This window comes from Pseudomonas sediminis (assembly GCF_039555755.1).
Classification (GTDB): Bacteria; Pseudomonadota; Gammaproteobacteria; order Pseudomonadales; family Pseudomonadaceae; genus Aquipseudomonas; species Aquipseudomonas mendocina_D.
On the sequence record NZ_CP154631.1, the window covers coordinates 4,470,555 to 4,525,880 of the forward strand.

Sequence of the window (55,326 nt, forward strand, 5' to 3'; positions counted from 1 at the left end):
TCTTCATATTCGACGGTCACGCCCCAGGATTCATCGGCCAACGGCGACACGTCGGCCGGCAGGATCATGCCCAGCGGCGGGACGTCATCCGGCGGGTTGCCCCAAGCGTCGACCAGCAGGCGCTGGGCATTCTCACCGTCAAGAAACACCAGCGAATCGGGCAGGTTGAGGGTGGCAAGATCATTGCCCAGGACGACGCGGCCGCTCTTGAACTCCAGGCTGGCGACGAATTCTTCCGGGTTGATGTACTGCGCCGAATCATCGCTCTCGCCGATGTCCTCGCTGACCGCGACGCTGTCTGGCTCGGTCTCGGGGTTGGCGTAGGCGGCACAGGTGAATGGCAGGACAGCAGCCAGCGCGGCTGCCAGGATCGAATCCTTGATCGACATGGAAACTCCAGTAACACGAGAGAGGGTTAAATGTAACGCCGTATTACATTAACACGCCCTGCCTCATGCTCAGGCGAACCAGTGCACTTTTTTGTGGCTTGTCATCCCAGGCAACCACACGCCGGATCAGCGCAAAAAACGTCCGGCGCTTGCCTGACTTCAGTGCCAGTGCCGTTGCTGCGCTCGTCGGGTGCGCCCCGCTCCGAACAGCCAGCCGCACAGTACCACCAGCACCTCGGTCAACCAGGCCAGCAGCAAGGCGCTGATCACGCCCCAGAGAATTGCATCCGGGGTGAACAGCACCTGATAGCGGTACGCCTGCAGGGTTTCCTCGAACAGCTCATGATCGGCACCAGTCGCCAGGTGCCAGGCCTGGGTATACCAAGGGCCCTGCATGGCCTGCCATTCACGCTCAAGCAAGGCGGAGCGCTGCACCAGGTGCCCGACGCTCTTGGCATCGCTGCGCATCACCGGATCGTCGCTGACGCGGTAGTGCGCCACCAGTGCGTCCATATCGCCCTTGAAGAAATTGCGCGCAGTTTCCTGAAAGCCTTTGAGGCTTTGCTGCGACTCCAGGCGATGGGCCTCGACGCGCTTGGCGTAGTCATCGATGAAACCCGGCACCTGCACGCCAAGTAACAGGCCGAAGGCGAACAGCGTCAGACGCAGGTAGCTTCTAAGCATGGGATCAGGCCTTGCCGTGAGTGATGCATTCGCCGCGTCGCCACAGGCGCCATTCGCCCGGCTGGTACAGCGACCACTGCTCGTTCTCGGTCAACGGCTCGGTGGCGATCACCGTGACCACATCATTGGGTGTGGTTTCCGACTGGAAATCCACCTTCAGGTCGGCGTCCTTGAGTTGCGCGGGGCCGAACGGCGCGCGCCGGGTGATATGCGCCAGCTTGGTCGAGCAGAAGCTGAACAGCCAATCGCCGTCGCTGAGCAGGCAGTTGAACACGCCAAGCTGACGGTAGCTGGCACACGCCGCTACCAGCACCGGCAGCAGCATTTCCACCGATACCGGCTCGGGAAAGGCCCGGCGCACGCGGTTGAGCAGGTCGCAGAACGCTGCCTCGCTGTCGGTCTCGCCTATCGGTCGGTAGAAACTGGTAGCGCCCTGCAGGCCGGCCAGTTGCCCGTTGTGTGCGAAACACCAGTTACGCCCCCACAGCTCGCGGCTGAAGGGATGGGTGTTGACCAGGCAAACCTTGCCGACGTTGGCCTGACGAATGTGGCCGATCACCACCTTGCTCTTGATCGGGTAGCGCTGCACCAACTGCGCCACCTCGGACTCACTGCTCGCCCGCGGGTCCTGAAACAGACGCAGGCCGCGCCCTTCGTAGAAGCCGATGCCCCAGCCATCGCGATGCGGGCCGGTGCGGCCACCACGCTGCATCAGCCCGGTGAAACTGAACACGATATCGGTGGGTACATTGGCGCTCATGCCGAGCAATTCGCACATCGAATCAATTCTCCTTGCCGAGGATCAGGCGTAGACGATCGGCTCCATCTTGCAGACGTGCTTCGATTCGCTTGCGGCCCATTGGCAGAAAACGCACCAACAATCGCCAGAGCAGCGCCGGCAGGTCGCCTGGCTGGCGTGGAATCAGGTGTAAATGAAAGTGGGGCACGTGCTGATTGGAATCTGGGCCATCGTTGATCAGCAGGTTGATGCCATTCTTGCCAAAGCCCGCCTCGCGCAGCGCGGCGGCGATACGCTCGGCCAGCGTCAGCAGACGCTCACGCACCGCCGGCGGCAAGTCACGCAGAAACGGTGCATGCAGACGACTGACGATCAACACATGGGCCGGCCGCATCGGGAAGATATCCAGCAGCACGATGAAATCATCATCCTCATAAAGGCGATGAGCGGGTAGCCGTTGCTCGGCAATGGCACAAAACACGCAATCCATCAGGCCTCCCTTGCACAAGGCCATCATGCTGAACGCCTGGGCCGGCAGGCGCAAGGGGTCAGATCAAATACGGGGTTCCATGCGACCCGAACGATCACGCCCGTAATCGCGTGCTGGCAGGTCGTCGTCCTCTTCCATACGCTCGCGCAAGGTACGCGGGTCTTCGTCGGCCTCGGCCACCTGCTCACCCTTGCGCCCCTTCCACCAGCGTTCGATGGGCCAGCGCACGGCGACGAACAGCAGATATACGGCCAGCGCAATCAAGCTGTAGAGCGCCAGATCGGCGACAGCACGCCAGGCGTTGTTGCCGACCTTGAGCAACACGTCCATGGCGGTGACCGCAAGGGCCGGCGCAAACAGTTCACGCGTTGGATCGACAATGGTCGGGCTGAACAGCAGCACGGCCACCAGCACGGCGAGCGGTTCGCGCAGGTAGCGCCACATCCAGCTGGTCAGGCGCATCCACACCAACAGGCAACCCAGGGCAGCAATCCCGTAGGCCGCCCAGGCCATGAGGTAGTCGTTTTCAGTCATCATAAGCAGGCGCCGGCGTGGCAGGTCTGGCAAAGGGGCGCTTATGATAACGGCTTTTGCCCAATGCGGCGCCCCCGCCGTCGCCCTCTCGTTCTCTGGAGCTACGCCATGTCCTCTGCCCCCATCGCCCGCCAGGAAGTCGGCAAAGATCCCTATCGCTGGCTGGAAAACCGCGACAGCGATGAGGTCCTGGCGCACCTGCAGGCAGAAAACGCCTACCTGGATGCCGTGCTGGAGCCGCAACGAGCCCTGCGCGAGCAACTGTTCGAGGAGATCAAGGGGCGTATCCGCGAGACTGATCTGTCGCTGCCCACGCCCTGGGGCGACTACCTCTACTACCAGCGCACCACGGCCGGTGATGAGTATCCACGGCACTATCGCTGCCGTCGTCCAGCCGATGGTTCGCTGCAGGTCGACAGTGCCAGCGAAACGCTGCTGCTCGACCCCAACGCGCTGGCCGGTGGCGGTTTTCTTTCCGTGGGTGCATTCAGCATCAGCCCCGACCAGCAGCGCCTGGCCTACAGCCTCGACAGCAGCGGCGACGAGATCTACCGCCTGTTCGTCAAGGAGCTCGCCAGCGGCGAAATCAGCGAACTGCCCTTCGACGACTGCGACGGCAGCATGACCTGGGCCAATGACAGCCAGACGCTGTTCTTTACAGAACTGGACGAGACCCATCGCCCCTACAAGCTCTACCGTCACTGCCTAGGTGACAGCACTGCGCAGGCCGTATTCGAGGAAGAGGATGGCCGCTTCTTTCTGCATTGCTACCGCTCCAGCTCCGAGCGCCAGCTGATTTTGCAACTGGGCAGCAAAACCACCAGCGAAGTCTGGGTGCTCGATGCGCAGCAGCCACAGGGCGATTTCAATTGCCTGGCTCCGCGCGAGGAAGGCCATGAATACGACGTTGATCACGGCATGCTGGACGGCCAGTGGTGCTGGTTGATCCGCAGCAACCAGAGTGGCATCAACTTCACGCTCTACCGCGCCACTGAGGCCAAGCCGCAGCGCCCGCATTGGCAACAGATTCGCGCTCACGACCCGCAGGTGATGCTCGAAGGCGCCACACTGAACCAACGAGCACTCACCCTCGCCCTGCGCGAAGGCGGCCTGCCGATCCTCGAAGTACAGCCGCAGGGGCAGGCGCCCTATCGCGTGCAGCTGCCGGATGCGGCCTACAGCCTCTACGTGCAGGACTGCCTGGAGTTCCACAGCCCGGTGATCCGCCTGCGCTACGAAGCGCTGAACCGTCCCGCGCAGGTACGTCAGCTGGAGTTGGCCACGGGTGAACAGCAGGTACTCAAGCAGACGCCGGTAGAAGGCCCATTCGATGCCGACGCCTATGAAAGTCGCCGTCTCTGGGCCAGCGCGGCCGACGGTACGCAGATCCCGATCAGCCTGGTAGCGCGCCGCGAGGTATTCGCCGCCGGCAAACCGGCACCGCTCTATCTCTATGGATACGGCGCCTACGGGGCGAGCCTCGACCCCTGGTTCTCCCACGCGCGCCTAAGCCTGCTGGAACGCGGTTTCGTCTTCGCCATCGCGCACATACGCGGCGGCGGCGAGATGGGCGAAGCCTGGTACCGCGCCGGCAAGCTCGAACACAAACAGAACACCTTCGACGATTTCATCGCCAGCGCCGAACGCCTGATCGCCGAGGGCCTGACCACCACTTCACAGCTGGCGATCAGCGGCGGCAGCGCTGGCGGCCTGCTGATTGGCGCCGTACTCAACCAGCGCCCCGAGCTATTCGCCGCCGCCATCGCCGAAGTGCCGTTCGTCGATGTGCTCAACACAATGCTCAACCCGGACCTGCCGCTGACCGTGACCGAGTACGACGAATGGGGCGACCCGAATCAGCCCGAGGTCTTCGAACGCATCAAGGCGTACGCACCTTACGAGAACGTCCGCGCCCAGACCTACCCGCCCATCCTCGCCGTCGCCGGTTACAACGACAGCCGCGTGCAGTACTGGGAAGCAGCTAAATGGGTGGCGAAACTGCGTCGCGACAAGACCGACGACAACCTGTTGCTGCTCAAGACCGATCTCGGCGCCGGCCATGGAGGCATGAGTGGGCGTTATCAGGGCATCAAGGATGTGGCGTTGGAGTACGCGTTTCTGTTCCGCGTGCTCGGGATAGCACACCCGTAGGAGCGGTTGGGCAGCATTGAGCTTCAGCCGCGATTCCCAGCATCGCGGCTGAAGCCGCTCCTACGCCGATTACTCCGCCTTGCGTTGCCCATCCAGCCCCTGGCTGTTGCGGCGCAGTTGCTCATCCAGTTGCGGAATCGGCTGGTCACCAGGGGATTTCGGCGCAGTCCCTGGGGGCGTTTGTCCCTGCGGCGGCGGTAAAAGGGGCGCCGATCCCTGGCGCTTGATCGTACTGGGCGTGGAAGGCTGACCGTATGGTTGCGGCGTGGCGGTGCCCGGCGCGCCCGCCCCAGGGGCGGACGGCATGCGCATCGGTTCCTGAGCCCAGGCCAGACTGCCAAGGCTGGAGGCCAGAATCATCGCGGCGAACAGAGGCAAGCGCATGACATTTCTCCTGTGCAGCTGGCTTTCATTCTATTCTGGCAACATATCTAGACAAGCGTTCACCTCCCGATAACAGGTTCTGTCATGAGCACCAGCAAAAACCCCTATTACCTGTCCGCCCAGGCCGAAGAAGGCTACCGGCAGAAAGCGCTGAAAATGTATCCCCACGTCTGTGGCCGCTGCGCCCGCGAGTTCTCTGGCAAGCGCCTGAGCGAACTGACCGTGCATCACCGCGACCATGACCACCACAACAACCCGGCCGATGGATCCAACTGGGAGCTGCTGTGCCTGTTCTGTCATGACAACGAACACTCGCGCTACACCGACCAGCAGTACTTCGCCGAAGGCTCCACCGCCAGCCCTCAGGCCGCCAAGTCGACCTACAAGGCCTTCGGCGATCTGGCCAGCCTGCTGAAAAAGGACTAGGGCGTGGCACTCGTCACCGTATAATCGGCGCTTTTGCGAGTGCCACCGTGGCCAACAAGAGATACGCCTGCATCGGCCTGTTCAATCCGAAATCGCCGGAAAACGTCGGTTCTATCATGCGTGCGGCAGGCTGTTATGGCGTCAGTTCGGTGTTCTACACCGGAACCCGCTATGACCGCGCCAAGGATTTCATCACCGATACCAAGAAGGTTCACCAGGATATCCCGCTGATCAATATCGACGATCTGCGCAAGATCCTGCCGCTGGGCTGCACCCCGGTAGCGGTGGAACTGGTCGATGATGCCCGCGCCCTGCCCGCCTATACCCATCCCGACCGGGCGCTGTACATCTTCGGCCCGGAGGACGGCTCACTGCAGCAGGAGATTCTCGACTGGTGTGGCGCCGAAGTGGTGTACATCCCGACCCAGGGCTGCATGAACCTGGCCGCGACGGTCAACGTGGTGCTCTACGACCGCTTGGCCAAGGGTAACAACACCCGCTCCGGCCCCCTGTTCTGACCACGAAGCGCTAACGCTCAACGCAGCAAACGCGTGTCCAGGGTCTTCGACGGACCGCCGATGACGTTCTCGGTGATGTCGATGAAATCCTTGGTGCTGACCTTGTCCAGGCGCATCAGGCCACGAGTGACGTCATCGAGCGACAGATTGCCCTTTTCCTTGGTCTTCTGCCGAATCTCGCGATCCAGCTCCTGCAACAGCAGCACCGCACGCGCCGTGACCGGGCCACTGGCGTTGTCGGTACGCAGGCTGTTGACCGGTTTGCTCCAGCGAATCAGCTGTTCACGGATTTTCTGATAGCGGTCCTCGCTGATGCCGCCAGCACGGCGCATCAACTCGATGGCGTAATACTCGGCAAGGCCTTCGGCGATCCAGTCGCTGCGTTCACGGCCATATATACGGCCGAACACGTGCACCAGTTCGTGCACCAGAGAGCTGGTGCCGTTCTCGCTGACCAGCGGGCGATCAGCATGCATGAAGTAGGAGTTGGCCGCCGACAGACCGCCGCGCCACATCGGGTCGCCAGCGCCGACGATCAGCAGTTTGTCGGGATCACGTGGGAACACCTGCTGCATCTGCGGCCAGACGAAGGTGAGGAAGGTCATGATATCCATGCGCCGCATGCCCTCGCCGACCGGCGCGGAGATGGCGATTTCGGTATCACCCAGGCGGGTGCGCCGGGTACCCAGCTTGCCGGCCAGCATCCAGCCGGTCGGGCGGTCGAACTTGCGCTGCGGGTTGTCGATACGAAAGCGGTTCTTGCCGATGCGCGGCCAGCCGGTCTCCACACTTTTCCAGCCCTTGGGCAGATCGAACTGCAGGCGCGCCACCAGATCGGTCTTGTCCTTCTGATCGAGCTTGGCCGCCGGCACCAGGTCGTCACCGCGAAATAGCGCCCAGTCCTGGGTCATCCGGGCGTCGTAGCGACCGGGCTTGCGCTCGTTGTCGATCAGCACGCGGTAGCTCAAAACGCTCTTGCCCTCCCCGGGCTGCCACTTGCCGCGCCCGGCCTGCTCCTGTGACCACTGGCCGTCGGCCTTGAAGTCGCTGAAGCGACCGTCTTCGCCGAGGTTGAAGTCAAGACTGCGCACGCGCTCGCCCTTCTCCAGGGTGATGCTGACTTCAGCCTGATTGCTCTCCGGCAAGAAGCGCACACGGTAATCCAGATCGACCTTCTGCGTAGCGGCGAAGGCCGGCAGACTCAGAAGCAGCAAAGACGAGTACAACGGCAAGCGAAGGGACATCGAGCAAACTCCTGATGCTGAACGTGGCGGCATATGACAGCTGCGCCACAGGGCAAATTCCATGGACGGCAAACAGAATTGCCATGAAGCCGCGCGGCAATCAACCGGCGCGAAAAATCAGATGATCTTCCCAGTCGCCTTCGGCCACGCTGTTCTCACTGAGCATACGTCCTGATTGGGAAATGCGCTCGGCGTGCACGGCATCAGGGTCGCCGCAGACCAGATGATGCCAGTGCGGCAGGTCCTTGCCTTCGCTGACCAGGCGATAACCGCAGGTGGGCGGCAACCAGCGGAACTGATCGGCCTGCGCCGGGGTGAGCTGAATGCAGTCAGGCACGTGCTTGACCCGATTGGGGTAATCGCTGCAACGGCAGGTTTGCAGGTCCAACAGCTTGCAGGCGATGCGCGTGTAGTAGACGGCGCCGTCGTCTTCGTCCTCGAGCTTCTGCAGGCAGCACAGGCCGCAACCGTCGCACAGCGACTCCCACTCGCGCGCATCTAGCTGGGCGAGTGTCTTGCGTTTCCAGAAGGGTTCGAGGTCGGCAGCCATGGCAGCAGTATGGACTCAAGCGTAAAAAGCGCGGCAGTCTAGCTTGGGTGATATGCAGGGCCAAGCGGAGCATGCCGAATGGCACCTTCAGGAATTGATTTTACGAGCAAGTCATCGTTGCTGGCGGGTTGCACCCGCCCTACAGATATGCGCCCGTAGGGCGGGTGCAACCCGCCAAATACCTCAATAACCGCGGGCGAAATCCACTTCACCCCGTAACGGCTGTCCGGCTTGCCAACGCGCCAGGTTGTCGATGAACAACTCGCCCATCAAGCCCGGATCGGTGGGCGCCGAGCTGTGGCCGGTGAGTAGCAAACGCGGCGCCGTCCAGAACGGATGGCCTGGCGGCAAAGGTTCTTCACGGCAGACGTCGATCACGGCTGCCGCCAAGTGGTTTTGCTCCAGTGCGGTCACCAGGTCAGCATCGACCACGGCAACGCCGCGCCCGGCATTGATCAGCACCGCTTCTGGGCGGAAATGGGCAAGCAGCCGGGCATCGTACAGATCGCGCGTGGCCGGCGTGTCCGGCAGCAGGTTGACTACGTAGTCGGCCCAGGCGACCAACTGCGCAAGTTGATCCATCGCCGCGACCTCGAGAAACGGCATCTGCTCACGCGCCTGGCTGGCGACGCCACGCAACCCCACCCCAAAAGGCTGGAGAAACTCGGCAACGGCCTGACCGATATCACCGCAACCGACCACCAGCACGCGGCGCCCGCGCAGGCTACGCGGCAGACTGTGATCCCAATGCTGCTCGACCTGCGCCGCCAGACGGGCGAACAGACGCCGCTCGTGGGCCAGCATATGGCCGAGCACGTATTCGGCCATTACCTGTCCGAAGATGCCGACCGCACGGGTCAGGCGGTAATCACGCGGCAAGCCGTGCGCCAACAGCGGCGTGATGCCGGCCCAGGTCGATTGCAACCACTGCGGCCGCGCGCCGTCGCGCAACAGCGGTGCGAGCAGATCCGGCTGCCCCAGCCACAGGTCGCACTCGCCGGCCTGCTCACGCAGCGATTCGAGCTGCGCACTGGCGACCAACTGCAGGTCGGGGCAGGCGCTACGGATACGCTCGGCGTAGAACGCATGCTCCTCTTCGGCGATCAACAGGCGCATCGGTCACACCGGGTCGTTACGGCGCAAAAGTTCGTCAGGCAAGTGCTCGATGTACTCCTCCTCGGGCGGCGGCATCTGCAGGTGATAGCCCTGCTTATCGAGGTTCTCCAGTACCTGCGCGATGTCCTCGCGGGCCAACTGACGCTCTGGGCTGAGCACCAGGTCGAAGGCATGCGCGGGCGGGCCGAAGACGCTGAGCAGCCCTTCCGGTACGCGCGCCAGGGCATCGGCCTTGATTACGTATAGGTACATCTCGTTCTTGCGCGAACTCTTGTAGATGGAACAGATGCGTTTCACGCGGATTCTCCTTCGGCGGCCAGGCAATCCAATAGCGCCTGGCCCATCAGCTCCCGACGCCAGCCGCGCAGGGAGTCGGGCAATTGGTACGGGCCATGGGGGAAGCCGGTTTTCAACAGGGCTTCCAGGGTTTTCTTGCGCAGCATCAGCTCAGGGACGATGTCTAGGCGCTCACCTTCTTGCTGGCCGATGACGCGCAATTTCTTCAGCAGCGCAGAGGCTTCGATGGGCAGCGGCTCGGGCAAGGCTTCGGGCCACTGCTCGGGCGGCAGTGCAGCAGCATCACGAATCAGCTGCAGCAGTGTCTCTCCGTCCTGACGCACGGTTTTTGGGTGCATGTCCTCGATGCGCGCCAGCGTCACCAGGTTATCTGGCTGGGTACGTGCCAGCGGCCACAGCGAATGCTCGCGCAGGATGCGATTACGCGGCTGGTTACGCGCGCGCGCCTCACGCTCGCGCCAGGCGCACAGTGCGCGCAGCACGGCCTGCTGTTGACGCGACAGTTTCCACGCCAGCTTGGCCTCGCGCCAGGCGTCTTCCGGGGCGATCTCACGGCCCAGATTGGCGACCAGTTCGGCACCGTCCTCCAGAATCCACTCGACCTTCTGCGGCGCCAGGCGGGCCATCAGGGCGCGGTACACCTCAACGAGATGCAGCACGTCCTCGGCGGCGTAGCGCACCTGCAGCTCAGACAGCGGCCGCTGCAGCCAATCGGAGCGGGTCTCGCCCTTGGGCAGCTCGATATCCAGCAAGGCCTGCACAAGGCGCGAGTAGCCCATGGAGAAACCGAGATTGAGATAACCGGCGGCCAGTTGCGTGTCGAACAGCGGCGTCGGCAGGCTGCCGGTCAGGCGTAGAAAGACCTCTAGGTCCTCACTGCATGAATGCAGCACCTTGACCACTGTAGGCGACTCAAGCAGCGCGGCGAACGGCCGCCAGTCGCTGATGCGCAAGGGGTCGATCAGGTAGGCGCCGTCACCAGCGCTGACCTGCAGCAAACCGGCGATGGGATAGAAGGTGTCGACGCGCATGAACTCGGTGTCCAACGCGACGAAGGGCTGCGCCTGCCAGGCGGCGCAATGCTCGGCCAGGCTGACGTCGTCGAGAATCCAGTGAATGTCGTTAGCCACGCGGCTCTCCCGTCTAGAATGCCGCGCAGTATATATGCCCAGACCAGCCCACGGGGCAGCAGCCTGCCGCCGATGACGGGAACTGTGTAATCTGTGCCGCGCACCACCTCCGAAACGGAAGAACAACAATGCTGAAGAAACTGCTTGCCCTGGCCGTCATGCTGCTGGCCGCAGCGGCCAGCTACCTGGCCCTGACGCCCAGCCCGATCGATCCGCTGCCCTGGGATGCCGCGCCCGCCCCGGCGATGACTGGCGCACTGGAGCCCAACGACACCCTGATGAAAGCCGAGCTGCTGGCGCGCGGCCAGGTGCATGGCCCGGAAGACATCGCCGTCGACAACCAGGGCCGGGTCTACGCCGGCCTGCATGACGGCCGCATCGCTCGCGTTCTGGAAGACGACAGCCTGGAAACCTTCGCCGACACCGGCGGCCGCCCGCTGGGCATGAACTTCGATGCCAACGGCAATCTGATCGTCGCCGATGCCTACAAGGGGCTGCTGAGCATCGACCCGCAGGGCGCGATCAAGGTGCTGACCTCCGAGGCTGAAGGCCTGCGTTTCGCCTTCACCGATGACCTGGACATCGCCAGCGACGGCACCATCTACTTCAGCGACGCCTCCTCACGCTTCGAACAGCCGGACTACCTGCTCGATCTGCTCGAGGCACGCCCTCACGGCCGCCTGCTCAGCTATGACCCGGCCAGTGGCGAAACCCGCGTATTGCTGAAAGACCTGTACTTCGCCAATGGCGTGGCGCTGTCGGCGAACGAGGACTTCGTGCTGGTCAACGAAACCTATCGCTATCGCATCACCCGCTACTGGCTCAAGGGCGACAAGGCCGGCCAGCACGACATTTTCATCGACAACCTGCCGGGCCTGCCGGATAACCTGCAGGGCGACCGCAAAGGCACCTTCTGGGTGGCCCTGCCGACTCCGCGCAAAGCCGATGCCGACTTTCTCCATCGCCACCCCTGGCTCAAGTCGCAAATGGCCAAACTGCCGCGTGCCCTTTGGCCGAAGGCGATCCCTTACGGCTTCGCCATCGCCCTCAACGAGCAAGGCGAGATCGTCCGCAGCCTGCATGACACCAGCGGCACGCACCTGCGCATGGTCACCTCGGTGAAGCCGGTAGGCGACTACCTGTACTTCGGCAGCCTGGACAACGATCGCATCGGCAAACTGCAGATTCACTGAGCACACAGCTGCCCGGTTCACTCAAGACCTGGGCAGCCCACTCAGACCTTCTGAGCAATCCAGATGGTGTGCCGCGTGCCCCGGTTGCCGTGGGCATATACCTGCACCGCCTCGCCCTTGAAGCCGGCCCTACGCACCTTCTCCGAGAACGCCCGGTCGGCGCTGGATGACCACACCGCCAACATGCCTTGGGGCCTTAACGCTCTGGCGCACCGGCGCAGGCCGTCCATGCTGTACAGCCAGTCGTTGCCCTTCTGAGTCAGCCCCTCGGGGCCGTTGTCGACGTCCAGCATGATCGCGTCGTAGCAATGCTCGGCGGCCTGCAGCACCTTGGCTACGTCCTCCTGAATGATCACTGCACGCGGGTCATTCAACGGATAACCGGACTTCGCCCCGAGCGGACCACGGTTCCACTCGATCACGCCCGGCACCAACTCGGCCACCGCTACCTCGGCATCGGCCCCCAAGTGCTGGAGCGCAGACGCCAGGGTGAAGCCCATGCCCAGACCACCGATCAGTACCCGCACCTGCGGCCGGCTCGCGATCTGCTTGCAGGGAATCGCGGCCAGGGCATCTTCCGAACCGTGCATGCGCGTATTCATCAGTTGCCCGCCATCGCCGCCAGCAATCTTGATCACGAAATCTTCGCCGTATTCGAACAGGTTGAGCGCACCATCCGTACCGGGGATAGGAGCGGTATCGAGCAGAACGAAGCGTTTCATAGAAGGCGAAGACCTGAGTAGCGAGCGAGAAGGCAGGCAGCATGCCTGAATCGGCCGGGCAGCACAGCCCTGCCCCGCCCGAAACGACGAGGCCCCGCGTTTCACGCGGGGCCTCGAGTCTACTGCGATGGGCTCAGACTACGCCTTGCGCCAGCATCGCATCGGCGACCTTGACGAAGCCGGCTATATTGGCGCCCTTGACGTAGTTGATGCGGCCATTCTCTTCGCCATGGTGCACGCAGGCATGGTGAATGTTCTGCATGATGCCGTGCAGACGCTCGTCCACCTCTCCGGCGCTCCAGTGCAGGCGCATTGCGTTCTGGCTCATTTCCAGGCCGCTGGTGGCCACGCCACCGGCGTTGGACGCTTTGCCTGGTGCGTAGCAGATGCCGGCCTCGACGAACAGGTCCACCGCTTCCAGGGTCGAAGGCATATTGGCGCCTTCGGCCACGCAGATGCAGCCGTTCTTCAGCAGCGCGCGAGCATCCTCAGCGTCCAGTTCGTTCTGCGTCGCGCAGGGCAAAGCGATATCGCAGGCCAGGCCCCACGGACGCTGCCCGGCGAGGAACTGCAGACCATAGTGCTCAGCCATCTCGCGCAGGCGGCCACGACGCACGTTCTTCAGGTCCATCAGGTACAACCACTGCTCATCGCTCAGGCCGCTCTCGGCATAGAGAGTGCCCTCGGAGTCGGACAGCGAAATCACCCGGCCGCCCAATTCCATGACCTTCTGCGCCGCGTACTGGGCAACGTTGCCGGAACCGGAGATGGCCACGCGCTTGTCTTCGAAGCCCTGGTCGATGCGCTTGAGCATCTCCTGGGCGAAATACACGCAACCGTAGCCGGTGGCTTCCGGGCGGATCAGGCTGCCGCCGTAGCTAAGGCCCTTGCCGGTCAGCACCGAGGTGAACTGATTGGACAGGCGCTTGTACTGGCCGAACAGGTAACCGATCTCGCGCCCACCGACGCCGATGTCACCAGCCGGCACATCCAGGTCGGCACCGATATGGCGATACAGCTCGGTCATGAACGACTGGCAGAAGCGCATCACTTCGCCCTCGCTCTTGCCCTTGGGATCGAAGTCCGAACCGCCCTTGCCGCCACCCATGGGCAGCGAGGTCAGCGAATTCTTGAATACCTGTTCGAAAGCCAGGAACTTGAGTACGCCCAGGTTCACCGAGGGATGGAAACGCAGGCCACCCTTGTACGGGCCGATGGCGCTGCTCATCTGGATACGGTAACCACGGTTGACGTGCACCTGACCACGGTCGTCGACCCAGGGTACACGGAACAGGATCGCACGCTCGGGCTCGACCATGCGCTCGAGAATACCGGCATCGCGATAACGCGGATTGGCTTCGAGGAAAGGCCACAGGCTACGCACGACCTCTTCCACCGCCTGGTGGAATTCCGGCTGGTCGGGATCGCGCTGTTTCAGGCGCGCCAGGAAAGAATCAACGGACAACGACATGCGGCACCTCGACACCACAAAGACAAAAGTGGCCGGCACTCTATCAGGCAGCAAAGCACCAAAACAAATCAAAATGTCGCGTTGATGAAACCTTTTAGTGCGCGAACTGCAAATAAAGCCTCTATCGCGCAATTATCTCCACCCAATAACGCACCAAATAATTGCATTCAGCGCACGAACATCGGCCACCCATGATTGGGTCGGCATCAGCGCTGGCGTTACAGCTTTTCCGAATCTGTGTGAGAAGGCTTTTCTTCAAGCGAATCCAATAGCAGGCCAGGCGGTATGATGCCGCAAACCCTGCTACGTAACAGGAGGCTGCATGCCACTCGCTCAACTGATCAGCGCGGAACACCTTCAACAACGTATTGGCCAGAACGACCTGCTGGTGCTGGACTGCCGCTTCGCCCTCGAAGACCCAGCCTATGGGCGCCGCAGCTACGTCGAGGGGCATATCCCGGGCGCGCACTTTCTCGATCTGGAGCAGGACCTGTCCGCCCCGGTGGTCAAGGGCGTAACCGGTCGCCACCCGCTCCCCGACCCGAGTCATCTAGTCGAACGCCTGCGCAGCTGCGGTCTGCGGGGGGATAGCCAGGTCGTGCTGTATGACGACGGTCCCGGTGCTTTCGCCGCACGCGCCTGGTGGTTGCTGCTGTGGCTGGGCAAGCGTGATGGTTTGTACCTGCTCGATGGTGGCCTGAAAGCCTGGCGTGAAGCCGGACAGGAACTGACCACCACGCCACCTAACAACACCCCGGGCGATTTCTCCGCGCAACCCGACAGCAGCCTGCTGCTGACTGCCGATCACCTGGCCCAGCACTTGGGCAACCCGGAGCTGACCCTGCTCGACGCGCGGGCACTGCCGCGCTTTCGCGGCGAGGTCGAGCCGCTCGACCCGGTCGCCGGGCATATTCCCGGCGCACGATGCGCCGTATTCACCGACAACCTGGGTAAGGATGGCCGCTTCCTTCCGGCAACGGTACTGCGCGAGCGTTTCGACGAGCTGCGCGGCGAACGCCCGATGGAAAATCTGGTGGCTTACTGCGGCTCGGGGGTCACGGCCTGTCACAACCTCTTCGCCATGAGCCTCGCCGGTTATCCATTGGCGCCGCTCTACGCAGGCTCTTGGAGCGAGTGGATCACCGATCCGACGCGCCCGGTAGCCACGGGTGATTGATCGAAGGTTTTAAGCACCAATCGAAATATGCCCAATAACTCAAATCCAGAATCAATTTAAAAACAGACCTTTACAGCTGAAATATCGCACTAGACTTGAGAATGAGCGGCTAACCCCGCTCCCGGTGGGGCCTTTATCGAAGAGCCCAGACCGTTGAAAAACGTTAGCGAGGCAGGCAAGACAAGGCAAAAACAGCCGAGAAACGGTCGGAATCGCGCTCGATTTTACAAGCGTAAATGAGCATTTCGACTGGGCTCGCACACGAGGCTGTTTTTAACGCAGGATTGCCAACGCACGACTGCATGGATGCAGGAGGTAGAGCGACGCAGGAAGCCAAAGCCGAGATAGTTTTTCATCGGTCTGGAAACAGCTGCCACGCGCCCGGCCCTACCGGCACCCTTGCGAGGATGCCATGGGAATTGCCGCCTGCGATCTCAGCCAGCATGTGATCCGCCCTACCCTGCTCTATCTCGAACGCCATAGCGCCACGGCCGAAGCACTGCTATTAGGGGCTGCGGCCTGTCAGTCAGCACTGGGCAGTGCGCTGGACACCCCGCAAGGCCACGGTTTGTATCGCATCAGCGAACAGCGCCACCAGATACTCTGGGACCAGCATCTGGCCTTCGACCCGGATCTTGCCAGCCGTGTACGCGGCCTCGCCAGCCAGCACGCATTCTTGGAAATGCCGCACATGGAGCTGACGGTCAATCTGCGTTACGCCACTGCCATTGCCTGGCTGATGATCGAAAGCGAAAAACTCGAGCTGCCGGCCGCTGATGACGTGCTAGCCATGGGCCGAATTTGGCGCAAGGTTTTTCAGCCGCAGGCGAGCCAACATGACTTTCTCGATGCCTGGCAACGCTGCATTGAGCCCGTAAGCCAGGCGGCTTGACCATGCAGTCAGAAAATACAATTTGGAAAATCCATACATTATCCAACCAATTATCCGACAATACGCTCTATTTCGGGAACTTCATCGCCTTGGCAGGGGTCAGGAAAAACTGTAGCGTGCGCCCCCCGCCTCACCACAGGAGCTTCCCCGTGAGCAAACGTCTTCTCAAGACCGGTCTTGCCGTCGCCATCACTGCCACCTCGAGCCACGGTTTCGCCAGCGGCTTCGCCCTCAATGAACAAAGCATTTCCGGTATGGGTACCTCTTTCGCCGGACGCTCATCCTCGGCCGACGATGCCAGCACCGTGTTCGGCAACCCGGCCGGCATGGCCCGTCTCAAGCGCGACGAAGTCTACGTCGGTGCTGCGGCGATTCGCGCCAAGAGCGATATCGACCACGTCAGCGCCAGCTCCCCGGCCGGTGCTATCAGTGGTAGCAACGACGGCGATATGGTGCCGACCACCGGCGTGCCCATGGGCTATTACGTCAAGCCGCTGGACGAAAAGGTCGCCTTCGGTATCGGTATCTATGTGCCCTTTGGCCTGATGACCGATTACGAAAGCAACTTCCAGGGTCGCTACTATGCGGATAAGAGCTACGTGCGCGTGATCACCGTGCAGCCGACCTTGAGCTATCGCTTCAATGACAAGCTGTCGGTGGGTTTCGGCCCAACCTTCAACCACATCGAAGGGGAACTGACCTCGTCACTGTTCACGCCCCTCGGCGATGGCAAGGTGAAGGTCAAGGGTGACGATGTCGCCGTTGGTTTCAACGCCGGCGTGCTGTACGAGTTCACTCCGCAGACCCGCGCTGGCCTGGCTTACCATTCGCGCGTCAAGTACAAGTTGGAGGGCGACACCCGTGTCGAAGCATCGCCACTGGCCGGCATCGCCGGCAAGTACGACGCCAACCTGGACCTGACCACGCCCGAATCGGTGGACATGTCCATCACCCACGATCTGACCGATGCGCTGACGCTGCATGTCGGCAGCACCTGGACGCGCTGGAGCCGCTTCAAGGAAATCCGCGTGGAGAACGACTCCGCCACTTTGCCGGCCAACCTCGCCACCATCGTTGAGGAGCAGAACTGGCACGACACCTGGGCTCATGCGGTCGGCCTGTCGTACAAGGTCAACCCGCAGTGGACGCTGCGCACCGGTATCGCCATCGACCAGTCGCCGACCAACAACGTCGACCGCTCGCCCCGCATTCCCTCGGGCGACCGCACCATCTTCAGCGTCGGTGCCGGCTGGAGCCCAAATCAGGACATGACCATCGATGTGGCCTATTCCTACCTGCAGGAAGAGTCGGTGGACGTGAACCACGCCAGCGCCACCCGAGGTACCTACAGTGCACGTTACAAGAACAGTGCACACGGTCTCGGCGCCTCGCTCAGCTACCGCTTCTAATCGAGCCTCTGCATTGGCTAAACTCACGCGGCAGAACAACAATAAAAGCCGCGTGAGAACATCATGACTGCCCTCTGCACTACCCTGCCCGACAATCTCCGTCTGCTGTTGGTCGACGACCACCGCATTTTTCTCGATGGCCTGTCCCTGGCCCTGTCGCCGCTCAGTGCGAACCTGCAGATCCACACCGCGCACAGCGCCGCCGAAGCCGAGCAGTGCCTGCGCCAACACAGCTATGACCTGATCCTGCTCGACCTGCGCTTACCTGACGTGCCTGGCCTGGAGCTCTTGCAGCGTTGGCTTGCGCGCGACGAAAGCACGCCGGTGGCCATTCTCAGCGCCAGTGACTCGGCGCTGGATGCCCAGGCGAGCCTGGCGGCTGGCGCGCTCGGTTTCATCCCCAAGAGCTCCGACAGCAACGCCCTGCGCCAAGCTGTGACGCGCGTCCTGCTGGGTGAAACCCTGCCGGCGCCAAGCAGCACCTCACCGCTGACACCGAGGCAGCTGGAGATTCTCCAGCTACTGGCCGAGGGTCTGCCGAACAAAGCCATCAGCCGCCAGTTGGGCCTGGCCGAAGACACGGTCAAGACCCACCTCAAGGCCCTGTTCGAAACCTTCGCCGTGCATACCCGCACCGCCTGTGTCAGCGCCGCCCGCCAGCGTGGCTGGCTGTGATCAACTGACGGCCTGGCGCGCTCGCAACTGAGTGGCCAGCACTTGGCGCAAACGCGCCGGCAACAGCGGTTTGCCCAGGGGAATGACGTGAGCGGGCAAGCAGCGCTCGTGCAGCTCCGGGCTCAGATCTGCACTGATCAGTAGAGCCGGCAGCATCAGCCCGGCCGCCTCGCGCAGGCGCTCGATGGCCTGCAGGCCATCCTCCTGCTCGGCCAGCCGGTAGTCACTGATCAGCAACTGCGGCGTATCGACCCGCAATACCTGCAGCGCACTGGCCAGGTCAGCGCAAGCCTGCACCTCGCAGCCCCAGCGACGTAGCAGGCCAGCCAGCGCTTCACGCCCGGCTGGGTCGTCTTCGAGTAGCAGCACACGCCCCTGCAAGGTCAATCCAGTATCGGCGCGCGGCGCTGCCACAGGTACCTCGGCCAACGGCAAACGCAGAACGAAGCGGGCGCCCGCGCCCGGCTGTGAATGCAGGTGCAAAGGGTGCTCCAGTACCTCGGCCAACTGCCGCACGATGGCCAGACCAAGACCGAGTCCGCGCTCGGCATTGCGATCGGGGTTGTCCAGTTGACGAAATTCCTCGAACACCAAGGCCTGCTCCGCCTCACTGAGGCCGCGACCATCATCGGCCACCTCCAACACGATCTCGTCGCCATCAGGCGCTACGCTCAACCTCAGGTGCTGCGCCTGTGCGTGCAGCAGGGCATTGTTCAGCAGGTTGCGCAGCAGGCGTTCCAGCAGCAGCGGGTCGCTGTGCGCACCACAGTCGTCACAATGCAGCTGTAGATCTAAACCCTGCTGTTGCGCCTCTGGCGCCACTTCAGCGATCAGCCGTTCGAGCAAGGGGCGCAGGGCGAACGCATGCGGCCTGGCCTGCACACCACCGGGCAAGGTCAGACGGGTGTAGTCGAGCAGCGATTGCAGCAGGCGTCCCAACTGCTCCACCGACGCGGCCAGGCGCGAGCTGATGCGCCGGGTCTGCAGGTCACCGCCCTGTTCCACCAGATGTTCGGCGTACAACCCCATGGCGTTGAGCGGCTGGCGCAGGTCGTGACTGGCGGCTGCGAGCAGGCGCAGCTTGCGCGTGTCATCGGCTTCGGCGCGCTGACGCGCCAAATCGAGCAGGCGCAGGTTCAGCCAGGCACCGCGCTGACCATGCTCCTGCATATAGGCGCCGACGCTGCCGATCAGGTTGGCGCAGAACAGAAACAGGCCCTGGTAAGCCAGCGTGCCACCGGTTTCACCGAACAGCACGCCGACGCCAATGAACAGCAGGCAGAAGCTCCAGCTACACAGGCTGATCGCACGAAACGACAGCCCGAGGAGGGCGTAGCCGAACAACAGGATGAGGAATAGGCCGTCGTAAGGCATTGCCACACCCTGCTGCCAGCACATGTACACGATCAACACGACACTGACGCCGTTGACCCAGTAGGCCGCGGCATAGACCAATGGCACCCTGGCAGGCGGTGCCTCGACCCGACGGCAGTAAAAAAAGGACAGCGCCAACACCGCCAGCGCAAGCATACGCAGCGGTAGCACCGACAGGCTGACCGGCAGCGGCATGAGCAGAAAATCCAGCAGCGCATAAATCAACTGAAACAACGCTGCGATGGGGGCGATCAGCGGCAGGCGTCGACGAATACGCTGCACCCGATGCTCGGCAAAGCCCGCCTCCAACTCGGTAGCGAAACGCAGCGAGCGATAGCCCCGGCGCTGCTGGGCCAGCAGCAGGCGCTCACTCATGGGCGGTATCCGTCAGGGGTCGAGCGGCTCCGGTTGCTTCGCGGCGATGGCGTCATAGGTTTCCACACGGTGTCGGTCTTCACTGCTGAACAAGCGCTCGCGCAGCTGACGCTGCAGTTGCTCGCCATCTGCTTCGCTCAGCCCCCGGCCTTGCAGGCTGGCCAGCTCATTGCGATAGGCCTGGTAGTGCTGCTGCCAATCGCGCTCGCGGCGCTGTTCATCCAGCAGGCGCTGCACGGTCTGCGGATCATAGGTCATCGCCAGGAACTCGCGCACCTGCTGCTCATCCGCGCCATCACGCCACAACTGCTCACTGCGCTGCAATTGCTCCAGAGCCAATTGCTGGCGCTGCTCGCTTTCTCGCAGCGCCTCGGGTAGACGCTCACGCAGCTGCTCGAGCCTCTGCGTTCGCTGCGCCTCGCCGAGGTCATCACGTTGCTGCAATGCCAGGCTATCGAGGGTGTAACGGGCATAGGCCTGTTCGGCGCCGAACAATGCTTCTTGCGCAGCTGCAGAAAAATGTGCCCGACGCAGCTCGTCCAGACGCGCGAAAGCCGACTGCAGGGCCTGCAATTGCGCCTGCGGCTCGATCTGCTGCCGAGCATCCAGCGGCTGCTGCATAAGCGCCATGCTGGCGCGCTTGTAGTCTAGATAATCACCGAGCAGGCTGATCATCTGCCCGAGAGCGGGCTCCGGCAGGCGCCGGCCGGCATCGGCCAGCAGGGCCTCGATCACCGCATCGAGCCCGGAATGATCGACTGCGCTAAGGAAATAATCGAAGTAGTCGCGCACCGCCAGATCCAGCACCAGATTACCGGCCGCATCGGTGCGCAGTTGGCCATCCACCTCTGTATCGGCCAGGCTGGGCAAGGACTCGGCCACTGACGGCTGTGCCTCGACAGATGCCTCGGCGATAGGGACAGATAGCGGTTCAGACGACGCTGCCCGTGACGGCACGGCGACAGCGGCAGTTGGCAACGCCTCGGGGACCGCTGCCGGCCAGCGCCAGTACAGGGTAAGACCACCCGCCACCACCACGGCGACCAGGGAAAGACTGAAGAACTTGGACATGCAACCTCGCTGCGGCGGGTCACCCCGCCGCGTTCACCGGGATCAGACGCCCTTGTTCTTCAGGCGGTTGGCATGCTGGCGATACAGCGACACCGGCTCGGTCCAGCCACGGATACCGAACAGATGGTTGATCGCGTCGACGTGGTTCATGTTGTAGCTGTCGTCGATCACCTGCCCTAGGTAGGTGGAACACACGCCTACCAAACCGTCGTTCTTCTCGCTGCCGAACACCAGGCCGGTGAAGGCCAGGAAGGGATCAGCCGCGTCGAACACGTTGGTATAAGAGGAATTACCGGTCCAAGAGTAGTAGCGAATGCTGTGCCCACGCACGTTATGCACTTCAGTGGATTTGGCGCAGTAACTGCTGTTGTTGACGCCCCACGGATGGCGACCATTCAGGGCAGTGGTACCGGCAGTGGTCAGGGTACCCAGCGCGTTGATGCCGTTTTGTGGATTGCTCGAGCCAGACAGCAGATTGATCACTGAGCCCAATGCATTGGCAATGGCATTGGCACCACCCTCGATACCACCACCCGGGGGAATCGCCCCACGTATCACATCGGCTACTTTCGAACCCTTGTTAACGCCGTTGATCGAAGTCACCGAGGCCACTAGGTCCGGCCGCAACGAAGCCGCCACGCGCGAGGTCGGCGAGCCCTGACTGTGGCCGATCAGGTTGACCTTGCCGCCGCCAGCTGCGGCCCAAGGCACGATCTGCCGTGCCAGTTCGGCGCCACGCTGCTCGCTATCGTTGAAGGCCGCGACGCTGGCGACGTGCACTCGCGCGCCGTCGCGCTCCAGGTTCCAGGGAATGGTGTGGAAGTAGTTGACCAGGCCACCGATGGTGTTGAAACCGGTCACGCCGTGTACCAGCACGATCGGGTACTTGGTCTTGGTGTAGTTGGCCTGGGCCTCGACGGCGCCAACTAGAGCGAGTGTTGCCAGGGCAGCGGTATAGACGCGACGCATGGGTGCCTCCTTATTGTTCTTGTAGGGCACGCCGGGTGAACTGCGTCCGGCGCCTGGCCAGTCTAGGCAGGCGGACGGACACGGCCCATCGCCCAGATGGGTGAAGGGCCGTGAAGCGAGAAGAATCAGAGCCTGTTCAGAGACTCTCAGGGTTGCGAAGCGATGGCCTTTTCGACGGCGGCGATCAACTCGGGATCATCCGGCTTGGTCAGGCTGGAGAAGCTGGCCACCACCTTGCCCTGACGGTCGACCACGTACTTGAAGAAATTCCAGCGCGGCTGCCGGCTCTGCTCGGCCAGCCCCTTGAACAATGGGATAGCGTTGGCACCGGAAACCGGCTGCGGTTCGGTCATAGCGAAGGTCACGCCGTAGTTGACGTAGCAGACAGTAGCCGTTTCCTTGCTGTCGGCGGATTCCTGGCGGAAGTCGTCAGATGGCACGCCGAGCACTTCCAGGCCCTGATCCTTGTAACGCTGGTACAGCGCCTCGAGCCCTTTGAATTGCGGGGTGAAGCCGCAGAAGCTGGCGGTGTTGACCACCACCAGCGGCTTGCCCGAGAACTGACAGAGTTCGATGTTTTCACCTTTGGCGCGCAGCTTGGGCAGCTCGCCCTGCAGCATGGCCGGACATTCGGCGGCCAGCACCGGCAGCGCCAGGCTGGACAGCAATAGTGAACAGGCAAGACGGCGAAGGGACATGGTAGTGACCTCAGGCGATGACGCGATTGCGCCACGCTACTCGCAGGCCCAGCCGCAAGCAACTAGCAGATACCGACACCCAGCTGCAGCAAAGCCAGCCCACCCTGACGCCAGCCCCACCAGGCCAAAGCCAGCAGCGTACCGAAGCCCAGCGCCGCGGCACTGAGCGTCAGCACCTTACGGCTCATGCCGGCGCACCCTGCAGACGCGCCACCGGCACCTCACGTACCGGCCAGTTGAGCGCGGCGGCCATCAGGCTGAGGCCGATGGAAATCTGCCAGACCAGGTCGTAGCTGCCGGCGGTGTCGTAGAGATAACCGCCCAGCCAACCACCGAGGAAGGAGCCCAGTTGGTGGAACAGAAAGACGATACCGCCGAGCATCGACAGGTTGCGCACACCGAACAGGGTGGCCACGGTACCGTTGGTCAGCGGCACGGTGGATAGCCACAGCAGGCCCATGGCGATACCGAACAGGTAGGCGCTCCATTGCGTCAGTGGCGCCACCAGAAACAGCGTGATCACCACGCCACGCAACAGGTACAGGATGCTCAGTAGACGCGGCTTGGCCATGCGGCCGCCGAGCCAGCCGGCGATGTAGGTACCGAAGATATTGAACAGGCCGACCAGTGCCAGCACCGTAGTGCCGGTCAGCGCCGGCAGGTGATGATCAACCAGATAGGCCGGCAGATGCACGGCGACGAACACCACCTGGAAACCACAGACGAAGAAACCCAGCGCCAGCAGCCAGAACCCCGAATGGCTGGTGGCCTCGCGCAGCGCCTCACCCAAGGTTTGCTGCGGGCCAGTACTCACCGGTGACGGCGCCTCGTTGATCATCGCGGCCAACGGCAGAATCAGAGCGACCAGCAGGCCCAGCGCCAACAATGCCGAAGACCAGCCCAACCAGCCGATTAGCCCCAGCGTACCCGGCAGCATGGCGAACTGACCGAAAGATCCGGCGGCCGCAGCAATGCCCATGGCCATGCTGCGCTTCTCCGCCGGAACCGCACGGCCGACTACGCCCAGAATGACCGAGAACGAGGTACCGGACAGGCCGATACCGATCAGCAGACCCGCACTCAGCGACAACGACAGAGGCGAATCCGCCATGCCCATACACAGCAGCCCCAAGACATAAAGCACCCCGCCGATGACAATGGCCTTGCGCGCGCCAAAACGGTCGGCCAGTGCTCCAGTGATCGGCTGCGCCAAACCCCAGATCAGATTCTGTAGCGCGATGGCGAAGGCGAACACCTCGCGGCCCCAGCCGAACTCCGCACTCATCGGCGGCAGGAACAGGCCGAAACCATGCCGGGTGCCCAGCGACAGCGCCAGGATCAGTGACGCGCCAAGCAGCAGCCAGGTGGTTGAGCGCCATGCAGTTGTCATCAGTCTCTCCAGCGAACGCCCGTTAACGACCGTTCAGGCAGTAAAAATGAGTTGGCCATCAGGCCAGTTGTTCGAGCAACCTCATCAATTCGGCACGGCGACCTTCGCCCAGTTGCGCGGTCACCTCGCGCTGTGCCTGTTCCCACAGCGGCAGCGCCAGATCGATGCGTTGAAAGCCGGCCTCTGTGAGCCGTACCTCGCGAGCGCGCAAGTCGCGCCCCTCTCCCAGTTGCACCAGCCCCTGTTCCTCCAGCACCCGCACGTTGCGCCCCAGCGTACTACGATCCAGCCCCATGGCCTCGGCTAGCACGGAAATGCTCGGCTGCCCTAGCCGCTGTACGTGGCGCAGCAGGGAAAACTGCGCACCGCCAAGCCCGACAGCAGCCAAGGCGTCATCGTAGAGACGGGTAACGCCGCGACTGGCGCGGCGCAGTTGGGTACAGAGGCAGGAGGTCGGCAACATGGATACAGGTATATACCCGCATCAACGATTCACACTCATACAGTTATGCATTGGGTCGGCATAACAGTTGTGTCAGAGATTCAGCGCTAGCGCTATAAGTGCGCCGCACTCAGCCAGCTCGACCAGTGCACCGGCCGTATCACCCGTGGTGCCGCCGAGACGTTGCAGCAAGGCACGGCGCAGCCAGGCGAACAGCAGCAAGCCCGTCGCCAGCACCAGCAGGCCCTGCCAGCCGAACAGCAGCATGCCCAGCAGGTGCAGGCCCAGCACCCAGGGCAATTGTCGGCGCGGCAAGTGATCGACCAGCGCCTGCCCCAGTCCACCGGCCCGCACATAGGGCGTGGTCGCCAACAGCATTGGCAACAGGCTGCGTCCCAGCCAGGGCAACAGCAGCAGGTAGATCCCCTGCCGGGCCTGCAGCAGCGTGAACAAGGCGGCGAACTTGAGAAGCAACAGCAGAACCAACACCACTACTGCGATAGGCCCGCTGCGAGGGTCTTTCATGATCGCCAGGGTGCGCTCACGGTCACCAAAACCGCCCACCCAGGCATCCGCGGTGTCGGCAAGGCCATCCAGATGCAATCCGCCACTCAGCCCCACCCACAGCGCCAGAATGATCGCCGCCTGTAATAAGGCCGACGTCTGCCCCAACAGCAGGTGCGCGCCCCATAACAGCAGGCCGAGCAACAGGCCCACGGCCGGATACCAGAGCAGCGAACGCCCCACCTGCTCCGGCGAGGGCATGCCAGGCAGCGTGACCGGCAAGCGAGTGAGGAACTGCAGGGCGATCAGCAGCGCAATCATGGCAATTCCGTCAGTTGCCCGTCGGCATCCAGGCTCAGACGAAAACGCTGAGCGTAGCCGACGTTGACCTGCAGCAGCTCCTGGCGTGGCAGACAGCGGGCTCGCGCCAGCAGCAGACGCATGACACCGCCATGAGTGATCAGCAGCAGGCGCTCACCCGCATGGTTCTGCTGCAAGCGCCGCATGGCAGCCAGAATACGCGCCTCGAACTGCAGCAACGGCTCGCCATTGGGCGGCGTGAACGCATAGGGATCGGCCCAGAACCTGCCCAATGCCTCGGCATCGCTGCCCATCAGCTCGGCAGCGCTACGCCCTTCCCAGTCACCGAAATGCAGCTCCTGCAGGCCGGGCTCAAGGTGCAGCGGCAAACCATGGGCGGCGGCCAGTTCCTCGGCAAAGCGGGCACAACGCCGCAGCGGCGAGCTGATCAAGCGGTCCCAGGGACCAGCGTCCAGCACGGAGGCACGCAACTGCGCCCAGCCCTGCTCGGTGAGCGCATCGTCCAGGCTGCCGCGCAAACCGCCACCCAGTTCGGTCTCGCCATGGCGCAGCAATTCCAGATGCAGCATCAGCTTGGTCTCTCGGCAACGGCAGCTTCAGCGAAGGTCGCCATCTGTCCGTGCAGCGCGCAGGCCAGGCGCAGCAACGGCACGGCCAATGCAGCGCCGCTGCCCTCGCCCAGGCGCAGGCCGAGTTCCAACAGTGGTTCGGCCTGCAGCGCCTGCAGCACGCGCACATGGCCGGGCTCGGCGCCGTGGTGGGCGAACAGCAGCCAGTCGCGGCAACCAGGGTTCAGGCGCACGGCGAGCAAGGCGGCGACGCTGCAGATAAAGCCATCGACCAATACCGCGACACCCTGCTGCGCAGCGGCCAGGTAAGCACCAACGAGGGCGGCGATCTCGAAGCCACCCAAGTGGATCAGCGCCTGCAGCGGATCGGCGATCTGCGTCCGGTGCAGCGCCAGCGCGGCGTCGATCACCCGTGCCTTGTGCGCCACACCAGCACCATCCAATCCGGTACCAGGGCCTGCCAGCTCGCTCGCCGGGCAATCCAGTAGCCAGCAGGCCAGCGCCGCCGCCGCGGTGGTGTTGCCGATGCCCATCTCGCCACCGACGAACAGGTCGCAACCACTGGCGCGCGCGCGTTGGACGCTGTCGCGGCCAGCTTCCAGGCAAATCATCGCCTGGGCCAAGGTCATCGCTGGATCGCGGGCGAAATTCTGCGTGCCGGCGCCGACCTGCAGATGACGCACGCCAGGCAGCGGCGGCAGTGGTTCGGCAGTCCCCAGGTCGATCACCTCCAGCGCTGCGTCCAACTGACGCGCGAGCACGTTGATGGCCGCACCGCCAGTGACGAAGTTGGCCAGCATCTGCCCGGTCACTGCCTGCGGATAGGCGGAAATGCCCTCGGCCACCACGCCATGATCACCGGCAAAGATGGCGATCCACAGCTGGTTCAGGCTGGGCCGCTCGCGCCCCTGTAATGCGGCCAGATGGATGGCGAGACTCTCCAGCCGCCCCAGCGAACCGGCCGGCTTGGTCAATTGCTGCTGACGCGTCTCGGCCTTGATCCGTGCAACATGATCGAGCGGCTGACACGGCCCTTGCCACCATTGCAGGCTCATAACGCCTCCCCCTTCAACACCATGGGCAAACCGGCAACGGTGAACAGCACGCGCTGGCTGCGTTCGGCCAGCGCCTGGTGCAGCCAGCCGGCCTCATCGACATAACGGCGAGTCAGCTCGCCCAGCGGCACCACGCCCAGTCCGGTTTCGTTGCTGACCAGCAGGATGCGCCCCGGCAGTTGCTCCACGCAGTCGAGCAGCGCCTCACGTTCAGCTGCCAGACGAGCAGGATCATCCAGCATCAGCAGGTTGGTCAGCCACAAGGTCAGACAGTCCACCAGCAGGCAACGGCCAGGCGCAGCCTGTTCGCGCAGCACGCGGGCCAGCGCCAGCGGCTCTTCGACCAGCGCCCAATGCTCTGGCCGCCGTGCGCGATGCTGAGCGACACGCTCGTTCATCTCGCCATCGAGCGGCTGGCTGGTGGCGATGTAGACGACCTCCAATCCGGACTCGTCGGCCAGCTTCTCGGCCAGCCGGCTCTTGCCGGAACGAGCACCGCCGAGGATCAATTCAAGCATCTTCACTCCGTAGGGTGCGCTGTGCGCACCATTTCAAAACCTGCGGGCGCCGCGCCCCCTAGCCCAGGCCGCAAAGCGCCTTGAGTTTTTCGGTATCCAGGTGCAGTTCCACCTGATTGGCCAGGCGCTCGATATCGCGCTCGCGCAGCGCCTGGTAATCCACCGCCTGCACCTCATGCAGCCCGGCCCAGCGCAACAGCGCAGCGAACGCCGAGGGTTGCTCGAACAGGCCATGCAGGTAGGTACCGAACACCTGGCCATCGGCGCTAAGGCCACCGTCGCTGCGCCCGTCATCGAGTTGCACGGCGCCATTGAGGCCGCCCCCACGACTGACGCCGGTATGAATCTCGTAACCGCTGACATCCGCCTGCTCCAGACACAGCCGGCCGCGTACGTTGCGCAGCTGCTTCTCCGGCTCCAGCAGCGTCTCGAAATCCAGCAGACCGAGACCTTGGCTACTGCCGGCAACACCTTCCAGGCCGTGCGGATCGTGAATCTGCCGCCCGAGCATCTGCAGGCCACCGCAGATACCCAGAACCTTGCCGCCGTAGCGCAGATGGCGGGCGATGGCCGCATCCCAGCCCTGCTCCCGCAAGCGAGCCAGATCGGCGCGCACGCTCTTGGAACCAGGCAGGATGATCAGGTCCGCTGGAGGGATGGCCTGACCGGGCCCGACGAAAGTCAGCTGCACCTGCGGATGCAGACGCAAAGGGTCGAAATCGGTGTGGTTGCTGATGCGCGGTAATACTGGCACCACCACGCGCAAGGCCTGTTCGTCCTTGGCCTGCTGGCGGGTATCGACGGCGTCCTCGGCTTCCAGATGAAAATCCATCAGGTACGGCAGCACGCCGAGCACGGGCTTGCCAGTGTGCTGTTCGAGCCAGTCCAGCCCCGGTTTGAGCAGTGCGATATCACCGCGAAAGCGATTGATCACGAAGCCTTGGATGCGCGCCTGCTCGCTCGGGCTGAGCAGCTCCAGGGTGCCGACCAGATGGGCGAACACGCCGCCCTTATCGATATCGGCGATCAGGATTACCGGGCAATCGACTGCCTCGGCAAAGCCCATGTTGGCGATGTCACCGGCACGCAGGTTGATCTCGGCCGGCGAGCCAGCGCCCTCGACCAACACCAGTTGATGACGCTGCAGCAACCGGGCATGGGACTCCAACACCGCCGCCATCGCCACCGGCTTGTAGCCGTGATAGGTCAGCGCCTGCATATTGCCGATGGCCCGGCCGTGGATGATCACCTGGGCGCCCATGTCGCTGTTGGGTTTGAGCAGCACCGGGTTCATGTCGGTATGTGGCTGCAGCCCGGCCGCCTGCGCCTGCACTGCCTGCGCGCGGCCGATCTCGCCGCCGTCGGCAGTCACGGCGGAATTGAGTGCCATGTTCTGTGGCTTGAACGGCGCCACGGAAATGCCCTGGCGCCGCGCCCATCGGCACAGGGCCGTCACCAGCGTGCTCTTGCCGGCATCGGAGGTGGTGCCCTGCACCATCAAGGTGGCCATCAGGGCGTTTCCTCGAGACTGGCCAGGATCGGCGCGCACTCCAGCAGCCCCTGCTCCAGCCGCAGCCAGCCAGCCTCATCCGCCGGCAGGCCGAAACGCAGACTATCCAGCTCGGCGAACAACCGCACCAGGATGCCGCGCCGCGCCAGCAGCTCCATGCAAGGCACCGCCCGACGAGTACAGCAGAACTGGAACAACGACGAGCCACCGGTCACCGGCATGCCGCAATCACGCAGCAGCGCCGCCAGACGCTCGCCATCGGCCAGCAGGCGTTCACGCTGGCGGCGCTGCCCCTCGCCATCGACCAGCAGGCTGAGCGCCACACTGCGCGCGGGGCCGCTCACGGCCCAAGGGCCGAGCAGCGTTTCAAGCTCATCCAGTAAGACCTTTGCGGCCAGGACAAAGCCCAGACGCAGGCCGGCCAGGCCGAAAAACTTGCCGAACGAGCGCAGCACGATCAGCCCCGGCATGTCGCTGTAGGCAGCAAGGCTGTGCTCCGGCGTGCAGTCGATGAAGGCCTCGTCGACCACCAGCCAGCCACCTCGCTCGGCCAGCTCATCGTGCCAGTCGAGCAGGCGCGCCGGCTCGATCAGTCGGCCGGTCGGATTGTTCGGGTTGACCACCAGCAGCACATCCAACTGCGGCAAGGCGCGATGCACCGAACCCTCGCTGAGTTTGGTGACGCGATGGCCTTCGCGACACCAGGCAGCGGCATGCTCGGCGTAAGTGGGTGCGATGATGCCGACGCTGGCGTTACGACGCAGACGCGGCAAGGCCTGGATCGCCGCCTGCGAGCCGGCTACCGGCAGCAGGCTGACGGCGCCGTAATAATCGCGCGCGGCCTGCTCCAGGCCGTCATCCGCCTCAGGCAGGCGTGCCCAGGCAGACCCCGGTACAGCAGGCAGATCCCAGCCGTAGGGCGCAACCCCGGTGGACAGGTCCAGCCAATCCTCCAGTGGGATGCCATAGCGCTGCGCAGCGCCGCGCAGTCGACCTCCATGCTCAAGCAACCCAGACCTCCCATAGGATCAGGCATAGCAACCATAAGCCAACGCCCGCGACGACTCGATTCATCGCCCGCTCGATGTCCCGCGCACGCGGCGCCGGGCCTTCGCCCAACTGCGGGCGCTCATGCCGCTCGCCGTGATACTCCGCCGCCCCGCCCAGACTCACGCCCAGACTGCCTGCGCCAGACGCCATCACCGGGCCAGCATTGGGACTGTCCCACAGCGGCGCCTGCTTGCGCCAGCACCTAAGCGCCAGGGCGGCGTGCCCAAGCAGTGCGTAGGTCAGCGCCACCAGGCGCGCCGGCAGATAATTGAGTACGTCATCGATTTTCGCGGCCGCCCAGCCAAAACGCTCGAAACGCTCGTTGCGGTAGCCCCACATGGCATCGAGGGTATTGCTCAGGCGGTACAGCACCACACCCGGTGCGCCCGCAACGATGAACCAGAACAAAGCGGCGAACACCGCATCGGAGCCGTTCTCCAGCACCGATTCGGTGCCGGCGCGGGCCACACCCGTGGCGTCGAGTTCGGCGGTGTTGCGACTGACCATCCAGCCGACGCGCTCGCGTGCCAGCGCCAGGTCGCCCAGGCGCAACGCCTGCGCCACCGGTTGCGCATGCTCGTACAGGCTGCGCAGGCCGAGGGCGAAGTACAGGGCGAAGATTTCCACGGCCCAGCCCAGACCACTGACCTGCACCAGCAGCCAGGTGAACAAGGTCAGCGGCAGCACCGCCAGGCACCAGGCGGTGACGCCATGACTGCGCCAGCCGCCGCCAGCCGGGTTGAAACGCTGCTCCAGGCGCTCGGCCAGGCGACCGAAGGCCACCAGCGGGTGCGCGCGTCGGGGCTCACCCAGTACGGCGTCCAGCGCCACGCCGGCACAGGTGATCAGCGCCAGGCTCATCGTTCAGTCACCCCGGACTCCCCATCGATTCTCGAACAGCAGCTCGCTCAGCGGCCGTGGCGTGGCCCAGCCCTCTTCCACCAGCATCGGTTTCTCATAGAAGGCGTGCACTGGCCCCAGGCACAGCAACGCCACCGGTTTGCTGCCAGCCGGCATGCCCAGCAGCTCGGCCAGCGCCTTGGGGTCGAACAGCGACACCCAGCCCACGCCCAGCCCTTCGGCTCGTGCAGCCAGCCACAGATTCTGAATGGCGCAGGCCACCGAGGCCATATCCATTTCCGGCAAGGTGCGCCGCCCGAAGATATGCGCCTCGCGTCCCTCCATCAGCGCCACGGCCAGCAGCTCGGCGCAATCGCGAATACCTTCGACTTTGAGCCGCATGAATTCATCCGAACGCTCGCCCAAAGCTTCGGCGGTACGCACACGCTCGGCCTCCACCAGCGCATGAGCCGCCTCACGCAATTGCGGATCGCGAATGCGCAGGAAGCGCCACGGCTGCATCAGGCCGACGCTGGGGGCGTGGTGCGCCGCCTCGAGCAGGCGCGCCAGCACCTCAGGCGGCACCTCGCCGCCGGCAAAATGGCGCATGTCGCGACGCTCGGCGATGGCGCGGTATACCGCGGCACGCTCCTGCGCGCTAAAGGCATGGTCGGTCACGGACGCAACAGCGCGGCGGCTGCCTCCGCGTTGGAGGGCAGGTAGAAATGGATATAGCTGGCCGTTAGTCGCCCCAAACGATATACCGACTCAGCCACCGGCTTGCCGTTCGGGCAGCGGCCACGCACCAGGGGCTGCAAGGGGCTTTCCAGACGCGAGTGATGGTAGCTGTGGCCACGTAGCTCGCCTTCGGGCAACGTCACTTCCTGCAGGGCCAACGCGGTCAGCCGCGGCTGCAAGGCCGCGCTGCCGCTGAGCAGGCCGAGCATGCGCCCGCTGGCACCTTGCTTGTCGCGCAGCTCATCGAGCAGATAGAGCATGCCGCCACATTCGGCCAGCAGCGGCTTGCCGGACTGGTGATGGGCGCGAATCGCGTCAGCCATGGCCTGATTGCTCTCCAGCTCGGAGAGGTACAACTCGGGGTAACCACCAGGCAGGTACAGACTGTCGACGTCGGGCAAGGCGCTATCGACCAGTGGCGAGAAGTAGCGCAATTCGGCGCCTAGCGCCTGCAGCAGGTCGAGATTGGCCTGATAAAGGAAGGCGAACGCGGCATCACGCGCCACGCCGATGCGCACGCCATTCAGCAATGGCGCAGGTTCATCGAACTGCGGCGCGGCGAAGCTCACCGCTGGCGGCAGGTCGACGTTGGCGCTGGCGGCCAGGGCATCGGCGGCGGCGTCCAGGCGCGCATCCAGATCGGCCAACTCGCCCGCCTGCACCAGCCCCAGATGGCGGCTGGGCAATTCCACCGCGGCACTGCGCGGCAAGGCGCCGAACCAGTGGATGCTGGGCGGCAGGGCATCGCGCAGGATATCGCCATGGCGCGTGCTGGCGACGCGGTTGCCGAGCACCCCGGCAAAGGGCAGATCCGGCTGGAAGGTAGCCAGACCGTGGGCCAGCGCACCGAAGGTCTGCGCCATGGCCGCACCGTCGATAACCCCAAGCACCGGCACGCCGAAATGACGCGCCAGGTCGGCCGCCGACGGCTTACCGTCGAACAACCCCATCACCCCTTCGATCAGGATCAGATCAGCCTCGCCAGCGGCCCGCCACAGCAGGCGGCGGCTTTCCGCCTCGCCGACCATGGCCAGGTCGAGCTGATACACCGGTGCGCCACTGGCACGAGCATGGATCATCGGGTCGAGAAAGTCGGGCCCACATTTGAACACCCGCACCCGCCGTCCCTGGCGCGTATGCAAACGCGCCAGGGCAGCAGTCACGGTAGTCTTGCCCTGGCCGGAAGCCGGGGCGGCAATCAACAGCGCCGGACAGTGACGTGCTTCCATCAGAATTCGATGCCCTTCTGCGCCTTTACCCCGGATTTAAACGCATGCTTGACCAGGCTCATCTCGGTGACCGTGTCGGCCGCCTCGATCATCCCCGGCAAGGCGCCACGTCCGGTCACCACCACATGCTGCAGCAGCGGCCGAGCCTCGATATCGGCCAGCACTGCGTCTAGTTCGAGATAACCGTGCTTGAGTGCGATGTTCAGCTCGTCCAGCACCACCAGGCCGACGGTTTCGTCACTGAGCAGACGCCGGGCGACCACCCAGGCTTCCTGCGCCTTGGCGATGTCGCGCTGACGATCCTGGGTTTCCCAAGTGAAGCCTTCACCCATCACGTGATAGCTGACTTCCTCGGGGAAACGGCGGAAGAAGGTTTCTTCACCGGTGCTGGCCGCCCCCTTGATGAACTGCACCACACCGACCTTGAGGCCATGACCGAGCGCACGCGCGACCATACCGAAGGCACTGCTGCTCTTGCCCTTGCCATTGCCGCTGTGCACCAGCAACAAACCGTATTCGTCCTGGGCCTGGGCAATCTTCTCGTCGATCAGGGCTTTCTTGCGCTGCATGCGCGCCTTGTGGCGGGCATCGCGATCGGTGGACTCGCTCATGCTGTGCTCCTGTACATCAGGCACCCGCGTCGGCTGTCGGTAAACAGTACGAGCAACGATGGGGAGCAGATCGCGATGGTCCGCGCGTCCTCACCCTGGTGCCAATGGCTGGTCAGGCGAGCGGAAGACAGGAAGCACAACATCCCGGAAAAACCGGAGCGTCGGCCGGACAACGCCCTCCGCGATGCCGTGAAAATGCGACAGGCCGGTCTCCGGGCTTGTGAGCGAACCCAAAGGTTCGGCACCGCGCCTTCCCGTGCAAATACACAGTGGCCTTGAGCGGTGTTTGACTCACCTACCGTTGCGGGGGCAGCGCCGGCATTCGGACCGGCTTCCCTGTTTCACCCCATGGCTACCATTCACGGCAACTCGGGGCACCTGAAGCAAGGCGCGCAGGGTAGAGGCTGGCAGCCCTGCGCGTCAACGTCGAGACCGCTCAATGCCTGGGGGTGAAGCCCGGCGGCTTGCTGGCCAGCCATTCGACGAAGGTGCGCAGGCGCTCATCACCCAGCAGCGCGTCACGGCTGTTGTAGGTCAGCGCCAGCTCCTTTTCGCTGAACAGCCGGTGAATCTGGTTGTGGCAGGCGCGGCAGACCCAAAGCGTAGCCGTGATGCGCTCATGACGAGCGAAGCGCTTCTGCACGTAGGTCTTGTCGTGCAGTGCCCTGGGAATCAAATGATGACGCGTCAACGCAACGGGCCGCGCGCACAGCTCGCACACCTCGGGCTGAGGCGGTAGGCGAATGGGATCGACCATGGACAGTAATTCAGGGATTACGCGCGAGCTCTGGCGTGATGACGCGCTTGGCATCGAGATAGACGCCCTGCCAATAACCGCTGGTGAGGCTGTCCAGGCGCACCGTACCGCCGGTAGAGGGGGCATGCACGAAGCGGCCGTCGCCGACATAGATGCCGGCATGGCTGACGGCGCGTCCGCCATTGGTGGCAAAGAACACCAGGTCACCACTTTTCAGGGCATCGCGACGGACATCTGGGGTGCGCATCGCACTCAGCTCACGCGTCGAACGCGGCAGACTGATACCGGCAGCATCGCGATAAACGTAGCCAATCAGGCCACTGCAGTCGAAACCGCCTTCCGGGGTATTACCACCATAACGATAGGGCGTACCAACCAGGCCGAGGGCGCGGAACAGCACATCTTCGGCACCACCCTGATAGGACGAAGCAGAGACTGGAGGACTATAGATAGGCTGGGGAGAGGGAGCGCGACTACTGCAAGCACTCAGCAGCAGAGCGAGAGCGATGAGGGCAACACGGGTCGTGACGGGCATAAGCGAGGCGATCCTGAGCCTGAATGCGCTCTACTCTGCAGCTTGCAGACAAACGGCGCAACCCTCAGCACCTGCTCAAGGCTGACAAGACAGCCCTTGAACAGATTCTGCAGTTACGCCGTATGCATCAGTTATGACGCTTGGCAGCGACCTGATCTTCAACCGGAGCCAGGGCAAGGACGCGCTTGGCCTGCAGATAGCTGCGGTTCCAGTAGCTGTCGTCCAGACTGTCGATGCGCACACCACCACTGCGACTACTGCTGGAGTGGATGAACTGATCATCACCCAGGTAGATGCCGGCATGACTGACGCGACCACGACCACGATCATTGAACAGGATCAGATCACCCGGTTCCAGATCGGCGCGCGCCACCTTCGGCGCATCGAGGTTGATCAGCTCACGCGTGGAACGCGGCAGTTCCAGGCCGACTTCCTCGCGGAACAGGTAGCCGACAAAACCGCTGCAATCGAAACCAGACTGTACCGAGCTACCGCCGTAGCGATAACGGGTACCGATCAGCGAACGCCCGAGATCGAGCAGGCTGTCGGCCAGTTGCGGCATTTCATAGGGTTGATCGTCGATCAGCGCGTTGATCTCATCATCGGCAGGTTCATCCTGCTCGATCATCAGGCGAGTCACAGGTTCGACTGCTGCATCGCTGATCGGTTGCTGCGGCTGCGTCTGCGGCGCATGGCCGGCACAGGCAGCGAGAAAGACTGTAAGTGCAATAGGCACGAGGGGTGCGAAGCGTTTTAGCATGGGCACGACCGTGTCGAGTGAATTTAACAAGTCCGCGACTATGCCCTCTACCAAGCCCATTTGCAAATTCTATCGACAGAATTGTGACTCAGTGGTCTCGCCATTTCATCTAAAGCGCCCAACCATCTGCATGGTCGGGCGACTCGGAAACCTAGCCGAGAATCTCGCTGAGCGGAATGAAACGCAACATATCTCCCTCGGCCAGCGTACTGCCTTCCATGACCTCGGCCAAGCCTTCTGCCCAGGCGGCGCTGCGCAAAACGCCAGAACTCTGGTTGGCGTAAGGCACCACACGCCCCTGCTCCAGACGCGCCCGCAGGTACTCGCGGCGCATGCCCGGCTTGCGCCAGGTAAAACCTGCCGGTACCGCGAAGCCCAACGGCTCGACCCGCTGAACGCCAAGACGACACAAAATATAAGGACGCGCCAGCAGTCCGAAGGTAACCAGTGTCGAAGCAGGGTTGCCCGGCAGACCTATTACCGGAACCCCCTGATAATGACCGAAGGTCAGCGGCTTACCCGGCTTGATCGCCAGCTTCCACAGCGCCAGTTCGCCCGCCTCACGCAGGGCTATGCCAAGGAAATCCGCCTCCCCCACCGAAACGCCACCCGTGGAGAGAATCAGATCGACCTCGCCCAAGGCCCCCAGCGCTTCGCGGGTACGCTGCAGATCATCGGGCAAGATGCCCGCATCCACAACGCTGCAGCCCAGCCGCTGCAACCAGGCAATCAGCAGACGCCGATTGCTGTTGTAGATCTGCCCCGGGCCAAGCGCCTGACCTGGCTCTACCAGTTCGTCGCCAGTAGACAGCACCGCAACGCGCAGACGCCGGCGCACCGAAAGCTGCGCCGCCCCCAAAGACGCCGCCAACCCTAGCTCGATAGGCCCCAGGCGCGTACCGGCTGGCAACACACCTTCGCCTACGCGGGTTTCCTGACCTTGAGCTCGAACGTTCTGGCCAATTTTCAGCGGCTCACGGAAGTGCACCCGCCCCGCCTCATCCAGCTCGACGTTCTCCTGCATTTCGACGGTATCGGCACCTGCAGGCAGCGGCGCACCGGTGAAGATGCGCGCACAGGTACCCGGCTGCAGGGGCGCAGGCGCAGCACCAGCCTGAATACGCTGACTGACCGGCAGAGGCTGGCCGCTCCAATCAGCCAGGCGCAGCGCATAACCGTCCATGGCGCTGTTGGCCCAGGGCGGCAGATCCAGAGCCGCGATCAGCGGCTCAGCCAGCACCCGGCCATCGGCGTCGGCCAGCGCCACCTGTTCGGTCTGCTCGATGGGCGCCGCCTCTGCCAAAGCCAGCAGGCGCTCCAGCGCCGCCTCCATCGGCAACAGTCCGGGATGATCGCAACAGGTAGTCATCCGCGCGTCTCGCAGGCGCCCACCTGCTTCAGATGCGGCACGAAGTTGCAGGGACGATGGCGCGCATCCAGTTGCTCACCGAGGATGCCGTCCCAGGCAGTGCGACAGGCATTGGTCGAGCCCGGCAGGCAGCACACCAGGGTGCCGTTGGCCAGACCGGCCAGCGCGCGCGACTGGATGCTAGAAGTGCCGATATCGGCCACGGAGATCTGCCGGAACAACTCGCCGAAACCATCGACCTGCTTGTCCAGCAGGCAGGCGACCGCTTCCGGCGTGCTGTCACGTCCAGTGAAACCGGTACCGCCGGTGATCACCACCACCTGCACCTGATCCTCGGCGATCCAGGTCGCTACCTGGGCGCGGATCTTGTAGAGATCATCCTTGAGCAGAACGCGAGCGGCCAACTGGTGGCCAGCGGCGGTCAGGCGGTCGACCAGCAGTTGACCCGAGGTGTCGGTCTCCAACGTGCGTGTGTCGCTAACGGTCAGCACGGCAATGTTCAGCGGCACGAAAACCGCATCGGCCTTGTGGTTCATGGCAGGCATCCAATTGGGAGAGAATGAGCGCTGTTATATCACACAGACTGTCTTCGGAGACCGCCCGCATGCCCGTATCCAACCCGCTACTCCCCTGCTCGGTGCTGCTGCTTTCCGGCGGCCGAGGCCAGCGCATGGGTGGCCGCGACAAGGGCTTGCTGGACTGGCGCGGCCGCCCACTGATCGCCTGGTTGCATGACCTGACCAGACCCTTGAGCGACGACCTGATCATCTCCTGTAACCGCAACACCGAGCGCTATGCGCCTTATGCCGACCAACTGGTCACCGACGAGGATCAGGATTTTCAGGGCCCACTGGCTGGTATCCGCGCCGGCATGGCTGCGGCACGCCATGAGCAAATGCTAGTCCTGCCCTGCGACGCCCCGCTGGTCGACCACGCGCTGATCGAGTCGCTGCTGGCGCACGCGGGGCCCCAACCGGTGGTGATTCGCCAGGGCAACTACTGGCAACCGTTGTTCTGCCTGCTGCCGACACGACTGAAAGACGACCTGGAACGCGCATGGCAATCCGGAGAACGCAGCCCGCAGCGCTGGTTCGGTAAATTAGCGCCCATCGCTGTCGACTGCCCCATAGAGGATGCACGACTGGCCAACCTCAATACGCCGGAAACCTTGGCGAGTCACGCCCCTTCGCACTGAAACACCACGCACTCAGCGGAACTCATACGACAGTTTTACGTCTGAGCGAGGGTATAGCCCCATCTTTTGTACTCAAGGAGACAGACCATGAACCAACGGATAATCCCCGCCCTGCTTATGACGATCGGCCTCGCTGTACTGGCCGGCTGCTCCTCGCCGTCGGTAATCACGCTGAATGACGGCCGTGAGATCCAGACCGTGGACAAGCCCAAATTCGATGAAGAATCCGGCTTCTACGAGTTCGAACAGCTCGACGGCAAACGCGCCACGATCAACAAAGATCAGGTGCAAACCGTCAAGGAGCTCTGAGGCAACAGCCTGAGCGCCCATATCGGCCGGACAGATGGATGATACGAGTCGACAACCGGGTTGCCGACTCGTAGTTTTTTTCGGGCTAACCCCTTGTGCGGTAAAAGTTTTTCGGTAGAATACGCGGCATTCGGAGTGTAGCGCAGCTTGGTAGCGCGTCTCGTTCGGGACGAGAAGGTCGCAGGTTCGAATCCTGTCTCTCCGACCAAATCAAAAACCCGCCTTAATCGGCGGGTTTTTTATTGGCTGCGTTTTGTCGAACTGACTCTCTCAACTCAGAAAGGCCACCACCTGCTCGGCATCGAATGGCCAGTTCAGCTCGCGGCCATTATCGCAACGGCGCAATACCGGAATACGCAATCCGTATTGCTCGACCATCCCCTCATGCTCGGCAATGTCGATCAACTCGACCAACAGGCCATTCTCGACGAATGGCATGAGCAACGCCTCGGCCACCTCGCAAAGATGGCAGCCCAGGGTTCCGAAAAGTTGGCATTCAGGCATCATGAGCGCACCTCACTATCAGCAAGGTGCGCAGTTTAACACCGGCGATAATCAGCTCGCGTTAGCGTCCTTGCCAGGCTGACCAGCGATCAGCGACTGCAGGCCATCGAGCAGACTGCGGTTGAGGCTGTCAGCCTTCTCCAGGCGCGGCAAATCGAAGCGCTCATCGAGCGAGAAGCCGCCCTTGAGCAGTTCCTTGAGCATGCCGCCAGCGTCCTGCGCCAGATCACCGGCACTGCGCAGCGCATCGAGCAGACCCTGAGCATATTCCTGCAACCCGGCATTGACTGCACTGGCGCCCTGCCCAGCCACCGCGCCATAGGCATCGGTGGCCTGACGCACAGTGGTCTGGGTCAGACGCAGCGACATCGAAGCCAATTGCTCACCATCCATATCCAGCGCCATGGCGCGATCAAAGGCGCCTGTCAGGTCACCGGCGTAGAACTTGTCGGAGAGATCCTGAACCTGGCTGAAGAGCTTCTCCAACGCCTTGATCTCGTCGTCGTCCAACTCACCTTCGACATCCACCTGCCAGACGCCGATACGCATGCTGCCAGACTGGCTGCTGCCCACCACACTGGTGGACTTACCATCGCCGGAGGCGGCAAAACTGCTCTGCGACCAGCTGGCGGAAGCCTGCGCCACGGAAATGCGCAGGCGGTCACCATCGCGAGTAGTGACGGATAAATCGAAGGTTTCCGCCAGCGCGCTGAAACGCTCGCTATAACCAGCCACCGCCACCTTGTCTGAACTGCTCGAAGCAGCACTGCCGAAACGCTTGTCGAGATCGCCGAAGCCATCCTGAATACGCTTGTAGGTATCGTCGATATCGCTAGCCACCTGCCCCTTGAGCACGCCCATGCCATCGAGAATCTTGCGTGCCTCGGCAAAACCCTTCTCGACGCCATCACGCGCCTGGGACAACAGCTTGTCCAGCTTGGCCGGGTCAGCGCCTGCCGCGGCCTCGCTTTGCAGGCGCTGCTCGATAAAACCCAGAATCCGCCCAGCCACTTTCTCCGGGGTGTAGTCATCACGTGTTCCGGACAACGAGCCGGCCGGCACGCCGAGCTTCTCGGCGAGGCGATTGGCCAAGGTGGCTTGGGCATCGGCGCTATTGCTGCGCGCCGCCATGGACTGGCTGGCCTGCGCGGCACGGGAAGCGGCGGAGCTGAGTGAGTTCAGAGGATTCATGGCCGGGTACCTGAATAGGTTATCTGCCGACCTTAGCGGCCGCACACAGGCAAGCTTTAACCTTTATCGACCAACGGTTGTCGATTTTTCTCAGCTCGATTGTGCTCCAGCGAAATTTTCCCGATCAATGGCCAGCCGCCGAAAATCCCTGATAAGCACGACCTAGAGCCCACGGCTGTTTACGCTCCGGCTCCACCCAAGGCTCGACAGACTAAAGTCTTACAGTCGACTCGCAGGCGAAATGCTTTATTTCGTCGCGCCGTAACTGGCTGGTCACTTCGTGGCCAACCTGCTTATAACAACGAGGAGACAACAATAATGAGTAAAACTCCCCTCGCCCGTGCCGTGGCCCTCGCCACGCTGGGCGCCAGCCTGACCCTGCCAAGCCTGGCACAGGCTGACTTCATCGCTGACAGCAAAGCCTCTCTGGAGCTGCGTAACTTCTATATGAATCGGGACCTGCGCGACCCGGGCGTAGCCCAGTCCAAGCGCGAGGAGTGGGCACAGGGCTTCATCCTTAAAGCCGAGTCCGGCTTTACCGAAGGCACCGTCGGCTTTGGCCTGGACGCCTATGCGGGCCTGGGCCTGAAGCTCGACTCGTCTGACGATCGCGCCGGCACCGCTCTGCTACCCAACGGCTTCGGCAACGAGGGACCGGACGAATATTCCGAGTTCAGCGGCGCGGTCAAGGCACGCATCTCCAAGACTGTCGGCAAGGTCGGCGGACTGATGCCCAAGCTGCCCATCGTCTCTTCAGGTGACTCGCGCCTGCTGCCGCAGGTGTTCACCGGCGGCATGATCACCTCGCAGGAAATCGACGGACTGACGCTCAACGGAGGCCAACTGCGTGAGGTCAACCAGCGCGCCTCCACCGACCGGGTCGACATCACCGCCACCAACATGGCCGGTGAGAGCGACCGCTACAACTTCGCCGGCGGCGACTACAAGTTCAACGGCGGCAACACCACCGTTGGCGTGTGGTACGGCGAACTGGAGGATATCTACGACCAGAAGCTGTACAACCTGATCCATGTACAGCCGATCGGCGACTGGAAGCTGGGCGCCAACCTGGCCTACTTCGACTCCCAGGATAACGGTCGCAAACTCGGCGGCAAGCTGGACAACGACCTGACCTCGGTCAATCTATGGGCCGGCATTGGCGCGCACACCTTCCGCGTGGGTTACCAGAAGGTCGGCGGCGACAACGCCTTCCCCTTCCTGACCGAAACCGATCCGTACATCGTCAACTACATCCAGATTCTCGACTTCACCCGTAAGGACGAGAAATCCTGGCAAGCTCGTTATGACGTCAACTTCGCCAGCTACGGCATCCCGGGCCTGACTGCCTTCGTCCGCTACGTCACCGGCGATGGCTTCGATCTTAACGATGGCAGCAGTGGCAAAGAATGGGAACGCGACATCGATATCAGCTACATCATCCAGGAAGGCCCACTGAAGAACCTCGGCGTGCGCTGGCGTAACGCGATGGTGCGTTCCAACGCGACCATTGGCGACCTGGATGAGAACCGTCTGATCGTCAGCTACACCATTCCGTTGATGTAAGGCGCGTCCGCGAAACGAAAACGCCGCAACACCGGTATCGGGTTGCGGCGTTTTTGGTTTTTATCGAAGCTGGAAAAGCACGCGCTGCCTGAACCCTTCTCGACCAGGGATACGCTCAAAAGCTGTACACCGTCACTCCCGCGAAGGCGGAAGCCCAGATACTGCGGGGTTCTGGTTTCCCGCCTGCGCGGGAATGACGACTACTTCATCCCGGGCTGGCCTGACCAACATCCTCGATGGACAACTACCAACCCTTGGCCTGTGATCTCTACGACTACCTGGAGATCGCCTGCATGCACTGCTATCAGCTGGATATCGAACTGGTCGACGGCTCGACCCTACTGGGCCAGGCCCTGACCACCGAAACCACGGCGAGCAAGGAAGAGTTTCTGCTGGTGCGTACAACCGACGGCGAGCAACGCCTGCGCATGGATCGCCTGCTGGCGATCACCCCACAGGATGCAGGCGCCAGCTTTGGTCGAGTGCTGTTAAGCGGCAACCGCTGCTAGTCTCAGGGCGGCGCGGTGCGCACGGCGCACCCCACGGCGTCCTGCGGTACGCTTTTACCACATCAGATCATCAGGAATCTGATAGGCCGCGTAAGGATCGTCGGCATCCGGCTCTTCGACATGGGTATTGAGCAAGACGATGCGCGAGGCATCGCGCTCCTGAATCTTCAGCGCGGCCTCGCGCGGGATGATCTCGTAACCACCGCCATGACGGACGATGGCCAGCCAGCCGTTGGACAGCTTGTTGCGCACCATGGTGTTGACCGGCAGGCGCTTGACCTTCTTGTCATCGACGAAGTTGTAGTAGTCCTCGCCGTCGAGCTTAGGCAGGCGTGAACGCTCGATCAGTTGCTTGACCTGCGCCGCGCGGGCTTTCTGCTCGGCTTTTTCCTGCTGCTGACGATTCAGCTCCTGATCACGTGCGGCCTTTTCGGCTTGCGCCTGCAGTGCGGCCTGGCGTGTGCTGTCATCCAGTTCGGCCTGGCCTTTTTGCACCAGACGCTTTTGCTTTTGCTGTTGCTTGCCAGCCTGCTTGGCCTGTTTTTCATTGACCAGGCCGGCTTTGAGCAGCTGGTCGCGCAGGGAAAGACCCATGACTAAAGATCCCGAACATGATTCAGTTGCGGCAGCGACGCAAATTCGCGCTGCCAGTCCAAGGCGCCCAGCATAAGGGCTAAGCAGCGGCGGCTCCAGCCTTTAGGAGCGACCGGGCGGCGAACCGCTTCAGTCGCGAAAGGCGGACAGCAGAGGCTTCGCGGATAAATCGGAACGCCGCCGTGCCTATAGGGTTCAACAGCCTGGCGACTGCTTCTCCAACTTCTTCGCCTCGCCCCACAAGGCATCCAGTTCCTCCAGCGAGCAACCGTCCATGCTGCGCCCGGCCTCACGCACGCTCTGCTCGATAAAGCGAAAGCGCCGCTCGAACTTGCCATTGGCTGCCCGTAGCGCAGCCTCAGGATCGACCTTCAGGTGCCGTGCCAGGTTGCTGACGACGAACAGCAGATCGCCGATCTCCTCGGCCACCGCCTCGGCATCGTTTTCACTCATGGCTTCGAGCACTTCATCCAGCTCTTCGCGCACCTTGTCCACCACCGGCAAAGCATCGGGCCAGTCGAAGCCGACCTGGGCCGCACGCTTCTGCAGTTTGGCCGCACGCGACAGTGCAGGCAGCGCGCTTGGCACATCATCGAGCAGGGAGAGCTGCTCGGGTTCGGCGGCCTTTTCGGCGCGCTCCTGCGCCTTGAGCTCTTCCCAACGCTGCTTGACCGCTGCTTCTTCAAACTTGGCGGCGTCCGGCATCCCGTACAGATCACCGTCGGGGAATACATGCGGATGGCGACGAATCAGCTTGCTGGTGATGCCATCGACCACCCGGGCAAAATCGAAACGCCCCTCCTCCTGCGCCAGCTGGCTGTAATAGACCACCTGGAACAGCAGATCGCCCAGCTCACCCGGCAAATGCTCGAAGTCGCTGCGCTCGATGGCATCGGCGACTTCGTACGCCTCTTCCAGGGTGTAAGGCACGATGCTCGCGTAGTTCTGCTTCAGATCCCAGGGGCAGCCGTGTTGCGGATCACGCAGACGGGCCATCAGATGCAGCAGATCGTCGAGTTGGTACATAAAAACTCCTGGGCTGCACGCTACAAGCGGCAAACCACAAGAAAAGGCGCAGCGGCGCCTTTGACTTGCTGCTTGTCACCTGAAGCGTGCCGCTTAATTGGCCCGCTGGCGACGCGCCTCGATGATGTTGGGTAATTGGCCGATGCGCGCCAGCAGACGCCCGAGCGCATCGAGTCCGGGAATCTCCACGGTGATCGACATGGAGGCGGTGTTGTCCTCCTTGTTCGAGCGGGTGTTGACCGCCAGCACGTTGAGTTTTTCGTTGAGCAGTACCTGGGTGACGTCACGCAGCAGACCGGAACGGTCGTAGGCCTTGATGACGATTTCCACCGGGTAGGTCTGCACCGGCACCGGCCCCCAGCTCACCTGGATCATCCGCTCCGGCTCGCGCGCCGTTTGCTGCAGTGCCGTCGGGCAGTCCTGACGATGGATGGTGACGCCACGGCCAAGAGTGATGTAACCGACGATCGGGTCGCCCGGCAGCGGCTGGCAACAGCCGGCCATCTGTGTCAGCAGGTTGCCGACGCCCTGGATCTGAATGTCGCCGCGCTTGCCCGGCTTGAACCCCTGCGCCTTGCGCGGGATCAGTTCCAGCTGCTCGTTGCCGCGCTCAGGCTCGAGCAGTTGCTGCGCCAGGTTGACCGCATGAGCCAGGCGCACGTCGCCGGCCCCCAGGGCGGCGAACAGGTCCTCGGCGGTTTTCAGGTTGGCCTTCTCGGCCAGCTTGTCGAAGTCCGCACCGACCAGGGCCAGGCGCGCCAGCTCGCGCTCAAGCAACTGCTTGCCAGCGGCGACGTTCTGGTCGCGATCCTGCAGCTTGAACCAGTGGACGATCTTCGCCCGCGCGCGGCTGGTGGTGACATAGCCCAGGTTGGGGTTGAGCCAGTCGCGGCTCGGCGAGCCCTGCTTGCTGGTGATGATTTCCACCTGCTCGCCGGTTTGCAGGCTGTAGGTCAGCGGCACGATACGCCCGTTGATCTTGGCGCCGCGGCAGTTGTGGCCGATCTCGGTGTGCACGCGGTAGGCGAAGTCCAGCGGTGTGGCGCCCTTGGGCAGGTCGATGGCGTGGCCGTCAGGGGTGAAGACGTAGACCCGATCCGGCTCGATATCCACGCGCAACTGCTCGGCCAGGCCGCCGATATCGCCCAGTTCTTCGTGCCACTCGATGACCTGACGCAGCCAGGAAATCTTCTCTTCGTAGTGGTTGGAGCCGGACTTGACGTCGGTGCCCTTGTAGCGCCAGTGCGCGCACACACCCAGCTCGGCCTCTTCGTGCATGGCGTGGGTGCGTATCTGCACCTCCAGCACTTTGCCTTCCGGGCCGAGCACGGCGGTGTGCAGCGAGCGGTAGCCGTTCTCCTTGGGGTTGGCGATGTAGTCGTCGAACTCCTTGGGAATGTGCCGCCACAGGGTATGCACGATGCCCAGGGTGGTGTAGCAATCACGCACCTCTGGCACCAGCACACGTACCGCACGCACGTCGTAGATCTGGCTGAATTGCAGGCCCTTGCGCTGCATCTTGCGCCAGATCGAATAGATATGTTTCGCCCGGCCGCTGATATCGGCCTTGATACCGGTGGCTTCCAGCTCCTGACGCAGATTCGCCATAGCGTCGTTGATGTACTGCTCGCGATCGAGGCGACGCTCGTGCAGTAGCTTGGCGATCTGCTTGTACTGCTCCGGCTCCAGGTAGCGGAAGGACAGATCCTCCAGCTCCCACTTGATATGGCCGATACCCAGGCGGTGGGCCAGCGGCGCATAGATGTCGAACACTTCGCGTGCCACGCGCTGGCGCTTGTCTTCGTCGGCCTCCTTGACCGCACGGATGGCGCAGGTACGCTCGGCCAGCTTGATCAGCGCCACGCGCACGTCGTCGACCATGGCCACCAGCATCTTGCGCAGGTTCTCAACCTGCGTCTGCGAGCCGACCACCACCGATTCACGCGGGTTGATACTGGCGCTGATCGCCGCCATGCGCAGCACACCTTCGATCAGCTTGGCCACCACCGCACCGAAGCGCTGCTGCACGGCGGCCAGGGTGATCTTGCCCTCACGTACGCCGCGATAGATGACCGCGGCAACCAGCGAATCCTGATCGAGTTTGAGATCGGCGAGAATCTCGGCAATATCGAGACCGGCGCGGAATGTCGAGGCGCCCTCGCTCCAGTGATGCTCGGTGGTATTGGCCTGTTGCTCGGCGTCACGGGCGAACTCGCAGGCCTCTTGCAATGCCTGGCGATCCAGCGCCGGATCGACACGAGTGACATGATCCAACCAGGCCACAAGATTGATGCTGCCGTCGTCGTTGACCGGCTGATGCGCTCTCACCTGAACCATCGTCTTACCTTCCCTACGGTGCGCCTGAGCGGCACCGAGCAGTCGCCGGCCTTCTCTGAGCCGGTCGGATTAACTGAAAGGGTGCGCGTCCTGCGCATCCCCGCGGTACCGAACGTACCGCTTTGGCCCAAGACCTAAGTCTCGGGCTTCTCGAATAGAGCCATGGCCTCGACATGCGCGGTTTGCGCAAACATGTCGAGAATCCCGGCGCGGCGCAGGCGATAGCCCTGCCGCAGCAACTCGGCCGCATCACGTGCCAGCGTGGTCGGGTTGCAGGATACATAGACCAGGCACCGCGCGCCCAGCTCGCTCATCCCACGTACCGCCTCCAGCGCGCCGTCACGCGGCGGATCGAGCAGCACAGCGGAAAAACCGCCACGCGCCCAGGTCTCGTTGACCAGCGGCTTGGACAGGTCGGCGCGATAAAAGTGCGCATTGTCCAAGCCGTTGTGGCGCGCGTTGTCAGCGGCCCGCTGCACCATCGCGGCGACGCCTTCCACAGCCACCACTTCGGCAGCCTGACGCGCCAGCGGCAGGGCGAAATTGCCCAGACCGCAGAACAGATCCAGCACCCGCTCGCCAGGCTGCACGCCCAACCAGTCTAGCGCCTGAGCGACCATGGCCGCGTTGACCAGACCATTGACCTGGACGAAATCACCCGGCCGATAGGCCAGTTGCAAGTGCCAGCGTTGCAACTCAAAGCCGAGCTCAGCGCTCGGCTCATCAGACAGTGGCAGCCCTTCACCCTGCAGCCACAGCTGCGCATCATGCTCGCTGCAGAACGCGCGCAGGCGGCTCAGATCCGCCTCGGCAAGCGCTGCCGTGTGGCGCAGCAGCAATGCTTCGGCAGTACCGCTGAACAGTTCCACGTGCCCGACTGCCTGTGGCTTTTCCAGGCTGCGCAGCAAGGCCGGCAAGGCGCTGAAAATGGGCTGCAAGGGCTGTACCAGTACCGGACATTGTTCAATGGCCACGATGTCCTGGCTGGCCTCGGCACGGAAACCGACCTGCAGCTGCCGCGCCTTGGCATCCCAGCGCACGGCAACGCGTGCGCGGCGCCGGTAACCGAGTTCGGGGCCAAACAGCGGCGCAGCCCACTCATCTGGCTGCACGCCACCCAGGCGCGACAATTGCTCGGCCAGCGTGCGCTGTTTCAGGGCCAGTTGCTCGGCGTGGGGCATGTGCTGCAGGTTGCAGCCGCCGCAACGGTCAGCGTGCACGCAGGGCGCCGCGCGGCGCTCGCTGCTGGCGGCGATGATGCGTTCGGCGCGTGCCTCGACGGTCTGGCTGCGGGCAGCGAGTACCCGCGCCTCAACTTCTTCGCCGGCCAGCGCACCACTGACGAACCAGGTGCGCCCGCCTTCGAAGGCGATGCCGCGGCCGTCACCGGCCAGGCGCTCGATGGACAGTTTCTGCTTCTTGCCGACCGGCACCTGCGCCGCACGGCTGCCGCCGCTGGGCTGAAAGCGCAGGTTGGAGCTGCGTCTGGCCATCAGCGCGCCGGTTCTTCGTAAACGCCGGTGGACAGGTAACGGTCGCCACGGTCGCAGATGATCGCCACCAGCACCGCGTTCTCCAGCTGCTGCGAGAGGCGCAGCATGCCGGCCACGGAGCCACCGGAAGACACGCCGCAGAAGATGCCCTCTTCCCGCGCCAGGCGCCGCATGACGTGCTCGGCCTCGGCCTGGCCCATGTCCATTACCTGATCGACCCGTTCGGCCTGATAGATCTTCGGCAGGTATTCCTCGGGCCAGCGGCGGATGCCGGGAATGGCCGAGCCTTCCTGCGGTTGCAGACCGACGATCTGGATCGCCGGGTTCTGCTCCTTGAGGTAGCGCGAGGTACCCATGATGGTGCCGGTGGTGCCCATGGAGCTGATGAAGTGGGTGATGGTCCCGCCGGTCTGGCGCCAGATCTCGGGGCCGGTACCGCTGTAGTGCGCCTCGGGATTGTCGCCGTTGGCGAACTGGTCGAGCACCTTGCCGCGGCCCTCGGCCTGCAGCTTCTCGGCCAGGTCACGCGCGCCTTCCATGCCCTCTTCCTTGCTGACCAGGATCAGCTCGGCGCCATAAGCGGTCATCGCCCACTTGCGCTCGGCAGTGGAGTTGTCCGGCATGATCAGAATCATCTTGTAACCCTTGATCGCCGCGGCCATGGCCAGGGCGATGCCGGTGTTGCCACTGGTGGCTTCGATCAGGGTATCGCCGGGCTGGATGGCGCCGCGCAACTCGGCGCGGTTGATCATCGACAAGGCCGGACGATCCTTGACCGAACCGGCCGGGTTGTTGCCTTCCAGCTTGACCAGCAGGGTGTTGCTGGTGTCACCGCCCAGGCGTTGCAGACGTACCAGGGGGGTATTACCGATGCAGTCGGCAATGGTGGGAAATTGCAGGGTCATGGGTCGCTCGAATCCAGACTGACGCGAAGGGGCGTCATGATACGCCGAACCCGCCGCGGCATCACCCAGCGAACGTAACCAGCGGCTGTTCGGCGTGATCAGGCCGCCGGCATGCGCAGCAATACGCGCAAGCCATGCCTGCCGTTTTCGGCCCAGACGCGCCCGCCTTGTGTCTCGATCATGCTGCGGGCTATGGCCAGGCCCAGGCCGAAACCGTCGCCGCCCGGCCTGGCGGTGCTGAGACGGGTAAACGGACGGAAGATAGTCTCCAGCTCGTTTTCCGCCACACCCGGCCCCTGATCCTCGATCCACAGCAACCAGTTATCGCCTTCCTGCTGGCCAGCGAGGCGAACCAACCCGCCGTGCGGCGAATGCCGGATGGCATTGCGCAGGATGTTTTCCAGCGCCTGCGCCAGACCATTGAGATTGCCGCGTACTCGGCAACCTACCGGCAGATCGCAGGGCATGCGCGCAAGTGGCCAGCCGGTTTCGAAGCCGGCGTTCTCGCGCAGCACATCCCACAGCCGGATTACATCCACCTCTTCGCTGGGCAGTTGCGGCCGCTCCGTGTCCAGCCAGACCAGTTCCAGAGCATCGCCGACCAGTTTTTCCATCGCATCCACTTCACGTGCCAGGCGCTGGCGCAGTGCAACGTTGTCACCCTCGTTCTCCCCGGCCACGCGCAAGCGGCTCAGCGGCGTGCGTAGTTCATGGGACAGGTCGCGCAACAATTGGCGCTGAAAAGCGACCGTACCCTGCAGACGCTCCGCCATATGGTCGAAACTTCGCGCCAGCTCACCCAACTCGTCCTTGCGCCCGGTGACCGGCGGGCCAAGCCTGGCAGACAGATCACCCGCACTCAGAGCGGCAGCCTGGCGTCGAAGGATGGCCAAGGGGGCGATCAACAGCCGATAAAGCAGCAGTGCCACGACCACGGCCAAGACCGCCGGCAGTAGCCGCTGCAGAAGCAGCTCCCACAGCTCGTTGTACTTGCGCGGATTCAAGTGCTGCGGCAACGCCATGACCAGGCGGGTCTTTCCATCGCTGAAGGGCACGTAGAAGGTCGGCGTACCGCCCGGTCGGCCCACGGGAAAGTCCAGCTTGCGCACGAAATCCAGGCGCTGCTCTTCTTCATCGCTCAGTGGTTGCGAGGCCAGCGAATGCTTGTGCTCATCGACCACCGCGGCCCAGACCCGCTCACGCTCGTGCAGGTGCTGTAGATAAGCATCGACGCCAGGCGCCCCACCCTCTCGCCATGACTTTTCGGCCTGCCGCGCCTCGTCTCTGAGCATCTGCCGGGTCGACTCGGGCAGATAGGAGGTCGCCTCGAGCAACATCCGCCCTACATCCACATGCAGGCTGACCAGCAGCAGGCAGAACAGCGCCAGGGCACCAGCCAGCCGCCACAGCAGCGAATGGCGTCCCGGCAGACTCATGGCCCGGCCTGCGTCAGGATGTAGCCCTTGCCCCAGACGGTATTCACCCGCGTGGCCTCATAGCCCACCGCCTGCAATTTGCGCCGGATGTGGCTGACGTGCATGTCCAGGCTGCGGTCGTGCTGGGAATAGGCACGGCGTAATGCCTGCTGATAAAGGAAAGGCTTGCTCAGGGCCTCGTCGCGGTGTCGCCAGAGCAACTCCAGCACGCGGTACTCACTGGGCGTCAGGCCCACCCAGGTACCTGAGAAGGCGACATCGCTGCGCCCTTCATCGAACTGCAAGCCACCGTCGACGCTGCCAAGGTGCTGCTCGCGACGCTCGTAGGCGACCCGCCGCAGAATCGCCTCGACCCGCACGCTGAGTTCACCGAGGCTGAAAGGCTTGGGCAGATAATCGTCGGCACCCTGGCTGAACCCGGCGATACGATTCTGCTCATCCCCCAGAGCCGACATCAGCAGCACCGGCACGCTGCGGCGCTGGCGCAGACGCTGCAGCACCTCCAGGCCATTGGTCCCGGGCAGAAGGATGTCCATCAGCACCAGATCGAAGTCTTCGCTTTCGGCCAACTGCAAACCTTCGCTGCCATCGTGACTCAAGGTCACGTCAAACCCGCAGCTCATCAGGTGCGACTGCACGTGGCTGGCGAGCAAGGGGTCATCCTCGACGGCAAGGATGCGAGCCGAGGTAGGTGTACGGGTCATCATGGTGGTCAACCGGGAGGCATTGAATGCGAACAATTCTATCTACTAAACGCTAATCTCTCACCTACAGATTCCGCCGCGCCGAATCGCTACACTGCCCGGATGTTCCGAAGGAGGAAGGTCGTGTTCAAGGATCTCAGCATCAAAGGGCGCGTACTGCTGCTCACCCTGCTGCCCACCAGCCTGCTGGCCTTGGTGCTGGGCGGTTATTTCACCTGGGTGCAGCTATCGGGCTTGCAGACTCAATTGCTGCAGCGCGGCGAGATGCTGGTCGAACACCTGGCCCCCCTGGCGGCGCCGGCGCTGGAACAGAAGGACGTGAAGAAGCTCGAGCGTATCGCCCAGCAGGCGCTGGAGCACCCGGACGTTCGTGCGGTCGGTTTTCTTGCCCCTGAGCGCGCCTCCCTGGCGCACGCCGGCCCCAGCATGCTCAACCCCACGCCCAGCGGCCAGCCGGGCGTCAGCCTGCTCAGTGGCCAGGATGCCACGCGCTTTCTGCTGCCGGTCTACGACCAGCATCTGGTGCTCAACGACACCCTCGCCGAAGACGGTCAACTGGAGTTGCTCGGCTGGGTCGAACTGGAACTCTCACACCAGGGCACACTGCTCAGCGGCTACCGCAGCTTGTTCGCCAGCCTGCTGCTGATCGCCGGCGGCCTTGCCGTCACCGCCCTGCTCGCCCTGCGCATGAGCCGCAGCATCAACGGCCCGCTACGCGCGATCAAGGCCGGGGTCGCACAGCTCAAGGACGGCCATCTGGAAACCCGCCTGCCTCCATTGGGCAGCCATGAAATGGACGAGCTGGCCTCTGGCATCAACCGCATGGCCGAGGCGCTGCAGAACGCCCAGGAAGAACTGCAACACAGCATCGAGCAGGCCACAGAAGACGTGCGCCAGAACCTGGAGACCATCGAGATCCAGAACATCGAACTGGACTTCGCGCGCAAGGAGGCCCTGGAAGCCAGCCGTATCAAGTCTGAGTTCCTGGCCAACATGAGCCACGAGATCCGCACACCGCTCAATGGCATTCTCGGCTTCACCAATCTGCTGCAGAAGAGCGAGCTCAGCCCGCGCCAGCAGGACTATCTGTCAACCATCGAGAAGTCCGCCGACAGCCTGCTCGGCATCATCAACGAGGTGCTCGACTTCTCCAAGATCGAAGCCGGCAAGCTGATGCTCGAATCCATTCCCTTCAACCTGCGTGACCTGCTACAGGACACCCTGACCATCCTCGCCCCCGCAGCCCATGAAAAGCAGCTGGAACTGGTCAGCCTGATCTACCGCGACACGCCACTGGCCCTGCGCGGCGACCCGCTGCGCCTGAAGCAGGTACTGACCAACCTGGTCAGCAACGCGATCAAGTTCACCCGCGAAGGCACCATCGTCATGCGCGCCATGGTCGAGGACGAGAGCGCCGACAGCGCGCAGCTGCGCATCAGCGTGATGGACACCGGCATCGGCCTGTCGGATGAGGACCTGCGCGCGCTGTTCCAGGCTTTCAGCCAGGCCGACAACTCGCTCAGCCGCCAGGCCGGCGGCACCGGCCTTGGCCTGGTGATTTCCAAGCGCCTGATCGAGCAGATGGGCGGCGAGATCGGCGTCGACAGCACGCCAGGCGAAGGCTCGGAATTCTGGATCACCCTGACCCTGCCCAAGGCACGCGACGATGCCGAAGATCTGCCGCGCGCAGCCTTTCAGGGGCGTCGTGTGGCCGTGCTGGAAAGTCACGAACTGGCGCGCCAGGCCCTGACCCACCAGCTTGAGGACTGCGGCCTGGAGGTGGAGAGTTTCTCCGATCCCGCTCAGCTCTTCGAAGCGGTGAACAACCAGCACACTCGCGAACGCCCGCTGAGCCTGGCAGTGCTGGGCATTACCGCCAGCCAGCTGGCGCCCGAGAGTCTCGGCCAACGGATATGGGACCTCGACCGCCTCGGCTGCAAAGCGCTGGTACTCTGCCCGACCACCGAGTTGGGCCTGTTCCACGACTCGCTGCCCGACGCCTATAACCAGTTGCAGGCCAAGCCCCCTTGCACACGCAAGCTGCACAAGGCACTGATAGAACTGGTCAGCCCGCAACGGCCGATCAGCGAGCCGGTGGTGATCAGCGATACTCGCCGACCACAGATTCTCTGCGTCGACGACAACCCGGCGAACCTGCTGCTGGTGCAGACCCTGCTCGATGACCTTGGCGCCCAGGTGACTGCCGTCGACAGCGGCTACGCGGCGATAGAAGCGGTGCAGCAGGACAGCTTCGACCTGGTGTTCATGGACGTGCAGATGCCCGGCATGGATGGACGCGAAGCCACCGAAGTGATTCGCCAATGGGAAAGCGAGCAGGGCCGCAGCACCACACCGATCATCGCCCTCACCGCCCATGCCCTGGCCAACGAGAAGCGCGCCCTGTTGCAAAGCGGCATGGACGACTACCTGACCAAGCCGATCAACGACCGCCAATTGGCCCAGGTGGTGCTCAAGTGGACCGGCCTTAACCTGCGCAACCCGCCAACACACAAGGCCGCCCCGCCCACCCCTGCGCAGTCGCAACCCAAGGTGCTCGACAACGAGGAAGGCCTGCGTCTGGCAGCCGGCAAGCCCGACCTGGCCGCCGATATGCTGAGCATGCTGCTGGCGGGCCTGCCCGGCGACCGTCAGGCCATCCGCCAGGCTCGCGCTAGCGGTGAACGCACGACGTTGATCGAGCGAGTTCACCGCCTGCACGGCGCTACCCGCTACTGCGGCGTGCCCCAGCTGCGCGCTGCCTGCCAGCGCAGCGAGACCCTGCTCAAACAGGACGACCCCGAAGCTCAGCGTGCCCTGGACGAGCTGGACGCAGCGATCGAGCGCCTGAGCGAAGCCGCCGCGCAAAGCGCTTGAGGAACCCATATGCGCATCTGCCTGTTCAGCAGCAAACCCTATGACCGTGACTCGTTTCTCGCGGCAAACTGCCCGCCCGACTGGCATCTGCAGTTCCACGAAACACGCCTGACCGCCGACAGCGTGGCATTGGCCAAAGGCAGCGAGGTGGTCTGCGCCTTCATCAATGACGACCTGTCCGCCCCGGTGCTGGAGCAATTGGCCGCTGATGGCACGCGCCTGATCGCCCTGCGCTCGGCCGGCTACAACCATGTCGACCTGGCAGCGGCACAGCGTCTCGGCCTGCCGGTCGTGCGGGTGCCGGCCTATTCGCCCCACGCCGTGGCCGAACACGCGGTGGCCCTGGTGATGGCCCTCAATCGACGTACCCACCGGGCCTTCAATCGCACCCGCGAAGGGGACTTTTCCCTGCACGGCCTGACCGGCTTCGACCTGCATGGCAAGCGCGTCGGCGTGGTCGGCGGCGGCAAGATCGGCCAGGTCTTCGCCCGCATCATGCATGGCTTCGGCTGCCAGGTGCTGATTCACGACCCCTTCCCGCTGAGCGGGCTGGAGGCCCTGGGCGCACGCCAGGCGCCGCTGGACGAGGTGATCGCCAACAGCGACATCCTCAGCCTGCACTGCCCGCTGACCGACGACAGCTACCACTTGATAGATGCTGCGCGTCTGGCGCAGATGAAACGTGGTGCGATGCTGATCAACACCGGTCGCGGCGCCCTGGTCGATGCTCCCGCGCTGATCGAAGCGCTGAAGAGCGGCCAGCTCGGCTACCTGGGCCTGGACGTCTACGAGGAAGAGTCGGAGCTGTTCTTCGAGGATCACTCCGACCTGCCGCTGCAGGACGACACCCTGGCCCGCCTGCTGAGCTTTCCCAACGTCATCGTCACCGCACACCAGGCCTTTCTCACCCACGAAGCGCTCGACGCCATCGCCCGCACCACCCTGGACAACATCAAGGCCTGGCTAGCCGGCCGGCCAAGCAATGAGGTCAAGGCCGGCGCGTGATAGCATGCCGGCTGATCCGGAGGACCCATGGCCGAACACGATTTCCGTTATTCCCTGCTCAACCCGCAACACACCCTCACCGAATGCCGCGCACTGGCGCCGGGCCGCTACCAGGTCACCGGCAACGGCGGTTCGATCCAGGCCAATGACGTGCTGCTGGTCACCCTCAAGGGCAGTCGTGACCTGCACATGCGTCTGGACGTGGAAAAAGTACGTCACCTGATCAACCCGCCCGGCCAATGGCTGGCCGTGTGCAAGGGTCCGCAGTTCAAGGAACTGGCCATTCATAACTGGCAGGTGAACTGTGACGCTTGTGGCAAGCAGCTGGATTTCGAATTCGCCGTCGATGCGGCCCTTGGCAAAGCCGCGCAAGCGCCAGCCGCCGAAGCCCGCATCACCGAGCTGGGCTGGCGCAACGATGCCGGTCGTCACCTATGCCGCACCTGCCAGGAGGCCTGACAGCATGAACCGCGCCCTGCCCCTTACCCTGCTCGCCGCCACCTTGGTCGGCTGCGCCAGCGACGCACCGCAGCTGGAAACCGAACGCAGCTACCAAGTGGAATGGATCGGCGAACGCCCGCTGATAGACCGCAGCCACCTGACCGTGACTTTTGCTGCTGACGGTCGCGCTCACGGTCATGCCGGCTGCAACCACTGGTTCGCCGGCTACACCTTAAAGGGTGACGCCGTCCGTTTCGAAACCCCGGGTAGCACCCGCAAGATGTGCGCACCCGCGCTGATGGAGCAGGAGCAGCGCTTTCTAGCAGCATTGACGGAAGTGCAGCGCTGGGACTTCAACGACATC

60 protein-coding genes, 1 tRNA gene and 1 riboswitch (2 of these 62 running past the window's edge) are annotated in these 55,326 nt (G+C 63.4%); of the genes, 17 read left to right on the top strand and 44 right to left on the bottom strand.

The annotated features are described in order from the left end of the window. The 5 genes from AAEQ75_RS21085 to AAEQ75_RS21105 all read right to left on the bottom strand — a co-directional run. A protein-coding gene (locus AAEQ75_RS21085; RefSeq protein ID WP_343350371.1) for a DUF2167 domain-containing protein crosses the window boundary here: on the bottom strand, positions 1-389 show its 5' end (the start). The gene continues 679 nt to the left of window position 1, outside the view; the window shows 389 of its 1,068 coding nt (coding positions 1-389); the start codon lies at positions 387-389; the stop codon falls past the left edge of the window. Positions 390-548: 159 nt separating this feature from the next. Next, positions 549-1,073 carry a DUF2937 family protein gene (locus AAEQ75_RS21090; RefSeq protein ID WP_343350372.1) on the bottom strand — a complete coding sequence of 175 codons (525 nt, stop codon included), beginning with the start codon at positions 1,071-1,073 and terminating at the stop codon, positions 549-551. Positions 1,074-1,077: 4 nt separating this feature from the next. Beyond that, entirely contained in the window at positions 1,078-1,851 is a 774-nt protein-coding gene (locus tag AAEQ75_RS21095) for a class II glutamine amidotransferase (protein WP_343350373.1), read from the bottom strand. 4 nt (positions 1,852-1,855) lie between these two features. Next, positions 1,856-2,302, bottom strand: a complete 447-nt coding sequence (locus AAEQ75_RS21100) for an HIT family protein (RefSeq protein ID WP_343350374.1) — start codon at positions 2,300-2,302, stop codon at positions 1,856-1,858. A 63-nt stretch (positions 2,303-2,365) separates the two neighbouring features. Beyond that, positions 2,366-2,839 carry an MFS transporter gene (locus AAEQ75_RS21105; RefSeq protein ID WP_256834772.1) on the bottom strand — a complete coding sequence of 158 codons (474 nt, stop codon included), beginning with the start codon at positions 2,837-2,839 and terminating at the stop codon, positions 2,366-2,368. Positions 2,840-2,944: 105 nt separating this feature from the next. On the opposite strand from AAEQ75_RS21105, the gene AAEQ75_RS21110 reads away from it, so the two are divergent. Next, positions 2,945-4,987, top strand: a complete 2,043-nt coding sequence (locus tag AAEQ75_RS21110; RefSeq protein WP_343350375.1) for a S9 family peptidase — start codon at positions 2,945-2,947, stop codon at positions 4,985-4,987. Positions 4,988-5,056: 69 nt separating this feature from the next. On the opposite strand, the gene AAEQ75_RS21115 is transcribed toward AAEQ75_RS21110, so the two are convergent. Further along, positions 5,057-5,371 carry a hypothetical protein gene (locus AAEQ75_RS21115; protein WP_125878872.1) on the bottom strand — a complete coding sequence of 105 codons (315 nt, stop codon included), beginning with the start codon at positions 5,369-5,371 and terminating at the stop codon, positions 5,057-5,059. Between the two features lie 84 nt (positions 5,372-5,455). Here AAEQ75_RS21115 and AAEQ75_RS21120 point away from each other — a divergent pair, with 84 nt between their 5' ends. Together AAEQ75_RS21120 and AAEQ75_RS21125 are read left to right on the top strand one after the other, a co-directional pair. After that, positions 5,456-5,797: a YajD family HNH nuclease gene (locus AAEQ75_RS21120; RefSeq protein WP_343350376.1), complete on the top strand. Its 342-nt coding sequence runs from the start codon at positions 5,456-5,458 to the stop codon at positions 5,795-5,797. Positions 5,798-5,844: 47 nt separating this feature from the next. Then, positions 5,845-6,315, top strand: a complete 471-nt coding sequence (locus AAEQ75_RS21125; RefSeq protein WP_037002491.1) for an RNA methyltransferase — start codon at positions 5,845-5,847, stop codon at positions 6,313-6,315. Positions 6,316-6,332: 17 nt separating this feature from the next. On the opposite strand, the gene AAEQ75_RS21130 is transcribed toward AAEQ75_RS21125, so the two are convergent. The 5 genes from AAEQ75_RS21130 to rnd all read right to left on the bottom strand — a co-directional run bounded on the left by AAEQ75_RS21130 (position 6,333) and on the right by rnd (position 10,652). Further along, a complete protein-coding gene (locus AAEQ75_RS21130) occupies positions 6,333-7,559 on the bottom strand; it encodes a hypothetical protein (RefSeq protein ID WP_143504193.1) in 1,227 nt (408 codons plus the stop codon). Between the two features lie 100 nt (positions 7,560-7,659). Further along, the gene (locus AAEQ75_RS21135; protein ID WP_343350379.1) at positions 7,660-8,109 is read right to left on the bottom strand and encodes a YcgN family cysteine cluster protein; all 450 of its coding nucleotides are present in this window, start codon (positions 8,107-8,109) and stop codon (positions 7,660-7,662) included. Between the two features lie 183 nt (positions 8,110-8,292). Beyond that, positions 8,293-9,225 carry a D-2-hydroxyacid dehydrogenase gene (locus AAEQ75_RS21140; RefSeq protein WP_256834764.1) on the bottom strand — a complete coding sequence of 311 codons (933 nt, stop codon included), beginning with the start codon at positions 9,223-9,225 and terminating at the stop codon, positions 8,293-8,295. Positions 9,226-9,228: 3 nt separating this feature from the next. Next, positions 9,229-9,522: a YcgL domain-containing protein gene (locus AAEQ75_RS21145; protein WP_256834763.1), complete on the bottom strand. Its 294-nt coding sequence runs from the start codon at positions 9,520-9,522 to the stop codon at positions 9,229-9,231. After that, entirely contained in the window at positions 9,519-10,652 is a 1,134-nt protein-coding gene (gene rnd, locus AAEQ75_RS21150; RefSeq protein WP_179576246.1) for a ribonuclease D, read from the bottom strand. Before rnd ends, AAEQ75_RS21145 begins: the two co-directional genes overlap by 4 nt. A gap of 131 nt (positions 10,653-10,783) precedes the next feature. Between rnd and AAEQ75_RS21155 the strand changes: the two genes are divergently transcribed. Beyond that, positions 10,784-11,845 carry an SMP-30/gluconolactonase/LRE family protein gene (locus tag AAEQ75_RS21155; protein WP_256834899.1) on the top strand — a complete coding sequence of 354 codons (1,062 nt, stop codon included), beginning with the start codon at positions 10,784-10,786 and terminating at the stop codon, positions 11,843-11,845. A 41-nt stretch (positions 11,846-11,886) separates the two neighbouring features. Here the strand turns inward: AAEQ75_RS21155 and AAEQ75_RS21160 are convergent, their stop codons facing one another. Both AAEQ75_RS21160 and gdhA read right to left on the bottom strand, forming a co-directional pair. Continuing rightward, on the bottom strand, positions 11,887-12,567 hold the full coding sequence (locus AAEQ75_RS21160) for a spermidine synthase (RefSeq protein WP_343350382.1): 681 nt from the start codon (positions 12,565-12,567) through the stop codon (positions 11,887-11,889). Positions 12,568-12,700: 133 nt separating this feature from the next. Beyond that, positions 12,701-14,038 carry an NADP-specific glutamate dehydrogenase gene (gene gdhA / locus AAEQ75_RS21165; RefSeq protein ID WP_179576244.1) on the bottom strand — a complete coding sequence of 446 codons (1,338 nt, stop codon included), beginning with the start codon at positions 14,036-14,038 and terminating at the stop codon, positions 12,701-12,703. Positions 14,039-14,360: 322 nt separating this feature from the next. Between gdhA and AAEQ75_RS21170 the strand changes: the two genes are divergently transcribed. The 4 genes from AAEQ75_RS21170 to AAEQ75_RS21185 all read left to right on the top strand — a co-directional run bounded on the left by AAEQ75_RS21170 (position 14,361) and on the right by AAEQ75_RS21185 (position 18,191). Continuing rightward, a complete protein-coding gene (locus AAEQ75_RS21170; protein ID WP_143504210.1) occupies positions 14,361-15,215 on the top strand; it encodes a sulfurtransferase in 855 nt (284 codons plus the stop codon). Positions 15,216-15,627: 412 nt separating this feature from the next. Then, the gene (locus AAEQ75_RS21175; RefSeq protein ID WP_106733924.1) at positions 15,628-16,107 is read left to right on the top strand and encodes a hypothetical protein; all 480 of its coding nucleotides are present in this window, start codon (positions 15,628-15,630) and stop codon (positions 16,105-16,107) included. A gap of 149 nt (positions 16,108-16,256) precedes the next feature. Continuing rightward, on the top strand, positions 16,257-17,516 hold the full coding sequence (locus AAEQ75_RS21180) for an OmpP1/FadL family transporter (RefSeq protein ID WP_343350385.1): 1,260 nt from the start codon (positions 16,257-16,259) through the stop codon (positions 17,514-17,516). A gap of 63 nt (positions 17,517-17,579) precedes the next feature. Continuing rightward, on the top strand, positions 17,580-18,191 hold the full coding sequence (locus AAEQ75_RS21185; RefSeq protein WP_343350386.1) for a response regulator transcription factor: 612 nt from the start codon (positions 17,580-17,582) through the stop codon (positions 18,189-18,191). On the opposite strand, the gene AAEQ75_RS21190 is transcribed toward AAEQ75_RS21185, so the two are convergent. From AAEQ75_RS21190 to moaB, 22 genes are all read right to left on the bottom strand, one after another. Beyond that, positions 18,192-19,940 (bottom strand): hybrid sensor histidine kinase/response regulator, encoded by a 1,749-nt coding sequence (locus AAEQ75_RS21190; RefSeq protein WP_343350387.1) that lies wholly within the window; start codon positions 19,938-19,940, stop codon positions 18,192-18,194. A 12-nt stretch (positions 19,941-19,952) separates the two neighbouring features. Then, positions 19,953-21,011 (bottom strand): lipase secretion chaperone, encoded by a 1,059-nt coding sequence (locus tag AAEQ75_RS21195; protein ID WP_343350388.1) that lies wholly within the window; start codon positions 21,009-21,011, stop codon positions 19,953-19,955. 42 nt (positions 21,012-21,053) lie between these two features. After that, positions 21,054-21,980: an esterase/lipase family protein gene (locus AAEQ75_RS21200; protein ID WP_343350389.1), complete on the bottom strand. Its 927-nt coding sequence runs from the start codon at positions 21,978-21,980 to the stop codon at positions 21,054-21,056. A gap of 146 nt (positions 21,981-22,126) precedes the next feature. Beyond that, the gene (locus AAEQ75_RS21205) at positions 22,127-22,678 is read right to left on the bottom strand and encodes a glutathione peroxidase (RefSeq protein ID WP_143504223.1); all 552 of its coding nucleotides are present in this window, start codon (positions 22,676-22,678) and stop codon (positions 22,127-22,129) included. Positions 22,679-22,740: 62 nt separating this feature from the next. Then, a complete protein-coding gene (locus AAEQ75_RS21210) occupies positions 22,741-22,866 on the bottom strand; it encodes a hypothetical protein (RefSeq protein ID WP_256672108.1) in 126 nt (41 codons plus the stop codon). Then, entirely contained in the window at positions 22,863-24,068 is a 1,206-nt protein-coding gene (locus tag AAEQ75_RS21215; RefSeq protein ID WP_343350391.1) for an MFS transporter, read from the bottom strand. The genes AAEQ75_RS21210 and AAEQ75_RS21215 overlap by 4 nt, the downstream gene beginning before the upstream one ends. 58 nt (positions 24,069-24,126) lie before the next feature. After that, a complete protein-coding gene (locus AAEQ75_RS21220) occupies positions 24,127-24,531 on the bottom strand; it encodes a MarR family winged helix-turn-helix transcriptional regulator (protein WP_343350392.1) in 405 nt (134 codons plus the stop codon). Positions 24,532-24,603: 72 nt separating this feature from the next. Further along, the gene (locus AAEQ75_RS21225; protein WP_343350393.1) at positions 24,604-25,335 is read right to left on the bottom strand and encodes an adenosylcobinamide-GDP ribazoletransferase; all 732 of its coding nucleotides are present in this window, start codon (positions 25,333-25,335) and stop codon (positions 24,604-24,606) included. Continuing rightward, entirely contained in the window at positions 25,332-25,907 is a 576-nt protein-coding gene (gene cobC, locus AAEQ75_RS21230) for an alpha-ribazole phosphatase family protein (protein WP_343352458.1), read from the bottom strand. The genes AAEQ75_RS21225 and cobC overlap by 4 nt, the downstream gene beginning before the upstream one ends. Beyond that, positions 25,904-26,959: a nicotinate-nucleotide--dimethylbenzimidazole phosphoribosyltransferase gene (gene cobT, locus AAEQ75_RS21235; RefSeq protein ID WP_343350394.1), complete on the bottom strand. Its 1,056-nt coding sequence runs from the start codon at positions 26,957-26,959 to the stop codon at positions 25,904-25,906. Before cobT ends, cobC begins: the two co-directional genes overlap by 4 nt. Further along, a complete protein-coding gene (gene cobU, locus AAEQ75_RS21240; RefSeq protein WP_316916250.1) occupies positions 26,956-27,477 on the bottom strand; it encodes a bifunctional adenosylcobinamide kinase/adenosylcobinamide-phosphate guanylyltransferase in 522 nt (173 codons plus the stop codon). The genes cobT and cobU overlap by 4 nt, the downstream gene beginning before the upstream one ends. Positions 27,478-27,535: 58 nt before the next feature. After that, positions 27,536-28,987 (bottom strand): cobyric acid synthase, encoded by a 1,452-nt coding sequence (locus tag AAEQ75_RS21245; RefSeq protein WP_343350395.1) that lies wholly within the window; start codon positions 28,985-28,987, stop codon positions 27,536-27,538. Continuing rightward, the gene (gene cobD / locus AAEQ75_RS21250) at positions 28,987-29,997 is read right to left on the bottom strand and encodes a threonine-phosphate decarboxylase CobD (protein ID WP_343350397.1); all 1,011 of its coding nucleotides are present in this window, start codon (positions 29,995-29,997) and stop codon (positions 28,987-28,989) included. The genes AAEQ75_RS21245 and cobD overlap by 1 nt, the downstream gene beginning before the upstream one ends. After that, positions 29,990-30,898, bottom strand: coding sequence for an adenosylcobinamide-phosphate synthase CbiB (gene cbiB, locus AAEQ75_RS21255; protein WP_343350399.1), 909 nt, complete (start codon positions 30,896-30,898; stop codon positions 29,990-29,992). The genes cobD and cbiB overlap by 8 nt, the downstream gene beginning before the upstream one ends. Positions 30,899-30,901: 3 nt before the next feature. Beyond that, a complete protein-coding gene (gene bluB / locus AAEQ75_RS21260; protein ID WP_343350400.1) occupies positions 30,902-31,555 on the bottom strand; it encodes a 5,6-dimethylbenzimidazole synthase in 654 nt (217 codons plus the stop codon). Beyond that, positions 31,552-32,844 (bottom strand): cobyrinate a,c-diamide synthase, encoded by a 1,293-nt coding sequence (locus AAEQ75_RS21265; protein ID WP_273253957.1) that lies wholly within the window; start codon positions 32,842-32,844, stop codon positions 31,552-31,554. The genes bluB and AAEQ75_RS21265 overlap by 4 nt, the downstream gene beginning before the upstream one ends. Next, entirely contained in the window at positions 32,844-33,455 is a 612-nt protein-coding gene (cobO, locus tag AAEQ75_RS21270; RefSeq protein ID WP_256834730.1) for a cob(I)yrinic acid a,c-diamide adenosyltransferase, read from the bottom strand. The genes AAEQ75_RS21265 and cobO overlap by 1 nt, the downstream gene beginning before the upstream one ends. A 186-nt stretch (positions 33,456-33,641) precedes the next feature. Further along, positions 33,642-33,852: riboswitch (cobalamin riboswitch) on the bottom strand. Positions 33,853-33,891: 39 nt separating this feature from the next. Further along, positions 33,892-34,212, bottom strand: coding sequence for a hypothetical protein (locus tag AAEQ75_RS21275; RefSeq protein WP_343350401.1), 321 nt, complete (start codon positions 34,210-34,212; stop codon positions 33,892-33,894). Between the two features lie 10 nt (positions 34,213-34,222). Beyond that, entirely contained in the window at positions 34,223-34,747 is a 525-nt protein-coding gene (locus tag AAEQ75_RS21280) for a C40 family peptidase (RefSeq protein ID WP_106733909.1), read from the bottom strand. Between the two features lie 127 nt (positions 34,748-34,874). Next, positions 34,875-35,507 carry a C40 family peptidase gene (locus AAEQ75_RS21285; RefSeq protein ID WP_256834726.1) on the bottom strand — a complete coding sequence of 211 codons (633 nt, stop codon included), beginning with the start codon at positions 35,505-35,507 and terminating at the stop codon, positions 34,875-34,877. A 151-nt stretch (positions 35,508-35,658) separates the two neighbouring features. Next, on the bottom strand, positions 35,659-36,876 hold the full coding sequence (locus AAEQ75_RS21290) for a molybdopterin molybdotransferase MoeA (RefSeq protein ID WP_343350402.1): 1,218 nt from the start codon (positions 36,874-36,876) through the stop codon (positions 35,659-35,661). Further along, entirely contained in the window at positions 36,873-37,412 is a 540-nt protein-coding gene (moaB, locus tag AAEQ75_RS21295; protein ID WP_343350403.1) for a molybdenum cofactor biosynthesis protein B, read from the bottom strand. Before moaB ends, AAEQ75_RS21290 begins: the two co-directional genes overlap by 4 nt. A 68-nt stretch (positions 37,413-37,480) precedes the next feature. Between moaB and mobA the strand changes: the two genes are divergently transcribed. The 3 genes from mobA to AAEQ75_RS21310 all read left to right on the top strand — a co-directional run bounded on the left by mobA (position 37,481) and on the right by AAEQ75_RS21310 (position 38,588). Next, positions 37,481-38,071 (top strand): molybdenum cofactor guanylyltransferase MobA, encoded by a 591-nt coding sequence (gene mobA / locus AAEQ75_RS21300; protein WP_343350404.1) that lies wholly within the window; start codon positions 37,481-37,483, stop codon positions 38,069-38,071. A gap of 87 nt (positions 38,072-38,158) precedes the next feature. Continuing rightward, complete coding sequence (locus tag AAEQ75_RS21305; RefSeq protein WP_099525269.1) at positions 38,159-38,380, top strand: YgdI/YgdR family lipoprotein; 222 nt, start codon at positions 38,159-38,161, stop codon at positions 38,378-38,380. Positions 38,381-38,511: 131 nt separating this feature from the next. Beyond that, positions 38,512-38,588: transfer RNA gene (locus tag AAEQ75_RS21310), tRNA-Pro, on the top strand. A gap of 62 nt (positions 38,589-38,650) precedes the next feature. On the opposite strand, the gene AAEQ75_RS21315 is transcribed toward AAEQ75_RS21310, so the two are convergent. Together AAEQ75_RS21315 and AAEQ75_RS21320 are read right to left on the bottom strand one after the other, a co-directional pair. Then, positions 38,651-38,887, bottom strand: a complete 237-nt coding sequence (locus tag AAEQ75_RS21315) for a glutaredoxin family protein (RefSeq protein WP_343350405.1) — start codon at positions 38,885-38,887, stop codon at positions 38,651-38,653. A 48-nt stretch (positions 38,888-38,935) separates the two neighbouring features. Beyond that, complete coding sequence (locus AAEQ75_RS21320) at positions 38,936-40,075, bottom strand: DUF5610 domain-containing protein (RefSeq protein ID WP_343350406.1); 1,140 nt, start codon at positions 40,073-40,075, stop codon at positions 38,936-38,938. Positions 40,076-40,393: 318 nt separating this feature from the next. On the opposite strand from AAEQ75_RS21320, the gene AAEQ75_RS21325 reads away from it, so the two are divergent. Together AAEQ75_RS21325 and AAEQ75_RS21330 are read left to right on the top strand one after the other, a co-directional pair. Continuing rightward, complete coding sequence (locus AAEQ75_RS21325; protein ID WP_343350407.1) at positions 40,394-41,638, top strand: OprD family porin; 1,245 nt, start codon at positions 40,394-40,396, stop codon at positions 41,636-41,638. A 236-nt stretch (positions 41,639-41,874) separates the two neighbouring features. Further along, positions 41,875-42,147, top strand: coding sequence for a Rho-binding antiterminator (locus tag AAEQ75_RS21330; RefSeq protein WP_343350408.1), 273 nt, complete (start codon positions 41,875-41,877; stop codon positions 42,145-42,147). A 54-nt stretch (positions 42,148-42,201) separates the two neighbouring features. Here AAEQ75_RS21330 and AAEQ75_RS21335 read toward each other — a convergent pair whose 3' ends face one another. The 7 genes from AAEQ75_RS21335 to AAEQ75_RS21365 form a co-directional block, all read right to left on the bottom strand. Then, on the bottom strand, positions 42,202-42,741 hold the full coding sequence (locus AAEQ75_RS21335) for a DUF2058 domain-containing protein (protein WP_017677480.1): 540 nt from the start codon (positions 42,739-42,741) through the stop codon (positions 42,202-42,204). A gap of 195 nt (positions 42,742-42,936) precedes the next feature. After that, positions 42,937-43,767, bottom strand: coding sequence for a nucleoside triphosphate pyrophosphohydrolase (gene mazG / locus AAEQ75_RS21340; protein ID WP_343350409.1), 831 nt, complete (start codon positions 43,765-43,767; stop codon positions 42,937-42,939). Between the two features lie 93 nt (positions 43,768-43,860). Next, entirely contained in the window at positions 43,861-46,104 is a 2,244-nt protein-coding gene (gene relA / locus AAEQ75_RS21345) for a GTP diphosphokinase (RefSeq protein ID WP_143504250.1), read from the bottom strand. A 134-nt stretch (positions 46,105-46,238) separates the two neighbouring features. Then, entirely contained in the window at positions 46,239-47,597 is a 1,359-nt protein-coding gene (rlmD, locus tag AAEQ75_RS21350) for a 23S rRNA (uracil(1939)-C(5))-methyltransferase RlmD (protein WP_343350410.1), read from the bottom strand. Next, positions 47,597-48,502 carry a cysteine synthase CysM gene (gene cysM / locus AAEQ75_RS21355; protein WP_106733883.1) on the bottom strand — a complete coding sequence of 302 codons (906 nt, stop codon included), beginning with the start codon at positions 48,500-48,502 and terminating at the stop codon, positions 47,597-47,599. The genes rlmD and cysM overlap by 1 nt, the downstream gene beginning before the upstream one ends. Positions 48,503-48,600: 98 nt before the next feature. Continuing rightward, complete coding sequence (locus AAEQ75_RS21360; RefSeq protein WP_343350411.1) at positions 48,601-49,938, bottom strand: sensor histidine kinase; 1,338 nt, start codon at positions 49,936-49,938, stop codon at positions 48,601-48,603. After that, on the bottom strand, positions 49,935-50,645 hold the full coding sequence (locus AAEQ75_RS21365) for a response regulator transcription factor (RefSeq protein ID WP_296235957.1): 711 nt from the start codon (positions 50,643-50,645) through the stop codon (positions 49,935-49,937). Before AAEQ75_RS21365 ends, AAEQ75_RS21360 begins: the two co-directional genes overlap by 4 nt. Positions 50,646-50,765: 120 nt before the next feature. Between AAEQ75_RS21365 and AAEQ75_RS21370 the strand changes: the two genes are divergently transcribed. The 4 genes in view from AAEQ75_RS21370 to AAEQ75_RS21385 are tightly spaced (at most 27 nt apart) and all read left to right on the top strand, a layout consistent with a single transcriptional unit that may run on beyond the window. Next, positions 50,766-53,516: a response regulator gene (locus AAEQ75_RS21370; RefSeq protein WP_125834576.1), complete on the top strand. Its 2,751-nt coding sequence runs from the start codon at positions 50,766-50,768 to the stop codon at positions 53,514-53,516. A 9-nt stretch (positions 53,517-53,525) separates the two neighbouring features. Then, positions 53,526-54,521, top strand: coding sequence for a 2-hydroxyacid dehydrogenase (locus AAEQ75_RS21375; protein ID WP_343350412.1), 996 nt, complete (start codon positions 53,526-53,528; stop codon positions 54,519-54,521). 27 nt (positions 54,522-54,548) lie between these two features. Next, the gene (locus AAEQ75_RS21380; RefSeq protein ID WP_343350413.1) at positions 54,549-54,980 is read left to right on the top strand and encodes a hypothetical protein; all 432 of its coding nucleotides are present in this window, start codon (positions 54,549-54,551) and stop codon (positions 54,978-54,980) included. 4 nt (positions 54,981-54,984) lie between these two features. After that, positions 54,985-55,326 carry the 5' portion of an META domain-containing protein gene (locus AAEQ75_RS21385; RefSeq protein WP_343350414.1) on the top strand. The gene runs 57 nt beyond the window's last position, so only the first 342 of its 399 coding nucleotides appear in the window; its start codon is at positions 54,985-54,987; its stop codon lies beyond the right edge, outside the window.

Coding starts and splice junctions, on each gene's coding strand:
- AAEQ75_RS21090 (WP_343350372.1), bottom strand. CDS start 1,073: ATGCTTAGAAGCTACCTGCGTCTGACGCTGTTCGCCTTCGGCCTGTTA.
- AAEQ75_RS21095 (WP_343350373.1), bottom strand. CDS start 1,851: ATGTGCGAATTGCTCGGCATGAGCGCCAATGTACCCACCGATATCGTG.
- AAEQ75_RS21100 (WP_343350374.1), bottom strand. CDS start 2,302: ATGGATTGCGTGTTTTGTGCCATTGCCGAGCAACGGCTACCCGCTCAT.
- AAEQ75_RS21105 (WP_256834772.1), bottom strand. CDS start 2,839: ATGATGACTGAAAACGACTACCTCATGGCCTGGGCGGCCTACGGGATT.
- AAEQ75_RS21110 (WP_343350375.1), top strand. CDS start 2,945: ATGTCCTCTGCCCCCATCGCCCGCCAGGAAGTCGGCAAAGATCCCTAT.
- AAEQ75_RS21115 (WP_125878872.1), bottom strand. CDS start 5,371: ATGCGCTTGCCTCTGTTCGCCGCGATGATTCTGGCCTCCAGCCTTGGC.
- AAEQ75_RS21120 (WP_343350376.1), top strand. CDS start 5,456: ATGAGCACCAGCAAAAACCCCTATTACCTGTCCGCCCAGGCCGAAGAA.
- AAEQ75_RS21130 (WP_143504193.1), bottom strand. CDS start 7,559: ATGTCCCTTCGCTTGCCGTTGTACTCGTCTTTGCTGCTTCTGAGTCTG.
- AAEQ75_RS21135 (WP_343350379.1), bottom strand. CDS start 8,109: ATGGCTGCCGACCTCGAACCCTTCTGGAAACGCAAGACACTCGCCCAG.
- AAEQ75_RS21140 (WP_256834764.1), bottom strand. CDS start 9,225: ATGCGCCTGTTGATCGCCGAAGAGGAGCATGCGTTCTACGCCGAGCGT.
- AAEQ75_RS21160 (WP_343350382.1), bottom strand. CDS start 12,567: ATGAAACGCTTCGTTCTGCTCGATACCGCTCCTATCCCCGGTACGGAT.
- gdhA (WP_179576244.1), bottom strand. CDS start 14,038: ATGTCGTTGTCCGTTGATTCTTTCCTGGCGCGCCTGAAACAGCGCGAT.
- AAEQ75_RS21170 (WP_143504210.1), top strand. CDS start 14,361: ATGCCACTCGCTCAACTGATCAGCGCGGAACACCTTCAACAACGTATT.
- AAEQ75_RS21175 (WP_106733924.1), top strand. CDS start 15,628: ATGGGAATTGCCGCCTGCGATCTCAGCCAGCATGTGATCCGCCCTACC.
- AAEQ75_RS21185 (WP_343350386.1), top strand. CDS start 17,580: ATGACTGCCCTCTGCACTACCCTGCCCGACAATCTCCGTCTGCTGTTG.
- AAEQ75_RS21190 (WP_343350387.1), bottom strand. CDS start 19,940: ATGAGTGAGCGCCTGCTGCTGGCCCAGCAGCGCCGGGGCTATCGCTCG.
- AAEQ75_RS21195 (WP_343350388.1), bottom strand. CDS start 21,011: ATGTCCAAGTTCTTCAGTCTTTCCCTGGTCGCCGTGGTGGTGGCGGGT.
- AAEQ75_RS21200 (WP_343350389.1), bottom strand. CDS start 21,980: ATGCGTCGCGTCTATACCGCTGCCCTGGCAACACTCGCTCTAGTTGGC.
- AAEQ75_RS21205 (WP_143504223.1), bottom strand. CDS start 22,678: ATGTCCCTTCGCCGTCTTGCCTGTTCACTATTGCTGTCCAGCCTGGCG.
- AAEQ75_RS21210 (WP_256672108.1), bottom strand. CDS start 22,866: ATGAGCCGTAAGGTGCTGACGCTCAGTGCCGCGGCGCTGGGCTTCGGT.
- AAEQ75_RS21215 (WP_343350391.1), bottom strand. CDS start 24,068: ATGACAACTGCATGGCGCTCAACCACCTGGCTGCTGCTTGGCGCGTCA.
- AAEQ75_RS21220 (WP_343350392.1), bottom strand. CDS start 24,531: ATGTTGCCGACCTCCTGCCTCTGTACCCAACTGCGCCGCGCCAGTCGC.
- AAEQ75_RS21225 (WP_343350393.1), bottom strand. CDS start 25,335: ATGATTGCGCTGCTGATCGCCCTGCAGTTCCTCACTCGCTTGCCGGTC.
- cobT (WP_343350394.1), bottom strand. CDS start 26,959: ATGAGCCTGCAATGGTGGCAAGGGCCGTGTCAGCCGCTCGATCATGTT.
- cobU (WP_316916250.1), bottom strand. CDS start 27,477: ATGCTTGAATTGATCCTCGGCGGTGCTCGTTCCGGCAAGAGCCGGCTG.
- AAEQ75_RS21245 (WP_343350395.1), bottom strand. CDS start 28,987: ATGGCCACCTTGATGGTGCAGGGCACCACCTCCGATGCCGGCAAGAGC.
- cbiB (WP_343350399.1), bottom strand. CDS start 30,898: ATGAGCCTGGCGCTGATCACCTGTGCCGGCGTGGCGCTGGACGCCGTA.
- AAEQ75_RS21265 (WP_273253957.1), bottom strand. CDS start 32,844: ATGGAAGCACGTCACTGTCCGGCGCTGTTGATTGCCGCCCCGGCTTCC.
- cobO (WP_256834730.1), bottom strand. CDS start 33,455: ATGAGCGAGTCCACCGATCGCGATGCCCGCCACAAGGCGCGCATGCAG.
- AAEQ75_RS21275 (WP_343350401.1), bottom strand. CDS start 34,212: ATGGTCGATCCCATTCGCCTACCGCCTCAGCCCGAGGTGTGCGAGCTG.
- AAEQ75_RS21280 (WP_106733909.1), bottom strand. CDS start 34,747: ATGCCCGTCACGACCCGTGTTGCCCTCATCGCTCTCGCTCTGCTGCTG.
- AAEQ75_RS21285 (WP_256834726.1), bottom strand. CDS start 35,507: ATGCTAAAACGCTTCGCACCCCTCGTGCCTATTGCACTTACAGTCTTT.
- AAEQ75_RS21290 (WP_343350402.1), bottom strand. CDS start 36,876: ATGACTACCTGTTGCGATCATCCCGGACTGTTGCCGATGGAGGCGGCG.
- moaB (WP_343350403.1), bottom strand. CDS start 37,412: ATGAACCACAAGGCCGATGCGGTTTTCGTGCCGCTGAACATTGCCGTG.
- mobA (WP_343350404.1), top strand. CDS start 37,481: ATGCCCGTATCCAACCCGCTACTCCCCTGCTCGGTGCTGCTGCTTTCC.
- AAEQ75_RS21305 (WP_099525269.1), top strand. CDS start 38,159: ATGAACCAACGGATAATCCCCGCCCTGCTTATGACGATCGGCCTCGCT.
- AAEQ75_RS21315 (WP_343350405.1), bottom strand. CDS start 38,887: ATGATGCCTGAATGCCAACTTTTCGGAACCCTGGGCTGCCATCTTTGC.
- AAEQ75_RS21320 (WP_343350406.1), bottom strand. CDS start 40,075: ATGAATCCTCTGAACTCACTCAGCTCCGCCGCTTCCCGTGCCGCGCAG.
- AAEQ75_RS21325 (WP_343350407.1), top strand. CDS start 40,394: ATGAGTAAAACTCCCCTCGCCCGTGCCGTGGCCCTCGCCACGCTGGGC.
- AAEQ75_RS21330 (WP_343350408.1), top strand. CDS start 41,875: ATGGACAACTACCAACCCTTGGCCTGTGATCTCTACGACTACCTGGAG.
- AAEQ75_RS21335 (WP_017677480.1), bottom strand. CDS start 42,741: ATGGGTCTTTCCCTGCGCGACCAGCTGCTCAAAGCCGGCCTGGTCAAT.
- mazG (WP_343350409.1), bottom strand. CDS start 43,767: ATGTACCAACTCGACGATCTGCTGCATCTGATGGCCCGTCTGCGTGAT.
- relA (WP_143504250.1), bottom strand. CDS start 46,104: ATGGTTCAGGTGAGAGCGCATCAGCCGGTCAACGACGACGGCAGCATC.
- rlmD (WP_343350410.1), bottom strand. CDS start 47,597: ATGGCCAGACGCAGCTCCAACCTGCGCTTTCAGCCCAGCGGCGGCAGC.
- cysM (WP_106733883.1), bottom strand. CDS start 48,502: ATGACCCTGCAATTTCCCACCATTGCCGACTGCATCGGTAATACCCCC.
- AAEQ75_RS21360 (WP_343350411.1), bottom strand. CDS start 49,938: ATGAGTCTGCCGGGACGCCATTCGCTGCTGTGGCGGCTGGCTGGTGCC.
- AAEQ75_RS21365 (WP_296235957.1), bottom strand. CDS start 50,645: ATGATGACCCGTACACCTACCTCGGCTCGCATCCTTGCCGTCGAGGAT.
- AAEQ75_RS21375 (WP_343350412.1), top strand. CDS start 53,526: ATGCGCATCTGCCTGTTCAGCAGCAAACCCTATGACCGTGACTCGTTT.
- AAEQ75_RS21380 (WP_343350413.1), top strand. CDS start 54,549: ATGGCCGAACACGATTTCCGTTATTCCCTGCTCAACCCGCAACACACC.